The 56733-nt window shown below is 71.0% G+C and carries 49 protein-coding genes and 1 pseudogene (2 of these 50 cut by a window edge); 31 read left to right on the top strand and 19 right to left on the bottom strand.

Annotation, left to right across the window (positions count from 1 at the left end):
* Both ACZ55A_RS00805 and ACZ55A_RS00800 read left to right on the top strand, forming a co-directional pair.
* Window positions 1–353 carry the 3' portion of a hypothetical protein gene (locus tag ACZ55A_RS00805; RefSeq protein WP_468831060.1) on the top strand. The gene continues 94 nt to the left of window position 1, outside the view, so the window shows 353 of its 447 coding nt (coding positions 95–447); its start codon lies off the left edge, out of view; it ends in the stop codon at window positions 351–353.
* A 40-nt stretch (window positions 354–393) separates the two neighbouring features.
* Window positions 394–1032, top strand: coding sequence for a nucleoside/nucleotide kinase family protein (locus ACZ55A_RS00800; RefSeq protein ID WP_468831057.1), 639 nt, complete (start codon window positions 394–396; stop codon window positions 1030–1032).
* Between the two features lie 14 nt (window positions 1033–1046).
* Here ACZ55A_RS00800 and ACZ55A_RS00795 read toward each other — a convergent pair whose 3' ends face one another.
* Window positions 1047–2477: a WGR domain-containing protein gene (locus tag ACZ55A_RS00795; protein WP_468831054.1), complete on the bottom strand. Its 1431-nt coding sequence runs from the start codon at window positions 2475–2477 to the stop codon at window positions 1047–1049.
* Window positions 2478–2614: 137 nt separating this feature from the next.
* Between ACZ55A_RS00795 and ACZ55A_RS00790 the strand changes: the two genes are divergently transcribed.
* Entirely contained in the window at window positions 2615–3079 is a 465-nt protein-coding gene (locus ACZ55A_RS00790; protein ID WP_468831051.1) for a type II toxin-antitoxin system PemK/MazF family toxin, read from the top strand.
* 18 nt (window positions 3080–3097) lie between these two features.
* On the opposite strand, the gene ACZ55A_RS00785 is transcribed toward ACZ55A_RS00790, so the two are convergent.
* The 3 genes from ACZ55A_RS00785 to ACZ55A_RS00775 all read right to left on the bottom strand — a co-directional run bounded on the left by ACZ55A_RS00785 (window position 3098) and on the right by ACZ55A_RS00775 (window position 5263).
* Entirely contained in the window at window positions 3098–3640 is a 543-nt protein-coding gene (locus ACZ55A_RS00785) for a DUF1697 domain-containing protein (protein ID WP_468831048.1), read from the bottom strand.
* A gap of 51 nt (window positions 3641–3691) precedes the next feature.
* Window positions 3692–4276 (bottom strand): methylated-DNA--[protein]-cysteine S-methyltransferase, encoded by a 585-nt coding sequence (locus ACZ55A_RS00780; protein ID WP_468834490.1) that lies wholly within the window; start codon window positions 4274–4276, stop codon window positions 3692–3694.
* 93 nt (window positions 4277–4369) lie between these two features.
* A complete protein-coding gene (locus ACZ55A_RS00775; RefSeq protein WP_468831045.1) occupies window positions 4370–5263 on the bottom strand; it encodes a glycerophosphodiester phosphodiesterase in 894 nt (297 codons plus the stop codon).
* A gap of 545 nt (window positions 5264–5808) precedes the next feature.
* Between ACZ55A_RS00775 and uvrB the strand changes: the two genes are divergently transcribed.
* The 4 genes from uvrB to ACZ55A_RS00755 all read left to right on the top strand — a co-directional run bounded on the left by uvrB (window position 5809) and on the right by ACZ55A_RS00755 (window position 12085).
* Entirely contained in the window at window positions 5809–7959 is a 2151-nt protein-coding gene (uvrB, locus tag ACZ55A_RS00770) for an excinuclease ABC subunit UvrB (protein WP_468831032.1), read from the top strand.
* A 150-nt stretch (window positions 7960–8109) separates the two neighbouring features.
* Window positions 8110–8688 (top strand): TerD family protein, encoded by a 579-nt coding sequence (locus tag ACZ55A_RS00765; protein ID WP_468831029.1) that lies wholly within the window; start codon window positions 8110–8112, stop codon window positions 8686–8688.
* Window positions 8689–8786: 98 nt separating this feature from the next.
* The gene (locus ACZ55A_RS00760; protein ID WP_468831026.1) at window positions 8787–10829 is read left to right on the top strand and encodes a TerD family protein; all 2043 of its coding nucleotides are present in this window, start codon (window positions 8787–8789) and stop codon (window positions 10827–10829) included.
* 266 nt (window positions 10830–11095) lie between these two features.
* Window positions 11096–12085 (top strand): TerC family protein, encoded by a 990-nt coding sequence (locus ACZ55A_RS00755; protein WP_468831023.1) that lies wholly within the window; start codon window positions 11096–11098, stop codon window positions 12083–12085.
* A gap of 81 nt (window positions 12086–12166) precedes the next feature.
* On the opposite strand, the pseudogene ACZ55A_RS00750 reads toward ACZ55A_RS00755, so the two are convergent.
* The 4 genes and pseudogenes from ACZ55A_RS00750 to ACZ55A_RS00735 all read right to left on the bottom strand — a co-directional run bounded on the left by ACZ55A_RS00750 (window position 12167) and on the right by ACZ55A_RS00735 (window position 15957).
* Window positions 12167–12725 (bottom strand): annotated as a pseudogene (locus tag ACZ55A_RS00750) (LD-carboxypeptidase).
* Between the two features lie 53 nt (window positions 12726–12778).
* A complete protein-coding gene (locus ACZ55A_RS00745) occupies window positions 12779–13435 on the bottom strand; it encodes an MBL fold metallo-hydrolase (protein WP_468831020.1) in 657 nt (218 codons plus the stop codon).
* A 9-nt stretch (window positions 13436–13444) separates the two neighbouring features.
* The gene (locus ACZ55A_RS00740; protein ID WP_468831017.1) at window positions 13445–14188 is read right to left on the bottom strand and encodes a maleylpyruvate isomerase family mycothiol-dependent enzyme; all 744 of its coding nucleotides are present in this window, start codon (window positions 14186–14188) and stop codon (window positions 13445–13447) included.
* A 209-nt stretch (window positions 14189–14397) separates the two neighbouring features.
* The gene (locus tag ACZ55A_RS00735; RefSeq protein ID WP_468831014.1) at window positions 14398–15957 is read right to left on the bottom strand and encodes an FAD-dependent monooxygenase; all 1560 of its coding nucleotides are present in this window, start codon (window positions 15955–15957) and stop codon (window positions 14398–14400) included.
* Between the two features lie 71 nt (window positions 15958–16028).
* Here ACZ55A_RS00735 and ACZ55A_RS00730 point away from each other — a divergent pair, with 71 nt between their 5' ends.
* Together ACZ55A_RS00730 and uvrA are read left to right on the top strand one after the other, a co-directional pair.
* Window positions 16029–16748, top strand: a complete 720-nt coding sequence (locus ACZ55A_RS00730) for a TetR/AcrR family transcriptional regulator (RefSeq protein WP_468831011.1) — start codon at window positions 16029–16031, stop codon at window positions 16746–16748.
* Between the two features lie 280 nt (window positions 16749–17028).
* Window positions 17029–20058, top strand: coding sequence for an excinuclease ABC subunit UvrA (gene uvrA, locus ACZ55A_RS00725; protein ID WP_468831008.1), 3030 nt, complete (start codon window positions 17029–17031; stop codon window positions 20056–20058).
* 159 nt (window positions 20059–20217) lie between these two features.
* On the opposite strand, the gene ACZ55A_RS00720 is transcribed toward uvrA, so the two are convergent.
* Together ACZ55A_RS00720 and ACZ55A_RS00715 are read right to left on the bottom strand one after the other, a co-directional pair.
* Window positions 20218–21207, bottom strand: a complete 990-nt coding sequence (locus ACZ55A_RS00720; protein WP_468831005.1) for a carbohydrate kinase family protein — start codon at window positions 21205–21207, stop codon at window positions 20218–20220.
* Window positions 21204–22262, bottom strand: coding sequence for a LacI family DNA-binding transcriptional regulator (locus ACZ55A_RS00715; RefSeq protein WP_468831002.1), 1059 nt, complete (start codon window positions 22260–22262; stop codon window positions 21204–21206). The genes ACZ55A_RS00720 and ACZ55A_RS00715 overlap by 4 nt, the downstream gene beginning before the upstream one ends.
* A 288-nt stretch (window positions 22263–22550) precedes the next feature.
* Between ACZ55A_RS00715 and ACZ55A_RS00710 the strand changes: the two genes are divergently transcribed.
* Window positions 22551–22961, top strand: coding sequence for a Rieske (2Fe-2S) protein (locus tag ACZ55A_RS00710; protein WP_468830999.1), 411 nt, complete (start codon window positions 22551–22553; stop codon window positions 22959–22961).
* A 78-nt stretch (window positions 22962–23039) separates the two neighbouring features.
* Here the strand turns inward: ACZ55A_RS00710 and ACZ55A_RS00705 are convergent, their stop codons facing one another.
* Window positions 23040–24044, bottom strand: a complete 1005-nt coding sequence (locus tag ACZ55A_RS00705; protein ID WP_468830996.1) for a hypothetical protein — start codon at window positions 24042–24044, stop codon at window positions 23040–23042.
* Window positions 24045–24284: 240 nt separating this feature from the next.
* Between ACZ55A_RS00705 and ACZ55A_RS00700 the strand changes: the two genes are divergently transcribed.
* The 12 genes from ACZ55A_RS00700 (at window position 24285) to pgi (ending at window position 38402) form a co-directional block, all read left to right on the top strand.
* Window positions 24285–24932, top strand: coding sequence for a papain-like cysteine protease family protein (locus tag ACZ55A_RS00700; RefSeq protein ID WP_468830993.1), 648 nt, complete (start codon window positions 24285–24287; stop codon window positions 24930–24932).
* A gap of 4 nt (window positions 24933–24936) precedes the next feature.
* A complete protein-coding gene (locus tag ACZ55A_RS00695) occupies window positions 24937–25800 on the top strand; it encodes a hypothetical protein (RefSeq protein ID WP_468830990.1) in 864 nt (287 codons plus the stop codon).
* Between the two features lie 262 nt (window positions 25801–26062).
* Window positions 26063–28153, top strand: coding sequence for an excinuclease ABC subunit UvrC (uvrC, locus tag ACZ55A_RS00690; protein WP_468830987.1), 2091 nt, complete (start codon window positions 26063–26065; stop codon window positions 28151–28153).
* A 59-nt stretch (window positions 28154–28212) separates the two neighbouring features.
* Window positions 28213–29103: an RNase adapter RapZ gene (gene rapZ, locus ACZ55A_RS00685; RefSeq protein ID WP_468834487.1), complete on the top strand. Its 891-nt coding sequence runs from the start codon at window positions 28213–28215 to the stop codon at window positions 29101–29103.
* Complete coding sequence (locus ACZ55A_RS00680) at window positions 29100–30161, top strand: gluconeogenesis factor YvcK family protein (protein ID WP_468830984.1); 1062 nt, start codon at window positions 29100–29102, stop codon at window positions 30159–30161. Before rapZ ends, ACZ55A_RS00680 begins: the two co-directional genes overlap by 4 nt.
* Window positions 30152–31141, top strand: a complete 990-nt coding sequence (whiA, locus tag ACZ55A_RS00675; protein ID WP_018091880.1) for a DNA-binding protein WhiA — start codon at window positions 30152–30154, stop codon at window positions 31139–31141. Before ACZ55A_RS00680 ends, whiA begins: the two co-directional genes overlap by 10 nt.
* Before the next feature lie 1363 nt (window positions 31142–32504).
* Entirely contained in the window at window positions 32505–33509 is a 1005-nt protein-coding gene (gene gap / locus ACZ55A_RS00670; protein WP_468830980.1) for a type I glyceraldehyde-3-phosphate dehydrogenase, read from the top strand.
* 116 nt (window positions 33510–33625) lie between these two features.
* Entirely contained in the window at window positions 33626–34828 is a 1203-nt protein-coding gene (locus ACZ55A_RS00665; protein WP_468830977.1) for a phosphoglycerate kinase, read from the top strand.
* 39 nt (window positions 34829–34867) lie between these two features.
* Window positions 34868–35623, top strand: a complete 756-nt coding sequence (tpiA, locus tag ACZ55A_RS00660) for a triose-phosphate isomerase (RefSeq protein ID WP_468834484.1) — start codon at window positions 34868–34870, stop codon at window positions 35621–35623.
* 140 nt (window positions 35624–35763) lie between these two features.
* Window positions 35764–36000 (top strand): preprotein translocase subunit SecG, encoded by a 237-nt coding sequence (gene secG / locus ACZ55A_RS00655; RefSeq protein WP_030086299.1) that lies wholly within the window; start codon window positions 35764–35766, stop codon window positions 35998–36000.
* A gap of 154 nt (window positions 36001–36154) precedes the next feature.
* Window positions 36155–36490, top strand: a complete 336-nt coding sequence (locus ACZ55A_RS00650; RefSeq protein ID WP_016578660.1) for an RNA polymerase-binding protein RbpA — start codon at window positions 36155–36157, stop codon at window positions 36488–36490.
* 259 nt (window positions 36491–36749) lie between these two features.
* A complete protein-coding gene (gene pgi / locus ACZ55A_RS00645; protein WP_468834481.1) occupies window positions 36750–38402 on the top strand; it encodes a glucose-6-phosphate isomerase in 1653 nt (550 codons plus the stop codon).
* 75 nt (window positions 38403–38477) lie between these two features.
* Here the strand turns inward: pgi and pgl are convergent, their stop codons facing one another.
* Genes pgl through tkt form a run of 5 tightly spaced genes read right to left on the bottom strand, consistent with a single transcriptional unit; the run spans window position 38478 to window position 45107 of the window.
* A complete protein-coding gene (gene pgl / locus ACZ55A_RS00640; RefSeq protein WP_468830972.1) occupies window positions 38478–39260 on the bottom strand; it encodes a 6-phosphogluconolactonase in 783 nt (260 codons plus the stop codon).
* Complete coding sequence (opcA, locus tag ACZ55A_RS00635) at window positions 39257–40303, bottom strand: glucose-6-phosphate dehydrogenase assembly protein OpcA (protein ID WP_468830969.1); 1047 nt, start codon at window positions 40301–40303, stop codon at window positions 39257–39259. Before opcA ends, pgl begins: the two co-directional genes overlap by 4 nt.
* On the bottom strand, window positions 40300–41832 hold the full coding sequence (gene zwf / locus ACZ55A_RS00630) for a glucose-6-phosphate dehydrogenase (RefSeq protein ID WP_468830966.1): 1533 nt from the start codon (window positions 41830–41832) through the stop codon (window positions 40300–40302). The genes opcA and zwf overlap by 4 nt, the downstream gene beginning before the upstream one ends.
* A gap of 4 nt (window positions 41833–41836) precedes the next feature.
* Window positions 41837–42955, bottom strand: a complete 1119-nt coding sequence (gene tal / locus ACZ55A_RS00625; RefSeq protein ID WP_468830963.1) for a transaldolase — start codon at window positions 42953–42955, stop codon at window positions 41837–41839.
* A 34-nt stretch (window positions 42956–42989) separates the two neighbouring features.
* Window positions 42990–45107 carry a transketolase gene (tkt, locus tag ACZ55A_RS00620; RefSeq protein ID WP_468830960.1) on the bottom strand — a complete coding sequence of 706 codons (2118 nt, stop codon included), beginning with the start codon at window positions 45105–45107 and terminating at the stop codon, window positions 42990–42992.
* A gap of 454 nt (window positions 45108–45561) precedes the next feature.
* On the opposite strand from tkt, the gene ACZ55A_RS00615 reads away from it, so the two are divergent.
* The 3 genes from ACZ55A_RS00615 to ACZ55A_RS00605 all read left to right on the top strand — a co-directional run bounded on the left by ACZ55A_RS00615 (window position 45562) and on the right by ACZ55A_RS00605 (window position 48146).
* Complete coding sequence (locus ACZ55A_RS00615; RefSeq protein WP_468830957.1) at window positions 45562–46545, top strand: heme o synthase; 984 nt, start codon at window positions 45562–45564, stop codon at window positions 46543–46545.
* Window positions 46546–46600: 55 nt separating this feature from the next.
* Entirely contained in the window at window positions 46601–46972 is a 372-nt protein-coding gene (locus ACZ55A_RS00610) for a hypothetical protein (RefSeq protein WP_468830954.1), read from the top strand.
* 127 nt (window positions 46973–47099) lie between these two features.
* Complete coding sequence (locus tag ACZ55A_RS00605; protein ID WP_468830951.1) at window positions 47100–48146, top strand: amidohydrolase; 1047 nt, start codon at window positions 47100–47102, stop codon at window positions 48144–48146.
* Here ACZ55A_RS00605 and ACZ55A_RS00600 read toward each other — a convergent pair.
* The 3 genes from ACZ55A_RS00600 to ACZ55A_RS00590 form a co-directional block, all read right to left on the bottom strand.
* Entirely contained in the window at window positions 48119–49126 is a 1008-nt protein-coding gene (locus ACZ55A_RS00600; RefSeq protein WP_468830948.1) for a COX15/CtaA family protein, read from the bottom strand. The two genes, ACZ55A_RS00605 and ACZ55A_RS00600, sit on opposite strands and share 28 nt — an antisense overlap.
* Before the next feature lie 63 nt (window positions 49127–49189).
* On the bottom strand, window positions 49190–49990 hold the full coding sequence (locus ACZ55A_RS00595; RefSeq protein ID WP_468830945.1) for an ABC transporter permease: 801 nt from the start codon (window positions 49988–49990) through the stop codon (window positions 49190–49192).
* A complete protein-coding gene (locus tag ACZ55A_RS00590) occupies window positions 49987–50937 on the bottom strand; it encodes an ABC transporter ATP-binding protein (RefSeq protein ID WP_468830942.1) in 951 nt (316 codons plus the stop codon). Before ACZ55A_RS00590 ends, ACZ55A_RS00595 begins: the two co-directional genes overlap by 4 nt.
* Before the next feature lie 295 nt (window positions 50938–51232).
* Here ACZ55A_RS00590 and ACZ55A_RS00585 point away from each other — a divergent pair, with 295 nt between their 5' ends.
* The 6 genes in view from ACZ55A_RS00585 to ACZ55A_RS00560 are tightly spaced (at most 59 nt apart) and all read left to right on the top strand, a layout consistent with a single transcriptional unit that may run on beyond the window.
* Window positions 51233–52087, top strand: a complete 855-nt coding sequence (locus tag ACZ55A_RS00585; RefSeq protein WP_468830939.1) for a helix-turn-helix transcriptional regulator — start codon at window positions 51233–51235, stop codon at window positions 52085–52087.
* Complete coding sequence (sufB, locus tag ACZ55A_RS00580) at window positions 52084–53505, top strand: Fe-S cluster assembly protein SufB (protein WP_384442200.1); 1422 nt, start codon at window positions 52084–52086, stop codon at window positions 53503–53505. The genes ACZ55A_RS00585 and sufB overlap by 4 nt, the downstream gene beginning before the upstream one ends.
* A 59-nt stretch (window positions 53506–53564) precedes the next feature.
* The gene (gene sufD / locus ACZ55A_RS00575; protein ID WP_468830936.1) at window positions 53565–54749 is read left to right on the top strand and encodes a Fe-S cluster assembly protein SufD; all 1185 of its coding nucleotides are present in this window, start codon (window positions 53565–53567) and stop codon (window positions 54747–54749) included.
* Entirely contained in the window at window positions 54746–55063 is a 318-nt protein-coding gene (locus ACZ55A_RS00570; protein ID WP_466416009.1) for a non-heme iron oxygenase ferredoxin subunit, read from the top strand. The genes sufD and ACZ55A_RS00570 overlap by 4 nt, the downstream gene beginning before the upstream one ends.
* A 7-nt stretch (window positions 55064–55070) precedes the next feature.
* Window positions 55071–55835, top strand: coding sequence for a Fe-S cluster assembly ATPase SufC (gene sufC, locus ACZ55A_RS00565; protein ID WP_467660527.1), 765 nt, complete (start codon window positions 55071–55073; stop codon window positions 55833–55835).
* A protein-coding gene (locus ACZ55A_RS00560; protein ID WP_468830931.1) for a cysteine desulfurase crosses the window boundary here: on the top strand, window positions 55832–56733 show its 5' portion. The gene runs 355 nt beyond the window's last position; 902 of the gene's 1257 nt are visible here — the first part of the coding sequence; its start codon is at window positions 55832–55834; its stop codon lies off the right edge, out of view. The genes sufC and ACZ55A_RS00560 overlap by 4 nt, the downstream gene beginning before the upstream one ends.

Raw genomic sequence — 56733 nt, 5'->3', positions numbered from 1 at the left:
TGGCGGCCTTCCTCGCCCGGCGCCGGGGCACCGGGGACGAGGAGGCGGCCGAGGGCGAACTGGACCTCTCGTACGCCGACCTGATGGCCGCCCAGGGCGACCAGGACGCGGCGGCAGGGGTGACCTCGGCCTGGCGGTTCCGGTTGCAGCGGCTGCTGCGCGAGGACCCGGCCGCGGCGGCCGAACTGCGCGCCCTGCTCGATGAGGTGGCGCCCAGGGCAGACCCGGCAACGGTGCGGGAGGTAAACAACACCGTCAGCGGCACTGTCCGGAACGGCCCCGTGATCCAGGCCGGCGTCATCTCCGGCGGCTTCATCTCTCCCACCTACTCACAGCCGCCGCCCTCCGACTAGGCACTGCGCCACCCGCCGCACCGCCGGGCACAATGGCGGGGTGCGGCTCGAAGCGATCACCTGGGAACGGCTCACCGACGCGCTCGCCGAGCGCATCGACACGTCGACGGCGAAGGACGGGGGCCCCTGGCTGAGGGTGGGCCTTGACGGGGCCCCCGCTGCCGCGCCCGGCGAGCTGGCCGACCGGCTCGCCGAGGCGCTGCGGGTCCGGGGGCGGGCGGTGCACCAGGCAGGCACCGCGGGCTTTCTGCGCCCCGCCTCCCTGCGGCTCGAATACGGCCGCGAGGACCCTGACGCCTACCATGACGAGTGGTTCGACCGGCAGGCGTTGTGGCGTGAGGTGTTCCAGCCGCTGGAGCCGGGCGGCACCGGGCGGGTGCTTCCGGACCTGTGGGATCCGGTGGCGGACCGGGCGACGCGCAGCGCATACGTGACGCTGCCGCCCGGCGGCGTTCTGCTGCTGCACGGCCCGCTGTTGCTCGGCCACTGGTTCCCCTTCGATCTCTCCGTCCATCTGAAGCTGTCGGCGGCCGCGCTCGCCCGCCGTACCCCGGAGGCCGAGCGCTGGACGCTGCCCGCATTCGCGCGCTACGAGGCCGAGACCCGGCCCGAGGAGGCGGCGGATGTCGTGGTGCGGGCCGACGATCCCCGCCGGCCGGCCTGGAGCGGGCCCGCCTGAGCGGCGGCCGGGCCTCAGACGAGCTGCCGGATCTCGCCCCGTACGCGGTAGAACCCGCCCGAGGCCGCCGACAGGTCGTCGACGACATACCGCGCACCGGCCCGGCGTATATGGCGTGGGAACTGGACGTTCCAGGACGGCTCATAGCCGTCGGAGACCACATGGACCCGCAGCCGGCCGCCCTCCTGCACACACTCGACCACGATCCCCGAGGCGGCCGCGGACGCCACCGTCTGCACCGTGGCGGACGGGGCGTAGGTGGGCAGCGCCGCGGCCGACTTCACCTCCCGGGCCACCGGCACCGTGCCCTGCCGGGCGGCGTCGACGGCCGCATCGCTCGCATCGACGCAGACCAGGGACCCGTCGGTGGTGACCATGTACAGCTTCTCGTCCAGATACTGCATCGACAGCGCCGATCCGCCGCCGGTGCCCAGCTTCCACAGGCGGGTGCCGTCGGCGGCGAAGCAGTACACCGAGGACGCCGAGTCACCGGCGAAGACATAGCGGCCGCCGGGGGCCGTGGCGCAGGAGTAGACGACCGTGTCGCACTGGTACGTCGCCTCCAGCGCCCCGTCGGCCTTCGCCAGCCGCTGGACGACCCGCCGGTCGGTGCCGGCGTACACCGCGTCGTCCTCCTGCCAGCCGAAGAGCACCGCACCCTTGGTCGGGGCGTGCCACAACTCGCCGCTTCCGTCGGCGGAGTAGGCGGTCACGCCGCGGCGGTGGCCGTGGTAGACGGCGTGTTCGTCCCGTCGCACCATCCAGGCGTGCTCGCCCGGACTGCGCCGCGACCACTGGTACTCGTCCTCGTGGTCGATGACCGTCAGCCCGCCGCTGCGGTCGGCGACGTTGAGGATGCCCTCGTGGATGTCCAGCCAGAAGATGTCGACGTCGGGCGCGATGCCGTAGGCGGCGAAGGGGAGCTTGGAGGAGAGGTCGTAGACCGTGCCGTCGTCGCAGCCCGCGTAGATCCAGAAGTCGTCCGCCACCAGGCACTTGACGCCGTCGGGGAGCTGATAGCGGGCCAGCACCTCGCCGTCGTGGCCCAGCGTGTAGACATCGCCGTTCTGATTGCCGACCCAGCAGCGGTCCTCGGCAATGTGGATACCGAACGCCGCGGCGCCCGTACGGAACCGCCACAGCACCGGCGCCACCGCGCGGGCCGTCGACGGCGCGGAGGAGACCTGACGTCGCGTCACCGGGCGGGCGGCGCGCTGCCCCTGGACGGCCGGGGCGTAGCCCTTGCGGACCTTCTCGCCGATCTTCTTGGCGGCCGCGGCCTGCGCCTTCTCCCGGGTCGGGAACGACGAGGTCTGCTGCTGGCCGGCCGCGCCGATGCGTCCGTAGCGCACCGAGACGACCGTGCCCTGCACCGTCACCTCGTAGAACTTGTGGGCGCCGCCGCCCTCTTGCGACAGCTCCAGATACGTCGTGTTCCCGGACATGGTTCTCCCTCCCCCGGGCGGCCCCGACGGCCGACCCCCGTTGCTGAAAACCGTACGGCCGACCACTGACAACGGCCGTCGGAGGCCGACCGCGGACCGCTGACCGCGGTGCCGGAGGCGGCGGTTAGCGTGGGGGCGTGACGAGTTCATTTCATGCAGATGCCCCCTCCGAGGCCGCGCTGCCCGGCAGCCAGGGGCCCAGCGCGACCGTCGAGGCCCACCCGCGCTCCGTGGGCAGCGTAAAGATGTCCTATGCGCCCGATCCGGACGGCGACCCTGACCCCGGCGAGATCGTCTGGACCTGGGTGCCCTACGAGGAGAACGACGGCCGGGGCAAGGACCGGCCGGTGCTGGTCGTCGCCCGGGAGACGGGCGGGACGCTGCTGGCCGTACAGCTGTCCAGCAAGCGGCACAACAACGACCGGGAGTGGGTCCCCATAGGGGCCGGCCCGTGGGACCGCGCCGGACGCGACTCCTGGGTCGCCGTGGACCGCGTGCTGCGGGTGCACCCGGCCGGGATGCGGCGCGAGGCCTGCGCACTGGACCGGGGCCGCTTCAACCTGGTCGTCAACCGGCTGCGTGAGCGCTACGGCTGGCGCTGATGGCGGCGACGGGAGGGCTCAGGCGTCCGCCAGGGCCAGGAGCTTGGTGACGGTGTTCCAGTTACGGGCGGTGGCCGTCACCCCGAGCGGGGCGCGGCTCACCTTCTCGGCGAGCTTGGAGCGGCCGATGCCGGCCGGGCACCACAGATACAGTTCGCGCCCGATCAGCCGGAACTGATCGGGCGCGAACGCGGCCGCATCGAGCGCGTCCAGCCGCGAGGTGTCGGCCGGCGCCGCCGACAGAAACGTGACATGCAGGCTCTTGGGCTCCGCCACGGCCTCCGGGAACGGGTTCGCCGCGACCGCCGCGGCCAGCTCGTCGCGGGTCCGCACGACGACCGGCACGCTCAGGCCCAGGTCGGCGCCGATCCGGTCGTGGAGCACCCGGGCCGTCTCCTCCGGGGGCGTGCCGGGGTCGGCGAAGACGAGATTGCCGGTCTGCAGCAGGACGGAGACGTCCTCGAAGCCCAGGGACTCGGCCAGCTCCAGCTGTCTGGCCTTGGGGAAGGAGTTGTGGCCTCCGACGTTGATACCGCGGAGCAGGGCGATCTGACGGGACATGGCGCTGCCATTCGTAGGAGCGGACTCGGCGAGGGCGGACGACGGTCGGAATCAGAAGAGCGGAGCGGGCAGCACACCTTCGAGGGCCAGCAGCAGGCGCTTGGTCTCCAGACCGCCGCCGAAGCCGCCGAGCCCGCCGTCGCTGGCCACGACACGGTGGCAGGGGACGACGACCGGCAGCGGATTGGAGCCCATCGCCGCGCCCACCGCGCGGGCCGCGCCGGGCTCACCGACCCGGTCGGCGAGGTACTGATAGCCGACGACGCTGCCGTAGGGGACGTCCTCGGCCAGGGCGTGCAGGACGCGGGCGTTGAAGCCGGAGGACAGCGACCAGTCCAGGGGGACGGTGAAGGACCGCAGCTCCCCGGAGAAGTACGCGGTGAGCTCGGTGGCGGCCGTCCGCAGAGGCGGTATCTCCGGGAGCGGCGGTCCGCCGAAGAACTGCTCCAGACGGGTCAGCGCGCGCCGGGTCGTCCGGGCGTCGGCGTGGAAGGCGACCTGGGCCAGGCCCTCCCGGGTCGCGGCGAGCAGCAGCGGACCGATCGGGGTCTCCAGACGCGTCCAGGCCCAGTCGCGCCGGCCCGCGGTCCCGGTTGCCGGCCCGGCGCCCCGCTCGGCGGCCTGCTCGGAATTCATCACCTGATCAGGGTAGGACGCCCCACTGACAACGCGGCGGGGAACGGACCGGCGGCCGGCGCCGGACCCGCTCCCCGCCGGGGCGCCGGACGCTCAGTCGTCACCGTCCTCCTGGTCCTCCAGCGCGTCCCGCACCACATCGGGCTTGTTGGTGATGATGCCGTCGACGCCCAGACCGGCGACCTTCAGCGCGGTGGCCGGGTCGTCGACGGTCCAGGTGTAGAGGTCCAGCGGCCGGCGGTGCGGGCCCCTCAGTCTGTGCACGGCGGCGACATACTCCGGGGTGACCGCCGTGTGGACGGGATTGATCTGGTCGCAGTACTTCGCGAACTTCGGGAGGTCGGCGACGGACGGATTGCCGAGGAAGCCCGTCTTGATGTCCGGCCGGAGCGTGTGCACGGTCTTGATGGTGTCGGCGTTGAAGCTCTGGATGATCAGGCGGTGCCTGACGTGGTGCCCGTCCAGCCAGCCCGCGCGGCGCAGCTCCCTGAGGGTCTGGCGCTCGATGCCCGGATAGAGCTCCGGGGACTTCAGCTCCATCAGGAGGCTCTGGTCGTTGTCCTCGACCTCGTCCATGTAGTCCTCGAGGGTCGGCACCCGCTCCCCTTCGAACTTCGGTCCGAACCAGCTGCCCGCGTCGAGCTTCTCGATCTCCTTGAGGGTGAAGTCCGAGACGTTCCAGGGCGAGCGGTTGGGGAAGACCTTCTTGACGTTGGTGGTCCGGGCGAGCGAGTTGTCATGGAGGATGACCAGCTCGCCGTCCTTGGTGCGCTGGACGTCGTTCTCGACCCATTCGATGCCGAGCCGGGCGGCGGCGTCGATGGCGGCGAGGGTGTTCTCGGGCGCGTACGCCGAGGCCCCGCGGTGGGCGACCGTCTCCGGAGTGTGTCCGTGCGGTACGGCCAGGGCGGAGGTCGTGGAGAGGACGAGCGCGGACAGACCCATGAGCACACCGGCGGCAGCGGTGGCAACGGGGCGGATACGCATACGGACTCCTCGTGACGTCGTGGGCGTGGAGCGGACGGGAGTGACGTGGAACGGGGCGGACGGGCAGAGGTTCGCAGCCGGGCCGTAGCAGGAGGCGGTCGTGCGGTGGCCGGGTGCTGAACGAGAAATGGCCGGTCTTCCGTGCGGAGCGTCGCGCAATTGCAGGATGCCCGGAAAAGCCGTGCAACAGACGTACGCCCCGACGCCGTCCAACTTGCCGGAGCCGCGGCATCCGCGCATCTTGGCCGATGATGCGTCACCCGTCGTGATTCTGAACGGTTTTGATGACAGGTAGGGGAAGGCAGGCCGCCACGGCCGCGCCGCCTACCGCGTGCGCAGCCCTCACGGGCCGGCTCCGAGCCGCTGCCGAGCCGGTGCCGGGGACTCTCCGGAGGTGTGGCCGCCCCGCCCGCGCCACGCCGATGCCGCCGCCCCGTCGCCCGCACTCGCCCAGCGGCCCGGCCCGCCCGCCGGTGCTGCGGTGAATGCGCAGGTCGGAGCAGTGGCCACACCGATTGTCAGTGGTGAGTCGTACGGTGGATCCCATGCGGCCCGTATCAAAGATCGAACGCACGGTGGCGCCTTTCGAGGTCGTCAGCCCCTACCAGCCCAGTGGTGACCAGCCGGCGGCCATCGCCGAGCTGGAACGGCGCATCCGCGGGGGTGAGAAGGACGTCGTCCTGCTGGGTGCGACCGGCACCGGCAAGTCGGCGACCACCGCGTGGATGATCGAGAAGCTGCAACGCCCGACGCTCGTCATGGCGCCCAACAAGACCCTCGCGGCCCAGCTCGCCAACGAGTTCCGCGAGCTGCTGCCGAACAACGCCGTCGAATACTTCGTCTCCTACTACGACTACTACCAGCCCGAGGCGTACGTCCCGCAGTCCGATACGTACATCGAGAAGGACTCCTCCATCAACGAGGAGGTCGAAAGGCTGCGGCACTCCGCGACGAATTCGCTGCTCACCCGGCGTGACGTCGTCGTGGTCGCCTCGGTGTCCTGCATCTACGGCCTGGGCACGCCGCAGGAGTACGTCGACCGGATGGTCCCCCTGAAGGTCGGCGACGAATTCGACCGCGACCAGCTGCTGCGCCGCTTCGTCGACATCCAGTACACCCGCAACGACGTGGCCTTCACCCGGGGCACCTTCCGGGTCCGCGGCGACACCATCGAGATCTTCCCGGTCTACGAGGAGCTGGCCGTGCGGATCGAGATGTTCGGCGACGAGATCGAGGCGCTGTCCACGCTCCACCCGCTCACCGGCGAGGTCATCAGCGAGGACCAGGAGCTGTACATCTTCCCGGCCAGTCACTACATCGCCGGCCCGGAGCGGATGGAGCGCGCCATCGCCGGCATCGAGGCCGAGCTGGTGGAGCGGCTCGCGGTGCTGGAGAAGCAGGGCAAGCTGCTGGAGGCCCAGCGGCTGCGGATGCGCACGACGTACGACATCGAGATGATGCGGCAGATCGGCTCCTGCTCGGGCATCGAGAACTACTCGATGCACATGGACGGCCGCGAGCCCGGCTCCGCGCCCCACACCCTCATCGACTACTTCCCGGAGGACTTCCTCCTGGTCATCGACGAGTCGCATGTCACCGTCCCGCAGATCGGCGCCATGTACGAGGGCGACGCCTCCCGTAAGCGCACCCTTGTCGAGCACGGCTTCCGGCTGCCGTCGGCCATGGACAACCGGCCGCTGAAGTGGGAAGAGTTCCTGGAGCGCATCGGCCAGACCGTCTATCTGTCGGCGACCCCCGGCCCGTACGAGCTCGCCCGGGGCGACGGCTTCGTGGAGCAGATCATCCGGCCCACCGGCCTGGTCGACCCGGAGGTGGTGGTCAAGCCCACCGACGGGCAGATCGACGATCTGGTGCACGAGATCCGCACCCGCACCGAGAAGGACGAGCGCGTCCTGGTCACCACCCTCACCAAGAAGATGGCCGAGGACCTGACGGACTACTTCCTCGAGCTCGGCATCCAGGTCCGCTATCTGCACAGCGACGTCGACACCCTGCGGCGCGTGGAGCTGCTGCGCGAGCTGCGATCGGGTGAGTACGACGTCCTGGTGGGCATCAATCTGCTGCGGGAGGGCCTCGACCTTCCGGAGGTCTCCCTGGTGGCCATTCTGGACGCCGACAAGGAGGGCTTCCTGCGGTCCGGTTCGGCGCTCATCCAGACGATCGGCCGCGCGGCGCGCAATGTCTCCGGACAGGTGCACATGTACGCCGACAAGATCACCCCGGCGATGGAGAAGGCCATCGGGGAGACCAACCGCCGCCGGGAGAAGCAGCTGGCGTACAACAAGGAGAAGGGCATCGACCCGCAGCCGCTCCGCAAGAAGATCGGCGACATCGTCGCCACGATCGTCCGGGAGGAGATCGACACCAAGGAGCTGCTGGAGACGGGCTACCGCAAGGCGGGCGAGGCCAAGGAGGCCAAGGGCAGGACGCCGGTCCCGTCGTTCGGCGCGACGGCGGGGAAGCCAGGGAAGGCAGCGAAGGCCAAGGGCGGCAAGGCGGCCGAGGTGCTGACGGACCGTCCCGCCGCCGAACTGGCCGAACTCATCGAGGAGATGACGGAGCGGATGCGGGCCGCCGCGGCCGAGTTGCAGTTCGAGGTCGCCGCGCGGCTGCGCGACGAGGTGAGCGAACTGAAGAAGGAGCTGCGGCAAATGAAGGAGGCGGGGGTGAAGTAGGGGGACCGGTGGGCCGCGGGCCGGGCCCGCCCCGGTGTTGCAGAAGCGCCACAAAACGCGGGCCGTGTGCGCTCCCGGCCCGCGGTCGTGCGTAGGGTCGAGGAGGCCGCCGGAAAGCTGGGCGGGGACAGTACAGAGAGGGGACGGCGCGTGTCGGTCAATTTGTCCAAGGGGCAGGGCATCAGCCTGCAGAAGTCGGACGGCGGGACGCTGACCGCGGTGCGGATGGGACTGGGGTGGCGCTCGGCGCCGCGCCGTGGCCTGTTCGGGAGGCGGACCAATGAGATCGACCTCGACGCCTCGGCGGTGCTCTTCGCCGACAAGAAGCCGATAGACGTCGTCTTCTTCCAGCATCTGGTCAGCGATGACGGCTCCGTCCGGCACACCGGTGACAATCTGGTCGGCGGCGCGGGCCAGGGCGGGGACGACGAGGCGATCCTGGTCGACCTGGCGCGGGTGCCGGTGCACATCGACCAGATCGTGTTCACCGTCAACTCCTTCACCGGCCAGACCTTCGCCGAGGTGCAGGACGCCTTCTGCCGGCTGGTCGACGAGACCACCGGCCAGGAGCTGGCCCGCTACACCCTCACGGGCGGCGGCAACTACACCGCGCAGGTCATGTCCAAGGTGCACCGGGTGGGCAACGGCTGGCAGATGACCGCCATCGGTGAGCCCTCTGTCGGCCGTACCTTCCAGGACCTGGTGCCGGCGATCCTGCCGCACCTGTAACCACCACCGCCGCGGCAGCGCGCACCCGGGCCGCGCCGCCGCGCCCCGGGCCTGCGCCCGGCCCGGCCCGGGACGTACCACAACCAGGGGGAACGACGATGACGGCCGAGCTGGTCCGGGGCCAGAACCATCCATTGGACCGGACGCGGGTGGAGATCCGGATCGCCGCGGGCGGGCCCGTGGTGGCCGGAGTGACGCTCGGCGACGAACAGGGCAGGCTCCCGGGCGTCGAGGCGGTGGTCCATCCGGGTGCGCCCAGGCGCCCCGGCATCGAGGTCCCCCGCCAGGCGGCCGCCGAACACCGCATCGCGGTGGACCTGGACGCGCTGCCCGCCGCCGTCCACCGGGTGAGCGTGCTGCTGGCCCTGCCCACCGGCATCGGCACGCTGACCAGCTTCGGCGCGGCCGCCGCGCCGTCCGTCACGGTGACCGGCCTCGACGGCACCGGCCTGGCCCGCTACCTCCTCACCGGCCTGGGCGCCGAGTCCGCCGTGGTCGCGGTCGAGCTGTACCGCAGGCAGGGCGGCTGGAAGGTGCGCGCCGTGGGCCAGGGGTATGCCGATGGGCTCACCGCGATGCTGCGCGACCAGGGGCTGGTGCAGGCGGCGGAGCTGGCCGCGGAGATCGAGGAGGCGGTCGGCCTGGGGCAGGTCCGTGCCGTCCAGGCGCCGCCCGCGCCGGTAGCGGCGAACCGGCCCGAGGGGCACGCCCGTCCCGGGCATCCGGGGACGGGCCCCGCCGCCGCGCCCCAAGCGGCTGCCGCGGGAACCGGATCCGCCGCGGAACCCGCGACCGGGGCCGGACCCGCGACCGGGCCCATGGCCAAGGGGGCCACCCCGCCCGCGCCTTCCACCGGAGGGCCCATCGACTACCGGCACCCCAAGCGCCGCAGCGCCCCCGCACCCTCCGGTCCCGCAGCGGCCGCCGCGGCCGGCGGTCCCGACACCCCGCCGCCCCCGGTGGCCGGTGACGCCGCCGGATGGAGCATGGAGGAGCGGCTCTACAACCAGGTCTGGGGCATGTTCGAGGATCTGGCCCGTTCGGTCGCGGCGTACCGCAGCGCCTCCGACTTCGCCGAGTCCCGTCTGGAGCAGGAGCTCGACAAGGCCCTCGCCGACCCGCGCAACCGCCTCGGCACGGCCGCCGATGTGGCCCGCGCCACCGCCCGCGACAAGCACGCCGCCCTCGTCGCCCAGGCCCGCGCCGCCCTCGACCGGGACCTCGCGCAGCTCGCGGCCGAGTCGGCGGTCGTCGAACCCGCGCTGCCGCCCGCCCTCGCCCGCTGGGACAACCCCGTATGGCAGGGCTACCACGTCCCGCAGGAGCGCCCGATGGCGCTGCGTCTGGGCGATCTGCACCTCCCGGAGGTGCTGGACCTGCGCATTCCCATGCTGGTACGCCTCCCCCTGGAGCGCGGACTGTGGATCGACAACGGGCCCGACTCCTACGCCTGGGCCGGCCCGGACCCCGACCGTGCGTACGGCCGGCGGGAACTGGCCGGGGCGCTGACGGACGGTCCGCCGGACGAGGCCGAGCTGCGCCGGCTCGCCCTGGAGGCCGCCGTGGCGATCGCCGCCAGACTGCTCGCCGTCCACCCCGCCGGTGACTTCGCGGTCCAGGTCATCGATCCCGGCGGTACGGCCGGGCCCGCGCTGGCGCCGCTCCTGGACACCGGCGCACTGCCCGCCGCTCCGGTGCCCGGCGCCAAGGGGGTGGCCACGGTCCTGGAGGCGCTGACCCGGCGGGTGGACCTCGTCCAGATGGCCGTCCGCAGCCGTGCCGCGGACTGCCTGCCGCCGGATCTGGACACCGCCGACCAGCTGCTGATCGTCCATGACTTCCCGCACGGCTTCGACGACCGCGCCGTGACCCAGCTGCGCTATCTGGCCGATGAGGGCCCCGCGGTCGGGGTGCATCTGATGATGGTCGCCGACCGTGCCCAGACCCGGGAGTACGGCCCGGTGCTGGACCCGCTGTGGCGGTCCCTGCTGCGGATCACTCCGGTGCCCGACGCGCATCTGGCCGACCCCTGGGTCGGCCACGCCTGGACGTATGAGCCGCCGCTCGCCCCCAAGGGGAGCCAGGTGGTCCGCCAGGTGCTGAGCCGTCTCGCGGACGCCCGCCGTGCGCAGCGTCGCTGAGCCGCCCGAACCCGCCCCCACGAGGCAGAGGTTCTGACCATCAGGCCCTGACCAGGGCCTTTGCCCCTTTCTTTACTAACCCTTGGTCTTCCTTTACTCTTCTTGGTGCGGAGGGGAGTATTCCCACTACGACGTACCCGTCATCACGGATAGCGAGTGTGACGAGATCCCGGGGCGTCGGCCCCGTACCCCACCGGGGAACGGGGCGGAAGAGACCTCCGGCAGCGACGACGCTGTAAGTGCCGTACGACTCTGCCGGAGGAGCAGTGGACGTTTCCCTGACCCTGTGGGTGCTGACCATTCTCGGTCTGTGTGCCCTGATAGCCGCCGACTTCTTCATCGGTGGCCGCAAACCGCATGAGGTCTCCGTCAAGGAGGCCGGAATCTGGACCGCCGTCTGGATCGCGCTCGCCGCGCTCTTCGGCCTCGGGCTGCTGCTGTTCGGCGGTGCCGCGCCGGCCGGTGAGTTCTTCGCGGGCTTCATCACCGAGAAGTCCCTGAGCGTCGACAACCTCTTCGTCTTCGTACTCATCATGGCGAAGTTCGCGGTCCCGGCCATCTACCAGCAGCGGGTGCTGATGGTCGGTGTGCTGATCGCGCTGGTGCTGCGGGCCGGATTCATCGGCGCGGGCGCCGCGATCATCGCCAACTTCTCCTGGGTGTTCTACCTCTTCGGCGCGTTCCTCATCTGGACCGCGTGGAAGCTCATCAAGGAGGCGCGCGCCGAGGAGGAGGACGAGGAGTTCGAGGAGAACCGCTTCCTCAAGACGGTCGAGAAGCGCTTCCCGTCGACGGACACCTACCACGGCACCAAGCTGTTCATCGTCGAGAACGGCCGGCGCCTGATGACGCCGATGCTGATCGTCATGCTGGCGATCGGCACCACCGATGTGCTCTTCGCGCTGGACTCCATCCCGGCGATCTTCGGGCTCACCCAGGACCCGTACATCGTCTTCACCGCCAACGCCTTTGCCCTGATGGGTCTGCGGCAGCTGTACTTCCTGATCGGCGGGCTGCTCAAGAAGCTGGTCCACCTCTCGTACGGCCTGTCGATCATCCTGGGCTTCATCGGGGTGAAGCTGGTGCTGCACGCCCTGCACGAGTCCGGGGTGGCCGTTCCGGAGATCAGTATTCCGGTCTCGCTGGGTGTCATCTGTGCCGTGCTCGTCGTCACGACCCTCACCAGCCTGCGCGCCGCGAAGAAGCAGACGGCGGCCGAGCCGGAGGCGAATACCGAGGAGCGCATCGACGCCTGAGGCCCGGGGCCTCCTGCGCACCGCCGACCGCGCCCGGCTCCCGCTCCGCAACGGAGTGGGAGCCGGGCGCCGTTGCCCGCCTCAGTACGTGACGGTGACCCGTCGCGCCACCCTGTCGACCCGCACCGTCCCGCCGTACGGAATCACCAGCTGCGGATCGGTGTGCCCGAGGTCGACATCGAACACCGCGACGGTCTCCGGGGCGTACGCGGCCAGCGCTCGCAGTACCGCCGCGCAGCGACTCCGCGGTGAGCGGGTGCATCGCCCCCGGCCGGCCCAGTTCGCACATCACCGAGGCGCCGTGGAAGCCGATGATGCCGGTGTTCCAGTGCTCGCGGTCCAGATGGGGCAGCACGGTGAGCTGATCGTCGCCGCCGATGCTCGCGATCACCGCGGTGATGTCCGGGTCCGCGAACGTCGTATGCAGATCGGCGGCCCGCTCCCGCGGGGTGGCGCCCCTCTTCCGCGTGGTGGAGTACTCGACCGGCACCAGCCCGAAGTCCTTCTCCAGCCGGGCCAGGCCGAGTTCGTACGGGACCGGGAAGAGCTCCGGAAGCCCCGAGGAGGGCGAGAGCACGGCGATACGGTCGCCGGGCCGCGGGGCGGGCGGACGGTGGAGTACGGGGGGAGGCATGGGCATAGGCTGGAGCGCCGGCCCGCGGGCCGGCAGCTCCTTTTCCCTCGCCGGTCCCCCTACCAGCCGCGCTTGCGCCACTCCGCGAGGTGCGGTCGTTCCGCGCCGAGCGTGGTGTCGTTGCCATGGCCCGGGTAGACCCAGGTCTCGTCGGGGAGTTCGCCGAAGAGCTTGCGCTCCACGTCGTCGATCAGGCGGCTGAAGTTCTCGGCGCTGCCGAAGGTGTTGCCGACACCGCCGGGGAACAGACAGTCCCCGGTGAACAGATGCGGGGCGCCGTGCGGGTCGTCGTAGACCAGCGCGATGCTGCCCGGGGTGTGGCCGACCAGATGACGGGCCGTCAGCGTGACCCGGCCGACGGTGAGGGTGTCGCCGTCGTCGAGCAGGACGTCCGTGGGGACGGGGATGCCCTCGGCGTCGTACCGCCCCGCGTAGGTGCGCGCGCCCGTCGCCTCGACCACCTCGCGCAGCGCGCCCCAGTGGTCGCCGTGCCGGTGCGTGGTGACGACGGACTTGATGCCGCTGTCGCCGATCAGCGCGAGGAGCGTGTGCGGCTCGGCGGCCGCGTCGATCAGCAGCTGCTCATCGGTCGCCCGGCACCGCAGCACATAGGCGTTGTTGTCCATCCGGCCGACCGCGACCTTCGAGATCATCACGCCGGTCAGCTCGTGCACGTCGGCCGGTCCGCCGACCTTGACTGCTCCGCTGTAGCCCATGAACCCACTCTAAAGCGGGGGTACGACAGGCAGCGCGGTGCCGTGGCTGTCGAGTTCCGCGCTGTCGCCGCGGCCGGTGAGCCAGCCCACCAGGGCCGTTGCGGAGCCGCTCACCACCACGGGTGCGGCCTCGGCGCCCGCCCCGGGCTCCGTCCGCCCGGTGCGCCAGCGTCGGCCGTCGTCGGCGCGGAGCTCCAGGGCGGGCAGCTCGGGGTGGCCGGCGAACTTGACCGTGGCCAGGAACGTCAGCTCGCTGGTGACGAAGCCGGGCGAGAGCTGGTCGAGGGTGTGGCCGATGCCCAGGTCCACATGGTGCAGCTCCACCTCGGCGAGCCGGCGCAGCGGCAGCCGGTCGGCGCGTTCGACCACGCCGTTGCGCATCTCGACCTCGAACGCCCGGCGCTCCCGCGGCAGTGCGTCCGCCGCCGCGTCGAACCGCGCCGCGCTCTCCCGCAGATCCTCCAGATGGGCGGCCAGGGGCCGGCCGGCGTCCTGTTCGATGGCGGCGTCGCGGGCCCGGGCGCTCGGGTACATCGGCGTACGGACGTCCGTACGCGCCCAGGTGAGGAGGTTGACCAGCGCATCCGCGTTGCGCGCCAGGTGGGCGAGGACATGCCCGCGGGTCCATCCGGGGAGCAGGGATGGTTCCCCGACCGCCGCGTCGTCGAGCTTGCTCACCGAGACCAGCAGCCGTTCGGTGGCCTCGCGGACGGCCGCCACATCGTGCGGAAAGTCAGGCGTGGTGAGGGTCATGGTCCGACGCTAGCGCCACCAGGGCGAGTTCGGGAGGCGGCGGGGGCCGATCGGGGGCGTACGCGGGCGGGGCAGGCGGCGCACACCGAGGGCGGCACGTACGGGTGCGGCACATACGGAGGGGCGCCTGCGGGGAGGACGCGTACGCAGGGCGGCGCACACGGCGGCCGGGTGGCCGGCGCGGCGCCGCCCGCAAAGCTCGCCGCAGGTCAGACCGCCGCGCCGACGGGCGCGCCGAACCACTGGCGGAGCGCGGCGTCCAGTTCGTCCAGGGCGCCCGGAGCGGCGGGGGAGTCCGCGGCCCACGCCGTGCAGCCGTCCGGCCGTACCAGCAGGCCCGCCAGGCCCGGCCGCTCCGGGCAGCCGGCGGTCACCACCCGCAGCCGGCCCTCGTACCCGGCGGCGCGCCGGACCGGGCCTTCGCCGCCGGAGAGATCGAGCAACAGCCCCTGTCCGCCGCGCAGATGGTCCGCGAGCCGGCTGCCGTCGGAGAGCTCCAGATCGGGCGCGCTGCGGCCGGTCAGCGGATGGTCGCCCGGCAGGTCGTAGCGCTGCCACACACCGGAGATCTTCTTGGCGAAGAAGGTGGTGGCCGCGACCGTTCCGGTCAGCTCGGCGATCACCCCGCGCAGCGCCTGGGCGTGCGACTCCGGCCGCATCAGCGCCACTTGGGCCCGGGTCCACTCCAGGACCCAGGCGCCGACCGGGTGCCGCTCGGCGGTGTAGGTGTCGAGCAGCCCCTCGGGCGCCCAGCCGTGCACCGTCGCGGCCAGCTTCCAGCCCAGGTTCATCGCATCGCCGATGCCGAGGTTCAGCCCCTGGCCGCCGAACGGCGAGTGGACATGCGCCGCGTCACCGGCCAGCAGCACCCGTCCCGCCCGGTAGTCGGGTACCTGACGGGCGTTGTCCGTGAAGCGGGTCGCCGAGAGCACCTTGTGGATCCTGATGTCCTCCACGCCGGAGACCTTCCGCAGGGACTCCTCCAACTCCTGGGCGGTGACCGGTGCTTCGCGGTCCGCGGGCGGCCCGTCGAACTCCACGGTGAGGATCCGGCCGGGCATCGGGCCGTGGGCGTAGGTCCCGTTACCGGTCCAGTTCCAGCCCGCCCCCAGCTTCTCGGCGCCGGTCATCTCCACGAGGGCCTGATGGCCGGTGATCCCGGGATCCGTACCGGGGAACGCGAACCCAGCGAGTCGGCGGACCGTGCTGCGGCCGCCGTCGCACCCCACGAGCCAGCCGGTGCGCAGCGAGCCGGCGGAGGTGTGCACGACGACGCCGTCCTGGCCGGCGTCGAAACCGGTCAGCTCCACCCCGCGGCGCAGGTCGACGCCCAGCTCGGCGGCGCGCGCGGCGAGCAGCCGTTCCAGGACCTCCTGCGGCACCAGGCCGACCTCGGCGGCGGGGCCGGGGCCGTCGAAGTCCGGATCGGACTCGTCCAGCAGATCGCCGCGCAGCATGATGCCGGCGAAGTGACCGGCGAACCGCGGCGGACGCTGCACCCCGGGGGCGCCCGCGGCCTGCCGCTGCCGCAGGAACGAGCTGAACTTCTCCATGGCGCTGCGCTGCGCCGCTGCCAGTTCCGGGAGCAGCCCGCGCCGGTAGAAGGCCTCCGCGCTGGGGGAGTTGATCGCCCCCGCCTTGATCGTCGTATCGACCTCGGTCAGCCGCTCCAGGACGACGACCGGGACCTTGGCCAGTGCCAGTTCGCAGGCGAGCATCAGCCCCACCGGGCCGCCCCCTGCCACTACTACGTCCGCCTCATGCTTCATGGGCCCGAGTGTAGTCACTAAAAGTTTGTTGTGAATAAAAAATGGCGGGGAGTGCGGCCTAAGATGCGGGCATGGTGGATGAACGGCGGCGCGGCGGCGCGAGGACGGCCGGTGAGGGGCGGATCTCGGGCCAGGCGGAGGAGACCGGGTTCGGTGCGGAGGACGGACGGCTGACGCTGCGCGAGCGCAAGAAGCTGCGCACCCGGCAACGGATCTCCGGCGAGGCCACGCTGCTCTTCATCGAGCGCGGCTTCGACAACGTCACCGTCGCCGAGGTGGCCCGCGCCGCCGAGGTCTCCACGATGACCGTCTTCAATTACTTCCCGCGCAAGGAAGACCTCTTCCTGGACCGGATCCCCGAGGGACGGGAGCTGCTCACCCGCGCCGTCCGGGAGCGCGGTGCCGACCGGACGCCGTTGGCCGCGCTGCGCCGGCTCACCCTCGACCTGCTGGCGCAGCGGCATCCGCTGGCCGGTGTGGGGGAGGGGTTCGAGCACTTCTGGCGTACGGTGCTGGACTCGCCGGCGCTGCGGGCGCGGGGCCGCGAGGCGGTCGAGGAGATGGAGGACACCCTCGCCGGGCTGCTGGCCGAGGCCGCGGGGGGTGACGTCCGGCGGCCGGATCACGGGGCGCGGCTGGCCGCGGCGCTGATCATCGCGGGGATCCGGACCGCGTACGCCGAGGCCGCGGGCCGACAGCTGGCGGGCGACCCCGCGGAGGAGGTGGCCGCGGGGCAGACCGAGGTGCTGCGGCGGACGTTCGACGCGCTGGAGCGGGCGCTCTCGGCTTGACGGCGGGGGCGGGCTGTGCGGTCGGCGTTTGCGCAGCGTACGGGCGTGTGGCGGGGTGGGGAAGGTTGTGGCGCCGCCACACGTTTGGGTGAAGAGGGCTTGCGGGCCCCGTAAATCGAATGCGCGTGCTATAGGCTCGTGTGTGGCATCCCAAAGACAGTGCCGCGGCGGGCCCCTACCCTGGGGCGGGGCTCCGCTCCGCTTCGCCGCCTCTGCTCACACCGAGCGGCGGACGCAGAGCCGCGGCTCCCGCCCCCCTTCAAGAAAGGTGCCGACCGGCGTGGCCGACCGTCTCATCGTCCGTGGCGCTCGCGAGCACAACCTCAAGAACGTCTCGCTCGACCTCCCCCGCGACTCCCTCATCGTCTTCACGGGGCTCTCCGGGTCGGGCAAGTCCTCGCTCGCTTTCGACACGATCTTCGCCGAGGGGCAGCGGCGCTATGTCGAATCGCTCTCCTCCTACGCCCGCCAGTTCCTCGGGCAGATGGACAAGCCCGATGTGGACTTCATCGAGGGCCTGTCGCCCGCGGTGTCGATCGACCAGAAGTCGACCTCCCGCAACCCGCGCTCGACGGTCGGCACGATCACCGAGGTCTACGACTACCTCCGCCTGCTCTTCGCCCGTATCGGCAAGCCCCACTGTCCCGAGTGCGGACGGCCGATCGCCCGGCAGTCGCCGCAGGCGATCGTCGACAAGGTGCTGGAGCTCCCCGAGGGCAGCCGCTTCCAGGTGCTCTCCCCTCTGGTGCGCGAGCGCAAGGGCGAGTTCGTCGACCTCTTCTCCGACCTCCAGACCAAGGGCTACAGCCGGGCGCGGGTCGACGGGGAGACCATCCACCTCGCCGAGCCGCCCAAGCTCAAGAAGCAGGAGAAGCACACCATCGAGGTGGTCGTCGACCGCCTCACCGTCAAGGAGAGCGCCAAGCGCCGGCTGACCGACTCCGTCGAGACCGCCCTCGGGCTCTCCGGAGGCATGGTCATCCTCGACTTCGTCGACCTGGAGCCGGACGACCCGCAGCGCGAGCGGATGTACTCGGAGCATCTGTACTGCGCCTATGACGATCTGTCCTTCGAGGAGCTGGAGCCCCGCTCCTTCTCCTTCAACTCGCCCTTCGGCGCCTGCCCGGACTGCACCGGTATCGGGACCCGCATGGAGGTCGACCCCGAGCTGATCGTCCCCGACGAGGACCGCTCCCTCGACGAAGGCGCCATCCACCCCTGGTCCGGCGGCCACACCAAGGAGTACTTCGGCCGCCTGGTCGGCGCACTGGCCGACGCCCTCGGATTCCGTACGGACATCCCCTGGGCCGGGCTGCCGGCCCGCGCCAAGAAGGCCCTGCTGCACGGCCACAAGACCCAGATCGAGGTGCGCTACCGCAACCGGTACGGCCGCCAGCGGGCCTACACCACCCCGTTCGAGGGCGCCGTGCCGTTCGTCAAGCGGCGGCACTCCGAAGCGGAGAGCGACAGCAGCCGCGAGCGCTTCGAGGGCTATATGCGCGAGGTGCCCTGCCCGACCTGTGAGGGCACGCGGCTGAAGCCGATCGTGCTCGCGGTCACGGTCCAGGAGAGGTCGATCGCCGAGGTCGCGGCCATGTCGATCAGCGACTGTGCCGACTTCCTGCGGGACATGAAGCTCAACGCCCGTGAGAAGAAGATCGCCGAGCGGGTACTCAAGGAGGTCAACGAGCGGCTGAAGTTCCTGGTCGACGTCGGCCTGGACTACCTCTCGCTGAACCGCGCGGCCGGCACCCTCTCCGGTGGCGAGGCCCAGCGGATCCGCCTCGCCACCCAGATCGGCTCGGGTCTGGTGGGCGTGCTCTATGTCCTGGACGAGCCGTCGATCGGTCTGCACCAGCGCGACAACCACCGGCTGATCGAAACCCTGGTCCGGCTGCGCGACATGGGCAACACCCTGATCGTCGTGGAGCACGACGAGGACACCATCAAGACGGCGGACTGGGTCGTGGACATCGGCCCGGGCGCCGGCGAGCACGGCGGCAAGGTCGTGCACAGCGGCCCGATGAAGCAGCTGCTGGCCAACAAGGAGTCGATCACCGGCCAGTATCTGTCCGGCAAGAAGGCCATCGCGACGCCGGACATCCGGCGGCCCGCCGAGCCGTCGCGGCAGCTGACGGTCCATGGAGCGAAGGAGAACAACCTCCGCGACATCGACGTCTCCTTCCCGCTCGGGGTCTTCACCGCGGTCACCGGAGTCTCCGGCTCCGGCAAGTCGACGCTGGTCAACGACATCCTCTACACCCATCTCGCGCGCGAGCTGAACGGCGCCAAGTCGGTGCCGGGCCGGCACACCCGGGTCGCCGGTGACGATCTGGTGGACAAGGTCGTGCATGTCGACCAGTCGCCGATCGGCCGCACCCCGCGCTCCAACCCGGCGACCTACACGGGTGTCTTCGACCATGTCCGCAAGCTCTTCGCGGAGACGATGGAGGCCAAGGTCCGCGGCTATCTGCCGGGACGCTTCTCCTTCAATGTCAAGGGCGGCCGCTGCGAGAACTGCTCCGGCGACGGCACGATCAAGATCGAGATGAACTTCCTGCCGGATGTGTATGTGCCGTGCGAGGTCTGCCACGGTGCCCGCTACAACCGGGAGACGCTGGAGGTCCACTACAAGGGCAAGTCCATCGCCGAGGTACTGGACATGCCCATCGAGGAGGCACTGAGCTTCTTCGAGGCGGTGCCGACCATCGCCCGGCACCTCAGGACGCTCAACGAGGTCGGCCTCGGCTATGTCCGCCTCGGGCAGTCCGCGCCGACGCTCTCCGGCGGTGAGGCGCAGCGCGTCAAGCTCGCCAGTGAGCTCCAGAAGCGTTCGACGGGCAGCACGGTCTATGTCCTCGACGAGCCGACCACCGGTCTGCACTTCGACGACATCAGCAAGCTGATCAATGTGCTGTCCGGGCTGGTCGACAAGGGCAACACGGTGATCGTCATCGAGCACAACCTCGATGTGATCAAGACCGCGGACTGGGTCATCGACATGGGCCCCGAGGGCGGCAACGGCGGCGGACTGGTCGTCGCCGAAGGCACCCCGGAGGGGATCGCGTCGATCCCGGGCAGCCACACCGGCAAGTTCCTGCGGGAGATCCTGGGCGACCGCGTCAGCGACGCCGCGACGACGGTGGCCACGTCGGCGCAGAACCCGGGACCGGACGGCAACCCCGGACCGGCGAAGAAGCCGGCTGCCAAGAAGACCGCGGCGAAGAAGGCGGTGGCCAAGAAGACCGTGGCCGCGAAGAAGACGACGACGGCGAAGACGACGGCGCGGGCCCGTCGCGCCACGTCCTGAGGCGCCGGGCGCCCCGGCCGGGCTGTCACCCCTCCCCATAACGAGGGCGGTGGCGGCCCGCCGTCGGGTCACCGGGCCGCTTCCCCGCCCGCGGAGCCGACGGGCCGCACTGTCGCGAGGGCCGGGCCGACGACGGCCGGGCCTGACGGCCCGGGCCGGTCAGGCCGCCAGCTCCGCGGCGAACGGCGGCTCCGCGCCCGCGCGGGAACAGGTGATGGCCGCCGCACGGGCGGCGAAGCGGAGGATGTCGCGCCAGTCGTCCGGGCCGAGGGCGGCGACCGCGGCGGACGAGAGGGCGCCATGGGTGTCCAGGCGGTGCAGCAGCGCCGCATTGACCGTATCGCCGGCGCCGATGGTGTCGACGACGGTGACCCGCTCGCCGGGCACGGTCAGCTCCCGGCCGCCGCGCGTCAGCACGGCCAGCCCGTCGCCGCCCCGGGTGATCACGATCGCCGCCGGTCCCGCACCCAGCCACTCCCGGGCCGCCGCGGCCACCGCGTCCCAGCCTCCGGCCGGGGCCGCGCCGGAAGCAGGCACCGGCCCGTTGCCGGCCCCCGCCAGCCACAGTGCGTCCTCCTCCGACAGCTTCAGCAGTGCGAGATCCGGAAGCCAGGAGCGGAAGCGGGCCCGGTAGGCGTCCGGATCGGGGATCAGACCGGGCCGGATGTTGGGATCGAGCGCGGTGAAGACCCCGCGCCGGGCCTCCCGGCGCAGCAGTGACTCATAGGCGCTCGCGCCCGGTTCCAGCACGAGTGAACAGGTGCCGAGCGAGAGCGCGCGCACCCCGTCCGGCAGCGCCGGCGGCAGGCTGAAGAGCCGGTCGGCGGTGCCCTCGGCGTAGAAGCCGTAGCCCGCGGAGCCGTCCGGGCTGATGTCCGCCACCGCGAGGGTGGTCGGCTCACCGCCGCGCTGCACCAGCGAGGTGTCCACCCCGCCGCCGCGCAGCCCGTTCAGCAGCGCCTCGCCGAAGCTGTCGGTCGAGATCCGTGAGCAGAACGCGGTGGGCGAACCCAGCCGCCCCAGTGCGACCGCGGTGTTGTACGGGCCGCCGCCGCGCCGTGGCAGCAGCGCGGGCAACTGGCCGTCCAGGGAGGGCTCTTGCGGGCTGGGAACGAGGTCGATCAATGCCTCGCCGGCGACGACGATCACGGGGTGCGGTTCCTTTCCTGGGCGGCCGGGGGAGCGGCCGGGGCAGTGGCCGGGGCGGTTTCGGGGCAGCCGCACGACGTGCGGTGCACAAAGGCGCACGGGAGGCGGACCGTGCGCGGGGGCCGGTCCGGCTCCTCCAGGCGCGCCAGCAGCAGCCGCACCGCCTCCGCCCCGATGTCCTTGCTGGGCTGGGCGATCGCGGTCAGCCGGGGGCTGAAGAGATCGGCCCAGGAGAAATCGTCGAAGCAGGCCAGCGCGAGGTCCCTGGGCACTTCCAGCCCCAGGTCGCGCAGCGCCCGGAGCGTGCCGATGGTCATCGCGTTGTTGGCGGTGATGAGTGCGGTGGGCGGCTCCGGCGCGGAGAGCAGCCGGCGGGTGGCGTCCTGAGCGCCCGCCGCCTCGGAGTGGCCGCCGGCGAGGAGTTCCGGCGCGAACGGCAGACCGCGGGCGTGCAGGCCCTCGCGGTAGCCCTGGATCCGCTCGGCCGTCGTGCTCAGCCCGGGCAGCCCGGCCACCAGGCCGATCCGGGTGTGCCCCAAGCCGGCCAGATGCTCGACCAGTTGACGTACGGGGCCGGTGCTCTCGGCGCACACCTGGTCGTACGCGTCACCGACCAGCCGGTCCAGGAAGACGGTGGGCACCTTGCGCCGGGCCAGATACCCGGCCATCTCGGCGGGCTCCGCGGACGGCGCGACGATCATGCCGTCCACCCGCCGCTCGTGCAGCAGTTGGACGACCATGCGCTCATGGTGCGGATCGTCGTGCGGATCGGCGATCAGCAGGCTGTAGCCGGCCGCCAGGGCACCGGCCTCGACGCCCTGGAGGATCTCGGTGAAGTACGGGTTGCTGATCGCGGAGACCGCCAGGCCGATGGAGCGGGTGCGCGAGGTGACCAGGGAGCGGGCCAGGGTGTTGTGGGTGTAGCCGAGCTCGTCGATGGCGCCGAGCACCGCGGCCCGGGTGTCCGGGCGCACCGGCCGGGTCTCGTTCAGCACATGCGAGACCGTGGCGACGGAGACACCCGCCCGCCGTGCCACATCCATCATGGTCGTCATCCGGCTCTTCCTCCCCGCGTACGGGGCGCCCCGGCGGCGCCCACGGCCGCCGCTCCTGGCGCGGCCCTCGTCCCGCGAGTGCACCACAGTACGGGTATCCAACGGGAAACGTAAACGCTTACGCAAGCGTTTACGCACAGGCCCTCCCCGGATCACCCGCCGGCGCCCGACCCACCCGCCCGCCTCCGCTGCCGTCCGTCACCACACCTCGGCCCGGCCGGAAGCGGCACGGTCTGCACCGGTATCGTCAGGGCCGGAATCGTCCGTCCTGTCACCTCTGGAGCAGCAATGAGCCAGTCCCCTGCCCGCCGTACCGTGCTGCGGGGAGCTGCGCTCGCCGGTGCCGCCGGGTTCGGGCTCGCGGCCTGCTCGCCGGACTCGGGCGCGAACGCCTCGGCGGTGCCCGACGAGCCGGTCGAGCTGGGGGCCGCCGCCGAGGTGCCGGTCGGCGGCGCCAAGCTCTACCGCGAGGACCGGCTGGTCGTCTCGCAGCCCGCCACGGGCGAGTACAAGTGCTTCAGCGCCAAGTGCACCCACGCCGGCTGCATCCTGTCCGACGTCGAGAAGGAGGAGGGCAGCTGCCCCTGCCACGGCAGCCGCTTCGACGTCACGACCGGCAAGGTCATCCAGGGGCCGGCGTCCGAGCCGCTGCCCGAGGTCCCCGTCAAGGCGAAGAACGGCAAACTGATCGCCGGCTGAGCCTGCTGACCGGCGCCTGAGCACTGGCCCCGCCGCTCGGCCCCGTCCGCTCGGACGGCGTGCCGGACCGGCGGCAGGTCAGCGGTCACCCCAGTCCCAGGCGATCCCCAGGATCCCGGGGCGTACGCCCTGCTCGACGAGGTGCACCCCGTGGTGCCGGCCGCCGAGTGTGAGCTCCTGCTGGGCGGTGCGCGGGGCGCCCGCCGAGGCCTGGGCGAAGCGGCGGCAGCGCACCGGCAGCGCGGCCTCGTCGAAGCGCACCTGGAGGACGTACTGGCCGCCGGCGAAGCTGAAGCCGCGCAGATACTCGGTGCTGGGGCCGCCGCTGCCGTCCTCGAAGGCATAGCCGAAGACATGGGTGTCACCGGCCCGCAGCCGGGTGTCGAAGAGCAGCTCGGCGACCACCACCCCGGCCTCGGCGTGGCCGCGGACCCGGCCCAGCCGGCAGTCCTCCCCGGCCACCACCCGCACCCGGGACGGATCGCAGCCCGCATCGCCCCGGTGGATGGCGATATAACGGTCCACGCCGTCCCGGTGCGCGCGCACCACCTGGAGCGATTCCCGCTTGACGAGCCGGCGCCCGGGCCCGATGTGCACCCGCTCGTGATGGCCCACGGTGTGCAGCCCGCCGTCCGCGGGGGTCTCCAGCTCGGCGAACAGCTGCTGAAGCGCGCCGGCGGGCGCCACCAGCGAGCGGTACGAGCGGGCGGGCGGGCGCTCGGCCTCAGGGCGGACGCCGCCTTCCGGGACCAGCAGCCGGTGCAGCGAGCGTGCGGGCAGGTCGAGAACCTCCTCCAGGGCCCGTACCGCCCGCAGCGACTCCGGGCGCTGTGGGCGCCGGGCGCCCTGCTGCCAGTAGCTCAGGCTGGTCACCCCGATGGTGATGCCGCGCTGTGCGAGCTTGTGCTGGACGCGGGTGAGGGCGAGGCCCCGGGTGGCCAGGGCGGAGCGCAGCGCGAGGTGGAACGGGCCGGTCCGCAGCAACTGGGCCAGCTCGGCCGCCTGGGCGGCGTCCTGCGCAGGCCCGCCCGGCTGAGGAGTCTTCGGTGCCGGCCCGGCCGACGGGGAAGCGTTCTGTGCCATTGCCTTACTCCTCCGGCGCGCGGGTGAACGTTCACAACCGGATCGTGCGCCGCGTGCTCTGCGTGCCTGTTCACTGCAGTACGCCGGGCCCCGGCCGTTCACATCCGGACCCGTCCGTACACACCCCCATGTCATTCCGCATTCAAGCGTGTTGACCTGCCTGCGACAACACTTGATGCTCCTCGAAAGCATCCGGATGCGCTCCTCTCTACCCCTCACCCCCCAGTCGGGAGGAACGCCATGCTCCGTGCACCCCACGCACGCCGTTCACGCCGCAGACTGCTCGCGGCCGTGGCACTTACCGTCGGCACACTGATCACACTCCCCGGCGCGTCCGCCAGCGCGGCCACGCCCACCGCGCCCCGGGCGCACGCCGCCCACACGGCACAAGCCGCTCCCGCCATGTGGAGCGCCAACCGCCTCAACATCTCCATGCAGGCCCAGGAGCAGACCAATTGGTGCTGGGCCGCCTCCGGCAACACCATCGCGACCTGGTACGGCAAGAACTACAGCCAGAACCAGTTCTGCAACGCCGCGTTCAACCGCCAGCAGGACTCCTCCTGCCCCAACAACCAGGCCACCCTCGGGAATGTGCAGACCGCCCTGAACTGGATGGGCATCAACTCCGGCTCCTATGTGGACGGATGGCTCGGCCTCGGCACCGTCCAGACCGAGATCGACGCCAACCGCCCCATCGAATCCCGCATCCAGTGGTCCTCCGGCGGCGGCCATATGCACGTCATCTACGGCTACGACACCGACCGCAACTGGGTCTACTGGGGCGACCCCTGGGGCTCCAACAACCGCTACAACTGGGGCGACTTCAACAACTACGTGAACGGCGACTCCTTCTCCTGGACGCACTCCCTCTACCGGATAGGGGCCTGAAGCCATGACGAAGCGCACCGCAGCCCGCGCCGTCGCCACCGGCGCACTGGCCGTCACCCTCGTCGGCCTCGCCCCGCAGGCCGCACTCGCCGCACCCGTCCCCGTGCCGCAGGCCCCGGCCCGGGCGAGCGTCGCCGAGGCCCGCGAGGCGGCCACCGATCCCGCGACCCTGAACACCGTCGCCCGCTTCTTCGCCGCCGAGGCGAAGCGTGGCGGCGCCAAGGCGGCCGCCCCCGGCGCCGCACAGGGGGCACCGCACATCGAAGGCGGCACCGTCCCCGTCTACGGGCTCTCGCCGGACTTCGTCCGGGGCAAGGCCAAGGCTCCCGTGGCCCGCCTGGAGTTCCTCGCCAGCAAGGCGGTCGCCGCGGACGGCCGCACCGCCTCCGTATGGACCGCGCGGCAGGCCGGCTCCTGGAAGGTCGTCAACATCGCCAGCGGTGACGACGAGACCCGTTACACCGCGGCCGGAGCGGCCCGTGGCACGGGCGGCACGGTCTTCCACGAGCCTCAGATCGACGCCTGGTACGTGCAGCGCGGGGACCGGATCGAGCCGCTGGACGCGGACGCCCGCAAGGCCGTAGGGGCACACGGCACCACCGTCGCCGCCTACCAGAAGCGGGTGGCGAAGGCGTACGGGGACAAGCTTCCGGGCTCCGCGTACGACAAGCGCGGCGCAGCCGGCGGTTACGGGCCGGAGGCCGCCCCCGAGGCCGGGAAGCCCGCCGCAGGGAAGCCGGCCGAGGCGACCGTGCTCGCGGGCGAGGGTCTGCCGGTGACCACCGCCACGACGGTGGCCGCGGCGGCCGCGGTGCTCGCCCTGGGGCTGTCCGGCACGGCAGCTGTGCGCAGGCGCCGCAGCCGCTGACGCTGCCCCCCGCCCCCTCCCCCTCCTCCCCCTTCGGGGGAGGGGGCGGGGGTGGGTTCGGGGGTGGGGGGAGGCGGCCATGATCGTGGCCGCACCAGACAGCCGCACCCCCCGCCGGACAGCCGCACCCCCCCGCCGGACCGGCCACCTCCCGCCCCGCCCCCACCACCCCGCGAGCCTCCCCCGCCCCGCACCGCCCCTCCCGGCCGCCGAAGCGTTCCGGAAACCATGATTGTCAGTGGCGGTCAGTAGGGTGGTGTTCATGGCAGACCCCAGCAGCTACCGACCCAAGCCGGGACAGATCCCCGACTCGCCGGGGGTCTATAAGTTCCGCGACGAGTACGGCCGGGTCATCTACGTAGGCAAGGCCAAGAGCCTGCGCCAGCGCCTGGCCAACTACTTCCAGGACCTGGCCGGCCTCCATCCGCGTACGCGCACGATGGTGACCACCGCCGCCTCCGTGGAGTGGACCGTCGTCTCCACCGAGGTCGAGGCGCTCCAGCTGGAGTACAGCTGGATCAAGGAGTTCGACCCCCGCTTCAACGTCAAGTACCGCGACGACAAGAGCTATCCGTATCTGGCGGTGACCCTCAACGAGGATTTCCCGCGCGTCCAGGTCATGCGCGGCGCCAAGAAGAAGGGCGTGCGCTACTTCGGTCCGTACGCCCACGCCTGGGCCATCCGCGAGACCGTCGACCTGATGCTCCGTGTCTTCCCCGTGCGGACGTGCTCCGCGGGCGTCTTCAAGCGCTCCGCCCAGATCGGCCGCCCCTGTCTGCTGGGCTACATCGGCAAGTGCTCGGCCCCCTGCGTCGGCCGGATCTCCGCCGAGGAACACCGCGAACTGGCCGAGGAATTCTGCGACTTCATGGCCGGCCGCACCGGCGCCTACCTCCGCCGCCTGGAGCGCCGCATGCAGGAGGCGGCCGAGGAGATGGAGTACGAGCGCGCCGCCCGGCTGCGCGACGACATAGGCGCGCTCAGGCGGGCCATGGAGAAGAGCGCCGTGGTCCTCGCGGACGCCACCGACGCCGATCTGATCGCGGTCGCCGAGGACGAGCTGGAGGCCGCCGTCCAGATCTTCCACGTCCGCGGCGGCCGGGTGCGCGGCCAGCGCGGCTGGGTGACCGACAAGGTCGAGGCCGTCACCACCGGCGATCTGGTCGAACACGCCCTCCAGCAGCTCTACGGCGACGAACAGGGCGACGCCGTCCCCAAGGAGGTCCTGGTCCCGGCGCTCCCCGAGCCCGTCGAACCGGTCGCGCAGTGGCTCTCCGGGCGCCGCGGCTCCCAGGTCTCGCTGCGCATCCCGCAGCGCGGCGACAAGAAGGACCTGATGGCCACGGTCGGCCGCAACGCCCAGCAGGCGCTGGCGCTGCACAAGACCAAGCGCGCCTCCGACCTGACCACCCGCTCCCGCGCCCTGGAGGAGATCGCCGGGGCGCTCGGGCTGGATTCGGTGCCGCTGCGCATCGAGTGCTTCGACATCTCCCACCTCCAGGGCGACGACGTGGTCGCCTCGATGGTCGTGTTCGAGGACGGTCTCGCCCGGAAGAGCGAATACCGGCGCTTCCAGATCAAGAGCTTCGCGGGGCAGGACGATGTCCGGTCCATGCACGAGGTCATCGGCCGCCGCTTCAAGCGCTATCTCCAGGAGAAGCAGAAGTCGGGGGAGTGGACGCAGGAGCCGGACGGTGACACCGCCGTGGAGGACAACGGCACCCCGGACGCCCTCGCCGGCGGCCCCGTCGACGACACCGCGCCGGATGCCACCGCAGGCCGCCCCGTGGACGACGACGGCCGCCCCAAGCGGTTCGCCTACCCTCCGCAGCTCGTGGTCGTCGACGGCGGCGCCCCGCAGGTCGCGGCCGCCCGCCGGGCGCTGGACGAGCTCGGCATCGACGATGTCGCCGTCTGCGGCCTGGCCAAGCGCCTCGAAGAGGTCTGGCTCCCCGAGGACGACGACCCGGTCGTCCTGCCGCGCAGCAGCGAAGGCCTCTACCTCCTCCAGCGCGTTCGCGACGAGGCGCACCGCTTCGCCATCGGCTACCAGCGCAGCAAGCGCACCAAGCGGCTGAAGTCCTCGCCGCTCGACGCCGTGGCGGGCCTGGGCGACACCCGCCGGCAGGCACTCCTCAAGCACTTCGGCTCGTTGAAACGGCTGCGGGCCGCGACGGTCGCCGAGATCTGCGAGGTCCCGGGCGTCGGCCGCAAGACCGCCGAGACGGTGGTCGCGGCGCTGGCCGGGGCGGCGCCGTCCGCTCCTGCGGTGAACACCGCCACAGGAGAGATCATGGAGGATGACGGGGCCCGACCGGCCGCGTTGTCGGCAGAACGGGGGCAGGAACGATGAACACAGAGCACGAACCGCAGGAAACCGAGAGAAACGGTGCACAAGTGAGTACGGGCACGATGCGCGAGTCCGAACCGGGGGAGAGCACCGCGATCCCCGAGCTGGTGATCATCTCCGGGATGTCCGGCGCCGGCCGCAGCACGGCGGCGAAGTGCCTGGAGGACCTGGGCTGGTTCGTCGTCGACAACATCCCGCCCGAGCTGATCCCGCCGATGGTCGAGCTGGGCGCCCGCTCCCAGGGCAACGTCGCCCGGATCGCGGTCGTCGTCGACGTCCGCGGCCGCCGCTTCTTCGCCAACCTCAAGGAGTCGCTGGCGACCCTCGACGCGCAGAACGTCAAGCGCCGCATCGTCTTCCTGGAGTCCTCCGACGAGGCCCTGGTGCGCCGCTTCGAGTCGGTCCGCCGTCCGCACCCGCTCCAGGGCGACGGCCGGATCGTCGACGGCATCGCCGCCGAGCGCGATCTGCTGCGCGAGCTGCGCGGCGACGCCGACCTGGTCATCGACACCTCCAGCCTCAACGTCCATGAGCTGCGGGCCAAGATGGACGCCCAGTTCGCCGGCGAAGAGGTCCCCGAGCTGCGCGCCACGGTCATGTCCTTCGGCTTCAAGTACGGCCTGCCGGTCGACGCCGACATGGTCATCGACTGCCGCTTCATCCCCAATCCGCACTGGGTCCCCGAGCTGCGCCCCTTCACCGGCCTGAACGACGAAGTCTCCAACTACGTCTTCAGCCAGCCCGGCTCCAAGGAGTTCCTGGACGGCTACGCCGAGCTGCTGCGGCTGGTCGCCGAGGGCTACCGCCGCGAGGGCAAGCGCTATGTGACCATCGCCGTGGGCTGCACGGGCGGTAAGCACCGCAGCGTGGCGATGTCCGAGAAGCTGGCGCGCCGCCTGGTCTCCGAAGGGGTGGAAACCGTCGTCGTCCACCGGGACATGGGGCGCGAGTGAGCGGCCGTACGCCACGGCTCCGCCGGGTCCGCAGATTCGTCCCCAGCGTCCGTACGACGAAGGGCGCAACGCCCAAGGTGGTGGCGCTCGGCGGCGGGATGGGCCTGTCCGCGTCCCTGGCCGCGCTGCGCCGTATCACGGGTGATCTCACCGCGGTCGTCACGGTCGCCGACGACGGCGGCTCCAGCGGCCGGCTCCGTGACGAGCTGGGCGTGCTGCCGCCGGGCGATCTGCGCAAGGCGCTGGCCGCGCTGTGCGGCGACGACGACTGGGGCCAGACCTGGTCCCGGGTGATCCAGCACCGCTTCCAGAGCGAGGGCGAGCTGCACGACCACGCGGTCGGCAATCTGCTGATCGTCGCCCTGTGGGAGCAGCTCGGCGACCATGTCCAGGCGCTCGACCTGGTCGGCAAGCTGCTCGGGGCCCATGGCCGGGTGCTGCCCATGTCGGCGGTGCCGCTGGAGCTCCAGGCACAGGTCAGGGGCCATCACCCGGACCGCCCGGACGAGGTGTCCACGGTCCGCGGCCAGGCCACCGTCGCGCTCACCCGCGGCGAGGTGCAGGCCGTCCATGTCGTCCCCGAGGAACCGCCGGCCGTCCCCGAGGCGGTCGCCGCGGTGCGTGACGCCGACTGGGTGGTGCTCGGCCCCGGCTCCTGGTTCTCCTCCGTGATCCCGCATCTGCTGGTGCCGGAGCTGCGTGAGGCGCTGGAGGAGACCAAGGCCCGAAAGGTGCTCTCGCTGAACCTCGCGCCGCAACCGGGCGAAACCGATGGCTTCTCCCCGCAGCGTCATTTGGAGGTTTTGGCCCGACACGCCCCTAAACTCGCCTTCGACGTGGTGCTGGCCGATCGGGCCGCCGTGCCCGACATCGAAGGTCTGACGGTTGCCGCCAAGCAGCTCGTCGGCAGCGAGGTCGAGCTGGCGGCGGTCGCGGCACAAGGAGACGACACCCGGTCGAGTGCCGGGGGAGCCCCCGACCGGCACGACCCGGAGCTGCTGGCAGCCGCGTACGACCGTATTTTTCGGATGCATGGAAGGATCGGCCCATGGCGATGACGGCTGCGGTGAAGGATGAGATCTCCCGGCTCCCCGTCACCCGGACCTGCTGCCGGAAGTCGGAGGTCTCGTCGATCCTGCGGTTCGCGGGAGGTCTGCACCTGGTCAGCGGACGCATTGTGATCGAGGCGGAGCTGGACACGGGCATCGCCGCCCGCCGGCTGCGCAAGGACATCCTGGAGATCTTCGGGCACAGCTCCGACCTGGTGGTGATGGCCCCCGGCGGCCTGCGGCGCGGCAGCCGCTATGTCGTACGGGTGGTGGCCGGCGGTGATCAGCTGGCCCGCCAGACCGGTCTGGTCGACGGCCGCGGCCGCCCCATCCGAGGCCTGCCCCCGCAGGTGGTCTCCGGCGCGACCTGCGACGCCGAGGCGGCCTGGCGCGGCGCGTTCCTGGCCCATGGCTCGCTCACCGAGCCCGGCCGCTCCTCGTCCCTGGAGGTCACCTGCCCCGGCCCCGAGGCGGCGCTCGCGCTGGTCGGTGCCGCCCGCCGGCTCGGCATCGGAGCCAAGGCCCGCGAGGTGCGCGGTGTGGACCGGGTCGTCGTCCGGGACGGTGACGCGATCGGCGCGCTGCTGACGCGGCTCGGCGCCCATGAGTCGGTGCTCGCCTGGGAGGAGCGGCGGATGCGGCGTGAGGTCCGCGCCACCGCCAACCGCCTGGCGAACTTCGACGACGCCAACCTCCGCCGCTCGGCGCGCGCCGCGGTCGCCGCGGGCGCCCGGGTCCAGCGGGCGCTGGAGATCCTCGGCGAGGAGGTCCCCGAGCACCTGGCCGCCGCAGGCCGGCTGCGTATGGAGCACAAGCAGGCCTCCCTGGAGGAGCTGGGCGCGCTCGCCGACCCGCCGCTGACCAAGGACGCGGTCGCCGGCCGGATCCGCCGCCTGCTGGCGATGGCCGACAAGCGCGCCCAGGACCTCGGCATCCCGGGCACGGAGTCGAACCTCACCGAGGAGCTTGCCGAGGGCATGGTCGGCTGACGACCGCCGCAGGGCCCCGCACACCTGCGGGGCCCCACCGGCCCACACCCTCCGCCGCAGCGCCGCCGGCACCCCTCCGGACCGTCCTGTCCCGTCCCGTGCCGGGCCGTCCTGCCCCGTGCCGGACCGTCCCGTCCCGGGCCGTCCTTTCCTGCCCCGTGCCGGACCGTCCCGTCCCGGGCCGTCCTGTCCTGCCATGGCCGCGTCCGCACCACCGGCCTCCGTGGCCCGCCTGCCGCGGCCTCGGCCGCAACTCCTCGCCGTACGCGCACATGCCTGGCACACCGCCGCAGCTCCTCGTCGTACGTGCCCACGCTCGGCGGACCTCCGCAGCACTAGCCGTACGCGCCCACGCTCGGCGGACCGCCGCAGCCCTTAGCCGTACGCGCACACCCCCGGCGCACCGCTGATGCTCGCGCGCCCTGCTGTTCCCCCCACCCCCGAACCCACCCCCCGCCCCCTCCCCCGAAGGGGGAGAGGGGGAGGGGGCGGGGGAGGCGCCGACGAGCCTGCGAGGGGCCTGGCTGGTCGAAGGGGCGTACGCCTATGGGTTGCTGAGGGCCCCGCGCCGCAGAGCCCGCCGAAGGGCTGCCCGGGCGCTCGGATCTCCGCAGAGCTCGCCGAAGGACTGCCCGGGCCCTCGGGCCTCCGTAGAGCCCCCGGAAGATTGCCCGAGGGCCCTCGGAAAGGCCTCCGCAAGGCTGCGCAAGAGCCGGCGAGGGACCTGCGCAGAGCCAGCCGCAGACCCGTCGAAGGACCTCCGTAGAGCCCGCCGAAGGGCATGGCTGCCCGAGACCCCTCAGAAAGGCCCTCCGCGGAGCCAGGCACAAGACCTGCCGAAGGGCCTCCACAGAGCCAGCCGCAGGCCCCGTCGAAGGATCTCTGAAGAGCCGCCGCAAGACCTGCCGAAGGACCTCCACAGAGCCCGCCGCAAGACCCGTCGAAGGCCCTCCGCGGTGCCCACCGCAAGACCTGCCGAAGGCCCTCCGGAGAGCCCCTCGCAAGACCCGTCGAAGGGATTCCCGAAAAGCCCGCCGAAAGGCCCGCCAAAGGGATGCTCCGAAGAGCTCTCCGGCGCTCTGAAGAGCCCGCCGAAAGGATGGCCGAAAGGTCTCGGAAAAGCTCTCCGTGGAGTTCACCGAAAGGCTCGCGGAAAAGGTGCTCCGAAGAGCTGTCCGATGCTCTGAAGAGCCCTCTGGAGGGCCGATTGAGGGGGTTGGCCGGGGGTGCTCGGTAAGCGCGGGAAGGTGCCCCCTGTCAATGTCACGTGCGTCTCGCATTGGGGGTAGGGTCGGAGGCGGTCGGGGAAATCCCATACAGCTCGCCGGTGTCTGTGCCGGCGTACCAACGAGGAGATCGGTTCGTGACGATCCGCGTAGGCATCAACGGATTCGGCCGCATTGGTCGCAACTACTTCCGCGCGCTCCTGGAGCAGGGTGCGGACATCGAGATCGTCGGTGTCAACGACCTGACCGACAACGCCACCCTGGTCCACCTGCTGAAGTACGACACCATTCTGGGTCGCCTCAAGCAGGACGTCAGCCACACCGACGACACCATCACGGTCGGCAACCAGACCTTCAAGACGATGGCCGAGCGCGACCCGGCCAACCTCCCCTGGGCGGAGCTGGGCGCCGACATCGTCGTCGAGTCGACCGGCATCTTCACCAAGAAGGCCGACGCCGAGAAGCACATCCAGGCCGGCGCCAAGAAGGTCCTGATCTCCGCGCCCGCCAAGGACGAGGACATCACGATCGTGATGGGCGTCAACAACGACAAGTACGACGCGGCCAAGCACCACGTCATCTCCAACGCCTCCTGCACCACCAACTGTGTGGCGCCGATGGCGAAGGTGCTCGACGAGAACTTCGGCATCGTCAAGGGCCTGATGACGACGGTCCACGCGTACACCAACGACCAGCGCATCCTGGACTTCCCGCACAAGGACCTGCGCCGCGCCCGTGCCGCCGCGGAGAACATCATCCCGACCTCGACCGGTGCCGCCAAGGCCACCGCTCTGGTCCTCCCGCAGCTCAAGGGCAAGCTGGACGGCATTGCCATGCGCGTGCCCGTGCCCACCGGTTCGGTCACCGACCTGGTTCTGGAGCTGGACCGCGAGGTCAGCAAGGACGAGATCAACTCCGCCTTCCAGAAGGCCGCCGAGGGCCAGCTCAAGGGCATCCTGGAGTACACCGAGGACCCGATCGTCTCCTCGGACATCGTGAACTTCCCGGCCTCCTGCACCTTCGACTCCTCGCTGACCATGGCGCAGGGCAAGCAGGTCAAGGTCGTCGGCTGGTACGACAACGAGTGGGGCTACTCCAACCGCCTGGTGGACCTGACCACCTTCGTCGGCGGTCAGCTCTGATCGCCGGCTGACCACCCGAGGCACCGAGATGTGAGGACGGGGCTCGTACGGCGCGAGGAAGCGTCGTACGGGCCCCGTTCCGTGACCGAACGACCCATGTGATGGAGTCACTCCTCATGAAGACGATCGAAGACCTCCAGGTAGCCGGCAAGCGGGTCTTTGTCCGCGCCGACCTGAACGTGCCGCTGGACGGCACCACCATCACCGACGACGGCCGGATCCGCGCCGTCGCCCCGACGATCGCCAAGCTCGTCGAGCGCGGCGCCAAGGTGATCGTCGCCTCCCACCTGGGCCGGCCCAAGGGCGCGCCGGACCCGGCCTTCTCGCTGGCCCCCGCGGCCCGTCGGCTGGGCGAAATCCTCGGTCAGGACGTGGCGTTCGCGACCGACACGGTCGGCGACTCCGCCGCGTCCGTGGCCGCGGGCCTGGCCGACGGCCAGGTCGCCGTGCTGGAGAACCTCCGCTTCAACGCGGGCGAGACCAGCAAGGACGACGCCGAGCGCGGTGCGTTCGCCGACCGGCTCGCCGCTCTCGCGGACCTGTACGTGGGCGACGGCTTCGGCGCCGTGCACCGTAAGCACGCGTCCGTCTTCGACCTGCCCCAGCGCCTTCCGCACGCCGCCGGCGACCTGATCGCCACCGAGGTCGGCGTGCTGAAGAAGCTCACCGAGGACGTCAAGCGCCCGTACGTGGTCGCGCTCGGCGGCGCCAAGGTCTCCGACAAGCTCGCCGTGATCGACCAGCTGATCGAGAAGGCCGACCGCATCCTGGTCGGCGGCGGTATGGCGTACACCTTCCTCAAGGCCAAGGGCCACGAGGTGGGCATCTCGCTGCTACAGGAGGACCAGGTCCCGGCGTGCCTGGAGTACCTGGCACGGGCGGAGAAGCGCGGCGTGGAGTTCGTCCTCCCCGTCGACGTACTGGTCTCGGGCGAATTCCCGGACCTGAAGACCAAGGCCCCGGCCCACCCCGACATCGTCGCCGCGGACGCCATCCCGGCCGACAAGGAGGGCCTGGACATCGGCCCGAAGACCCGCGAGCTCTACGCCGCGAAGCTCGCCGACGCGGCCACCGTCTTCTGGAACGGCCCGATGGGCGTCTTCGAGCACCCCGACTACGCCGACGGCACCAAGGCTGTCGCGCAGGGGCTGCTGGACTCCGACGCCTTCACCGTCGTCGGCGGCGGTGACAGTGCCGCCGCGGTCCGGCTGCTGGGCTTCGACGAGAATGCATTCGGCCATATCTCGACCGGTGGCGGCGCCAGCCTCGAATACCTCGAAGGCAAGACGCTCCCCGGCCTCGCCGCTCTGGAGGACTGAAACACCGTGACCGCTCTCAACAACGGCCGCACCCCGCTGATGGCGGGCAACTGGAAGATGAACCTCAACCACCTCGAGGCCATCGCCCACGTCCAGAAGCTCGCCTTCGCCCTCACCGACAAGGACTTCGACGCCGTCGAGGTCGCGGTGCTCCCGCCCTTCACCGATCTGCGCTCGGTGCAGACGCTGGTCGACGGCGACAAGCTCAAGATCAAGTACGGCGCCCAGGACCTCTCGGCGCACGACTCCGGTGCCTACACCGGTGAGATCTCCGGTGCGATGCTCGCCAAGCTCAAGTGCGCGTACGTGGCCGTCGGCCACAGTGAGCGCCGCCAGTACCACGGCGAGAACGAAGAGATCTGCAACGCCAAGGTCAAGGCCGCGTTCAAGCACGGCATCACCCCGATCCTGTGCGTCGGTGAGGGCCTGGACGTCCGCAAGGCGGGCAACCAGGTCGCGCACACCCTCGCCCAGGTCGACGGCGGTCTGAAGGACGTCCCGGCCGAGCAGGCCGAGACCATCGTGATCGCCTACGAGCCGGTGTGGGCCATCGGCACCGGCGAGGTCGCCACCCCCGAGGACGCGCAGGAGGTCTGCGGGGCGATCCGCGGCCGCCTCGCCGAGCTCTACAGCCAGGAGCTGGCCGACAAGGTCCGTATCCAGTACGGCGGCTCGGTCAAGTCCGGCAATGTCGCCGCGATCATGGCGCAGCCCGACGTCGACGGTGCGCTGATCGGCGGTGCGGCGCTGGACGCGGACGAGTTTGTGAAGATCGTCCGTTTCCGCGACCAGTAGCAGCTATGACGAGGGCGAGCCCTCGTCGTACCCTGTCGGGGCCGGGACCGGTGCAGCAGCGCCGTCCCCGGCCCCGCACCATTAGCTCAGATGTCTTGATCCTTACGTCCGTCCGTCAGTCCTAGAGAGTTGGTCCAGCCGTGGTCATCGGGTTCTCGATCGCCCTCATCGTCTTCAGCCTGCTGCTGATGATGCTGGTGCTCATGCACAAGGGGAAGGGCGGCGGCCTCTCCGACATGTTCGGCGGCGGTATGCAGTCCTCGGTCGGTGGCTCCTCGGTCGCCGAGCGCAACCTGGACCGCATCACCATCGTGATCGGTCTGTTGTGGTTCGCGTGCATTGTCGTCCTCGGCATCCTGATGAAGCTCGGCAGCTGACATACCGTCGGAGGCGCGGCCTATCATGAGGGCGGTGTCCTTGGACGGGTAACTCCGCTCACTGGACGCGCGTTGGGCCTTACGTACACTGTGGCGTTCCGCAGCGCAGTTGCTGTGAAGGCTTTGCAGCACCATTACGCAGGGAGTTACGACCGTGGCAAGTGGCAACGCGATCCGAGGAAGTCGGGTCGGGGCGGGGCCGATGGGGGAGGCCGAGCGCGGCGAGTCCGCGCCGCGCATCCGCATCTCCTTCTGGTGCTCCAACGGGCACGAGACGCAGCCCAGCTTCGCCGGCGATGCGCAGGTTCCGGACACCTGGGACTGCCCGCGCTGTGGTTTCCCGGCCGGCAAGGACCGGGACAGCCCGCCGGACCCGCCGCGCACCGAGCCCTACAAGACGCACCTCGCCTACGTCCGGGAGCGCCGTAGCGACGCCGACGGTGAGGCGATCCTCGCGGAGGCGCTTGCCAAGCTCCGCGGTGAGATCTGACGGACCCTTGACACACCGGCCGGCCCGGCCGGAGGCGCTGCCCTCCGGCCGGGCCGGCGTGTTTCCGCGGAGCGGCCCTGGCCGCCCGGGCGTTGACGGGAGGCCGGCATGCCGGCCCGGCGCCGTCGCGCTGATACCTGTTCTTCAGGCCCCCGACAGCGCCCCGTCCGCCGGTGGACAGATACCTCCTACCGGGCCCTGATCAATTAGGTTGTGAGTTGGCGGGGCCGGTACGAGATGAAGAAGGCTGATGTCCGAGATGAACGCAGAAGGCCGCAGCAGGCTCGACCAGATGCCTGAGTGGACCGCGCTGAGCAAGCACCGGGAGCAACTGGGGGAGGTGCAGCTGCGCGAGCTGTTCGAGCGGGACCCGGCGCGCGCCGAGCGCTACACCCTCCAGGTCGGTGATCTGCACCTGGACTACTCCAAGCACCTGGTCACCGACGAGACGCTGCGGCTGCTGGGCGAGCTGGCCTCGGCGACCGGCGTGGCCGCGCTGCGGGACGCGATGTTCCGCGGTGAGAAGATCAATGTCACCGAGCGGCGCTCGGTGCTGCACACCGCGCTGCGCGCGCCCGGCTCGGCGGTGATCAAGAGCGACGGCGAGAACGTCGTCCCCGCGGTGCAGGCCGTTCTGACGAAGATGGGGACCTTCTCCGACCGGGTCCGCTCCGGCGACTGGAAGGGCCACACCGGCAAGCGCATCAAGACCGTCGTCAACATCGGCATCGGCGGCTCGGACCTGGGCCCGGCGATGGCGTACGAGGCGCTGCGTGCCTACACCCACCGGGACATGCAGTTCCGCTTCGTCTCCAACGTGGACGGCGCCGATCTGCACGAGGCGGTGCGCGATCTGGACCCGGCCGAGACGCTGTTCATCGTCGCCTCGAAGACCTTCACCACCATCGAGACGATCACCAACGCCGTTTCGGCGCGCGACTGGCTGCTGACCGGTCTGCGGGCCGGCAGCGAAGCTGTCGCCCAGCACTTCGTGGCGCTGTCGACGAACGCCGAGAAGGTGGCGGAGTTCGGCATCAACACGGACAACATGTTCGAGTTCTGGGACTGGGTCGGCGGCCGCTATTCGTACGACTCCGCCATCGGGCTGTCGCTGATGATCGCGATCGGCAAGGAACGGTTCCGCGAGATGCTGGCCGGCTTCCACCTCGTCGATGAGCACTTCTGCTCCGCCCCGCCGGAGGAGAACGCCCCGCTGCTGCTGGGCCTGCTCGGCATCTGGTACGGCAACTTCTTCGGCGCCCAGTCGCATGCGGTGCTGCCCTACAGCCACTACCTCGCCAAGTTCACCGCCTACCTCCAGCAGCTGGACATGGAGTCCAACGGCAAGTCCGTGGACCGCGAGGGCAAGCGGATCGGCTGGCAGACCGGTCCCGTTGTGTGGGGCACGCCCGGCACGAACGGCCAGCACGCCTACTACCAGCTGCTGCACCAGGGCACCAAGCTGATCCCGGCCGACCTCCTCGGTTTCGCCGAGCCGGTCGCCGATCTTCAGCCGGGTCTGGTGGCCCAGCACGACCTGCTGATGGCCAATCTCTTCGCCCAGGGTCAGGCGCTGGCCTTCGGCAAGACGCCGGACGAGGTGCGTGCCGAGGGCGTGCCCGAGGAGTTGGTCCCGCACAAGACCTTCGAGGGCAACCGCCCCACCACCACGATCCTGGCGAAGGAGCTCAGCCCGTCCGTGCTGGGCCAGTTGATCGCGCTCTACGAGCACAAGGTGTTCGTCCAGGGCGCGGTGTGGAACATCGACTCCTTCGACCAGTGGGGCGTGGAGCTGGGCAAGGTCCTGGCGAAGCGGGTCGAGCCGGCCCTGACGGAAGGCGCCGACGTACCGGGGCTGGACGCCTCGACGGCCGGACTGGTCGCCAAGTACCGCGAGCTGCGCGGGCGTTGAGCCGGAAAAGCGCGCGGTCCCGTTCCCCGTGGGGGAGCGGGACCGCGCGCGTTGTGGGTCCGGTGCCGGCCGGTCTCAGGGCGAGGCGGGCGGGTAGAGCCCGCGCGGCAGCTGGGCCGCCGCGGCCTGGTCCAGCAGCCACAGGGTCCGGCTGCGGCCCCGGGCGCCGGCAGCCGGCGCCTGGACCTCGCCGGCGCCGGAGAGCCCGATGGCCGCGGCGTTGGCCTTGTCCGCCCCCGCCGCCAGCAGCCAGACCTCCCGTGCCGCGCGGATCGCGGGCAGGGTGAGCGAGATCCGGGTGGGCGGCGGCTTCGGCGCGCCGTGCACCCCGACCACCATCCGCTCCTGCTCGTAGACGGCGGGCAGTTCGGGGAAGAGCGAGGCGACATGGGTGTCCGGGCCGACGCCCAGCAGCAGGACGTCGAAGGACGGCACCGCCGCATGGTCCTCGGGCCCGGCCGCGGCGGCGAGTTCGAGGGCGTACGCCTCGGCCGCCGCGTCCGCGTCATGGCCGAAGCGGCCGCCGGCCGGCTCCATCGGGTGCACCCGCGCCGGGTTCAGCGGCACGCTGTCCAGCAGCGCCTCGCGCGCCTGGGTGTCGTTGCGCTCCGGGTCCCCCTCCGGCAGGAACCGCTCGTCCCCCCACCACAGGTCCAGCCGGGTCCAGTCCACCGCGTCCCGGGCGGGCGCCTCGGCGAGGGCCGCGAGCAGCCCGTTGCCGTTGCGCCCGCCGGTCAGGACCACGGAGGCGGAGCCGCGGGTGGCCTGGGCGTCCACGATCTTGGTGATCAGCCGCGCCGCCGCGGCCTTGGCCATCAGCTCCTTGTCGCGATGGACGACGACCTGCGGAGCACTCACTTGGCGGCCGCCTTCTTGGCGGCCTTGGCGGGCGCCTTCTTCGCCGCGGAGGTGTTCCGGCCGGACTCGGGGTCCGCCGCGGGCTCCTCGGAAGACTGCTCCGCCGACTGCCCTTCGCCCTCACCGAGCCGGTCCACGCCGTACTTCAGCGCCTCGGCGTAGATGTCGTCGGGGTCGAGCCGGCGCAGCTCCTCGGCCAGGAGCTCCGCGGTGTCCCGCCGCTTGAGGGCCACCGCACGGTCCGGCTGGTTGCGCATGGAGAGCGTGGCCAGCGAGCCGTCCGGGCGGTCCAGCACGATCGAGCCGGCGCTGGACTCCATCCGTACGGCGGTCAGACCCGGACCGGCCGACACCTTGCGGGTGACCGGCACCTGGAGCCTGCTGGCCAGCCACATGGCGAGCAGTTCGCAGCTGGGGTTGAACTCCTCGCCCTCGACCTCGGCCGAGAGGACCGTGCACGGGGACTGGTCGAGCGCGGCCGCCAGCATCGAACGCCAGGGGGTGATACGGGTCCAGGACAGGTCCGTATCGCCCGGAGTGTACGTTTCTGCGCGCGCCGACAGCTCCTGGACGGGCTGCTCGGAGGCGTAGGCGTCGGTGACCCGGCGCTGGGCCAGCGCACCGAGCGGGTCCTTGGCGGGGTTCAGCGGGGCGTTGACCGCCCACCAGACCACGACCGGGGCGTCCGGCAGCAGCAGCGGCAGGACCACGGACTGGGCGTGGTCGATCGCCTCGCCGTAGAGCCGCAGGACGACCGTCTCGCCGGTGCCGGCCTCCGTGCCGACCCGCACCTCGGCGTCCAGCCGGGCCTTGGCGCGGTCGCGCGGCGACCGGCTGACCCGCTTGATGACGACGAGGGTGCGCGAGGGGTGCTCACGGGACGCCTCGTTGGCCGCCTTCAGGGCGTCATAGGCGTTCTCCTCGTCGGTGACGATGACGAGGGTGAGCACCATGCCGATGGCCGGCGTGCCGACGGCGCGACGGCCCTCCACCAGCGCCTTGTTGATCTTGCTGGCCGTGGTTTCCGTCAGATCGATCTTCATGGCCGACGCCAGCTCCGTCCGTCTCGTGCGAGCATTTGGTCCGCCTCGGCCGGGCCCCAGGTGCCCGCCGGGTACTGCGCGGGCTTGCCGTGCTTGTCCCAGTACTCCTCGATCGGGTCGAGGATCCGCCAGGACTGCTCGACCTCCTCCAGCCGCGGGAAGAGGTTGGCGTCACCCAGCAGGACGTCCAGGATCAGGCGCTCGTACGCCTCGGGGCTGGACTCCGTGAAGGACTCGCCGTACGCGAAGTCCATCGAGACGTCCCGTACCTCCATGGAGGTACCGGGCACCTTCGAACCGAACCGCACGGTCACGCCCTCGTCCGGCTGCACCCGGATGACCAGGGCGTTCTGCCCCAGCTCCTCGGTGGCGGTGTGGTCGAAGGGGGAGTGCGGGGCGCGCTGGAAGACCACCGCGATCTCGGTGACCCGGCGGCCCAGCCGCTTGCCGGTGCGCAGGTAGAAGGGGACGCCCGCCCAGCGGCGGTTGTCGATCGACAGCTTGATCGCGGCGTAGGTGTCGGTCTTCGACGAGGGGTCGATGCCCTCTTCCTGGAGGTAGCCGACGGCCTTCTCGCCGCCCTGCCAGCCCGCCGCGTACTGCCCGCGCACGGTCTCCTTGCCGAGGTCCCTGGGCAGCCGGACGGCGCCCAGCACCTTGGTCTTCTCCGCCACCAGCGCATCGGCGTCGAAGGAGGCGGGCTCCTCCATCGCGGTCAGCGCGAGCAGTTGGAGGAGGTGGTTCTGGATGACGTCGCGGGCCGCGCCGATGCCGTCGTAGTAGCCGGCCCGGCCGCCGATGCCGATGTCCTCGGCCATCGTGATCTGTACGTGGTCGACGTAGGACCGGTTCCAGATCGGCTCGAACATCGTGTTGGCGAAGCGCAGCGCCAGGATGTTCTGGACCGTCTCCTTGCCCAGGTAGTGGTCGATCCGGAAGACCTCGTTGGGCGGGAAGACCTCGTGGACGATCCGGTTGAGCTCCTGGGCGCTCTCCAGGTTGTGCCCGAAGGGCTTCTCGATGACCGCGCGGCGCCAGGAGTCCTCCTTCTGGTCGGCCAGCCCGTGCTTCTTGAGCTGCTGGACGACCTTGGGGAAGAACTTCGGCGGCACGGACAGGTAGAAGGCGAAGTTGCCGCCGGTGCCCTGTGCCTTGTCGAGCTCGTTGATGGTGTCCTTGAGCGTCTCGAAGGCCTGGTCGTCGTCGAAGTTGCCCTGGACGAAGCGGCAGCCCTGGACCAGCTGCTGCCAGACCTCCTCGCGGAACGGCGTACGGGCGTGCTGCTTGACCGCCTCGTACACCTCCTGCGCGAAGTCCTCGTGCTCCCATTCGCGGCGGGCGAAACCGATGAGCGAGAAACCCGGCGGGAGCAGTCCGCGGTTGGCCAGGTCATAGACGGCAGGCATCAACTTTTTACGGGACAAATCGCCCGTGACGCCGAAAATGACCAGGCCCGACGGCCCCGCGATACGCGGGAGCCGTCGGTCCGCGGCGTCACGAAGCGGGTTCGCTCCATGAACAGGGGTCAAGGGTTCAGCCCTCCGAAGGAGCGAGGCGCTTGAGCTCCGCCTCAGTGGACTTGAGCAGGTCGTTCCAGGACGCCTCGAACTTCTCCACGCCCTCGTCCTCCAGGAGCTGCACGACCTCGTCGTACGAGATCCCCAGCCGTGCGAGCGCGTCGAGGTCGGCCTTGGCCGCCTCGTACGTGCCGCGCACCGTGTCGCCGGTGATCTCACCACGCGCGGCGGTGGCCTCCAGGGTGGCCTCCGGCATGGTGTTGACCGTGCCGGGCGCGACCAGCTCGTCCACGTACAGGGTGTCCTTGTAGTCCGGGTCCTTGACGCCGGTCGAGGCCCACAGCGGACGCTGCCGGTTGGCACCGGCCTTGTCCAGCGCGGCCCAGCGCTCCGAGGAGAAGACCTCCTCGTACGCCTGGTACGCCAGACGGGCGTTGGCCAGCGCGGCCTTGCCCTTGAGGGCCTTGGCCTCCTGCGAGCCCTGCTTGTCCAGGCGCTTGTCGATCTCGCTGTCCACACGGGACACGAAGAACGACGCCACCGAACGGATCAGGGACAGGTCCAGGCCGGCGGCCTTGGCCTTCTCCAGGCCCGCGAGGTAGGCGTCCATGACCTCGCGGTAGCGCTCCAGCGAGAAGATCAGCGTGACGTTGACGCTGATGCCCAGGCCGATGACCTCGGTGATGGCCGGCAGACCCGCCTTGGTGGCCGGGATCTTGATCAGCGTGTTCGGGCGGTCCACCAGCCACGCCAGCTGCTTGGCCTCGGCGATGGTCGCCGTGGTGTGGTGCGCCAGGCGCGGGTCGACCTCGATGGAGACCCGGCCGTCCTGGCCGCCGGTGGCGTCGAAGACCGGCCGCAGCACATCGGCGGCGTCCCGGACGTCCGCCGTCGTGATCATGCGGATGGCCTCGTCGACGGTGACCTTACGGGCGGCGAGGTCGGCGACCTGCTGCTGGTAGCCGTCGCCCGAGGAGATCGCCTTCTGGAAGATCGACGGGTTCGTCGTGACGCCGACGACGTGCTGCTGGTCGATCAGCTCGGCGAGGTTGCCGGACGTGATGCGCTTGCGCGACAGGTCGTCCAGCCAGATCGCGACGCCTTCGTCGGAGAGGCGCTTGAGTGCGTCTGTCATGGGTTCTGCATCTCCTACTGGTTGTGTACGTGCGTCAGCGCGCGGCGGCTGCCAGCTCCGAGGCGGATTCGAGCGAGGCGCGGGCGGCGGCGGCGACCGCGTCGGCGGTGAAGCCGAACTCGCGGAAGAGGACCTTGCCGTCGGCCGAGGCGCCGAAGTGCTCCAGCGACACGATGCGTCCGGCGTCACCGGTGAAGCGGTGCCAGGTCAGGCCGATACCGGCTTCGACGGCGACCCGCGCCCTGACGGACGGCGGCAGCACGCTGTCGCGGTAGGCCTGGTCCTGCTGGTCGAACCACTCCACCGACGGCATCGACACCACACGGGTCGCGATGCCCTCGGCCTGGAGCTGCTCGCGCGCCGCGACGGCGAGCTGCACCTCGGAGCCGGTGCCGATCAGCACGACCTGCGGCGTGGTGTCCTGCCCGTCGGCCTCGGCCTCGAAGAGGACGTAACCACCCTTGGCGGCATCCTCGTTGGCCGGGTACGTCGGCACGCCCTGACGGGTCAGCGCCAGGCCGTGCGGGGCCCCCACGCCGTACTCCTTGGTCCAGCGCCGGAGGATCTCGCGCCAGGCGATGGCGGTCTCGTTGGCGTCGGCCGGGCGGACGATGTTCAGGCCCGGAATGGCGCGCAGCGAGGCCAGGTGCTCGACCGGCTGGTGGGTCGGGCCGTCCTCGCCCAGACCGATGGAGTCGTGCGTCCACACGTACGTCACCGGCAGGTGCATCAGCGCGGACAGCCGGACGGCGTTGCGCATGTAGTCGGAGAACACCAGGAAGGTGCCGCCGTAGATGCGGGTGTTGCCGTGCAGCGCGATGCCGTTCATCTCCGCGGCCATGGAGTGCTCACGGATGCCGAAGTGGATCGTGCGGCCGTACGGGTCGGCCTCCGGCAGCGGGTTGTCCGCCGGGAGGAACGACGAGGTCTTGTCGATCGTGGTGTTGTTCGAGCCGGCCAGGTCGGCCGAGCCGCCCCACAGCTCCGGGATCACCGCGCCGAGGGCGTGCAGCACCTTGCCGGACGCGGCACGGGTGGCCACGGCCTTGCCGGTCTCGAACACCGGCAGGTGCTCCTCCCAGCCCTCGGGCAGCTCGCCCGCCGCGATGCGGTCGAACTCCGCGGCGCGCTGCGGGTTGGCGGTGCGCCAGGCGGCGAAGGACTTCTCCCACTCCTTCTTGGCGTCCCGGCCGCGGTCGAGGGCGGCGCGGGTGTGCGCCAGGACCTCGTCGGTGACCTCGAAGGACTTCTCGGGGTCGAAGCCCAGCACGCGCTTGGTGGCCGCGACCTCCTCGTCACCCAGCGCCGAGCCGTGCGCGGCCTCGGTGTTCTGCGCGTTGGGGGCAGGCCAGGCGATGATCGAGCGGGCCGCGATGAAGGACGGGCGCCCGGTCTCGGCCTTGGCGGCCTCCAGAGCCCTGGCCAGACCGGCCGGGTCCAGGTCGCCGTTGGGCAGCTGCTCGACGCGCTGGACGTGCCAGCCGTAGGCCTCGTAGCGCTTGAGGGTGTCCTCGGAGACCGCGGTCTCGGTGTCGCCCTCGATGGAGATGTGGTTGTCGTCCCACAGCAGGACGAGGTTGCCGAGCTTCTGGTGGCCCGCAAGGGACGAGGCCTCGGCGGAGATGCCCTCCTGGAGGCAGCCGTCACCGGCGATCACGTAGATGGTGTGGTCGAAGGGCGAGGTGCCCGGCGCCGCGTCGGGGTCGAACAGACCGCGCTCGTAGCGCGCCGCCATCGCCATGCCGACGGCGTTGGCGACACCCTGGCCCAGCGGTCCTGTGGTGGTCTCCACACCGGTGGTGTGGCCGTACTCCGGGTGGCCCGGGGTCTTGGAGCCCCACGTACGGAAGGCCTTCAGGTCGTCCAGCTCCAGGCCGTAGCCGGCCAGGTAGAGCTGGATGTAGAGGGTCAGGCTGGAGTGGCCCGCGGAGAGGACGAACCGGTCACGGCCGGTCCAGTCCGCGTCCGCAGGGTCATGCCGCATGAGCTTCTGGAACAGCACGTACGCGGCGGGAGCCAGGCTCATGGCCGTACCAGGATGGCCGTTTCCGACCTTCTGCACGGAATCCATGGCCAGGACGCGGACGGTGTCCACCGCCCGCTGGTCCAGTTCGGTCCACTCGAAATCTGTGGTGGTCGGCTTGGTGCTCACCCTGAGTCAGGGCTCCTCTCCACATGTCGAATGCCACGGACCGTATGTCCGCCAGGCGGTGTCGAGCCTACCCCCGCAAGTCCGTGCGCCTTTTCGACGCTCAGTCGGTGTTTTCGGCGCTCAATCGGTGGGTGGTGGCACGGGGCCCGTCGCTTTGCGCAACCAAACCGGGACTTCTCGTATTCCGGGCCGGACGCGACGGCCTTACGACCAGACTGCCGGGCGGTGGTGGCCTTCGCCTCCCGAACGGCGGGCGAACGCCCGGGGAAAGATCCCGGCGCCCTCGCGCGCTCCGGCTCCCAACACGACCCGACCCCCGCGAATGCCGCCGTATGGCCAACGTCTAAAGTGGCGTGGTACGCGCAAGCAGTTACCGGATCTTCACGGCCGGAAGAGCTTGCAGGCCTTATCTCTTCCGCGGCGGGAGCCGCTGATGTTACTTCCAGGGGTGTGCGTGACGGCCGTCGATTCCCGTCCTGCGGATGGGGGCACCTCCCACGCCGTTCAGGCTGTGGGGGAGCTCTCCCAGAGCCCCGAGGGTCCAGGTCACCGCCCGCTCGGGGCCCGTGTGGGCGCGTTCGTGGCGCTCACCAAGCCGCGCGTCATCGAGCTGCTGCTGATGACGACGGTGCCGGTGATGTTCCTGGCGGCCGGTGGGGTCCCCGATCTGTGGCTCGTGCTGGCGACCTGTGTCGGCGGCTATCTCTCCGCCGGCGGCGCGGCCGCCTACAACATGTACGTCGACCGTGACATCGACGCCCTGATGGACCGCACCTCGCAGCGTCCCCTGGTGACCGGCATGGTCTCGCCCCGCGAGTGCCTGGTCTTCGCCACCGCGCTCACGGTCGGCTCCACCGCCTGGTTCTGGTTCCTCGTCAACCCGCTGTCGGCGATGCTGTCGCTCGGTGCGCTGCTCTTCTACGTCGTGGTTTACACGATGATCCTCAAGCGCCGCACCGCGCAGAACATCGTCTGGGGCGGCATCGCGGGCTGTATGCCGGTCTTCATCGGCTGGTCCGCGGTGACGAACTCGGTCTCCTGGGCGGCGTTCGTCCTCTTCCTCGTCATCTTCTTCTGGACGCCGCCGCACTACTGGCCGCTGTCGATGAAGGCCAAGGACGACTACGAGCGGGTCGGCGTGCCGATGCTGCCGGTCATCGCCGGCAACAAGGCCGTGGCCCGCCAGATCGTCGCCTACAGCTGGGTGATGGTCGGCGTCTCGCTGCTGCTCCAGCCGCTGGGCTACACCGGCTGGTTCTACACCGCGGTCGCGCTCGCCTGCGGCGCCTTCTGGCTCAAGGAGGCGCACGCCCTCCAGTCCCGGGCCAAGGCCGGGATCACCGGGCCCAAGCTCAAGGAGATGCGGCTGTTCCACTGGTCCATCACCTATGTCTCCCTGCTCTTCGTCGCGGTCGCCGTGGATCCCTTCCTGCGCTGAGGAGGTGTGGGGGATCACCTCCGCAAAGCGCCGTACTCGCGGGTAGCATGGGGTCATGGCAGACACCCAGCAGGCGGAGACGACGGCCGGTGCGACGGCGGGCACCACGGCCGACAAGCGGGCCGCCAAGCACGCGGCCCGGCTCGCCAAGCAGATCCGCGCCTTCGCCGACTCCCACGGCGGCAGCGCCGAGGGCCAGCTCGCGCACATCGGCCGCGGCCGCACCCGGATCGCCCTCGTCGGTGCCAACGGCGAGTGGGGCAACCTCGTCGCGGACAGCTTCGACACCGCCAAGGACGCCGCGGCCAGGGCGGGCCTGACCCTCCAGGACGACTTCGACGGCGACCTCGCCGCCAAGGTCCGCACCGGCCGCTACGAATGGTCGCGGATGGCCGGGATCCAGGTCGGCGGCCCGGCCAACGGCTGACACCGCAGGGAGCCGCCGGGGCGCACACCACGCGCGGAGCCCGCTACCTCACCACCCCCTCGTCCGTTAAGCCCACCAGGCGCGGCGCTTGGGCCTCGCCCGGCGGGCTTACGGCGAGGAGGGGCGGATGGACGGACTTCCCCCGCTCATCGATCAGTACAGCCACGGCGCGGTCCACGGCGAGCTGGGCCTCGGCTCCTTCGAGACCCATCTGGCCGCCGCGGTCGGCGCCCACGGCCCGGCCCCCGCCGGCACCAGCTACTTCGACAGCCTCACCGGCCTGGCGATACGCCGCTGGTGCCCTCCGCTGCTCGGCCTGGAGCCGCACTGTCCGCCGGCCCGCTATCTGGCCCGCAGACGTGAGATGGGCGCCTACCAGGCCGGCCGGCTGCTGCTGCGCGGCTCGGGCATCGGCACGTTCCTGCTGGAGGCCGGTACCCCCAGCGAGCTGACGTCCGCCACCGAGATCGCCACCGCCGCCGAGGCCCGCGCCCACGAGGTCGTACGGGTCGAAGCGCTCGCCGAGCAGATCGCCGACACCTCCGGCAGCGTCGACTCCTTCATCGGCTACACCGCCGAGGCCCTCTACGCCGCGGCCCAGCACGCCACCGCCTTCGCTTCCGGCGCCACCTACTGCGACGGCCACGCCCCGGAGGCCGGTGAGGTCCGCCGGGCCGCCGACCGCTGGCTGTGCGCCCGTCGCCCCGGCGGCAGGCTGGCCGACCCCGCCCTCGTACGCCATCTGCTGTGGAGCGCGGTGGCCACCGGCCTGCCCGTACAGCTGCACTGCCCCGACCCCCGGCCGCTGGCGGCCTTCCTGCACGCCACCACGGGTATCGGCGCGGACCTCGTACTGCTCCCCGCGGCCCCGCACCACCGCCGCGCGGCCCAGCTCGCCGCCGCCCACGCCCATGTCTACGCCGACGCCGGGCCCTGTCCCGAGGAGACCCTGCCGTATGCGCCGTTCGGCAAGCTGCTGTTCTCCTCGGGCGCCCGCGGGCTGCCCGAGCTCTATGTGACCGGCGCCCGCTCGTTCGTACGCGCCATGGAGCGCCTGGTGCGGGAGTGGACCGACGAGGGGCTGTGCGGGCCGGAGGACGGGCGGCGGATCACGGAGATGATCGCTTCCGGGACCGCGCGCCGGGTCTACCGGCTGGGGGCCGGGACCGGCTGAGTGGCCGGCGCCTCGTCGTGCTCACCGGAGGCCGCGGTCGCGGCGGGGCCGTCCTCCGGGAGCGGACCGCGGTCGCGCAGCGACAGGGCGACCCGCAGCACACAGATCCACACCAGGGCCGAGCCCATCATGTGGAGCCCGATGACGAGTTCGGGCAGGCCCATGAAGTACTGGACATAGCCGATGACGCCCTGAAGGGCGATACAGACGGCCAGCTCCAGGAGGGTCCGGCGCGGGGCGGCCGGTGCCTTGACGGCGCGCAGCGTGAACCACAGGGCGACGGTCAGGCCGACGACGATGTAGACGAAGTCGACATGCAGCTGGGTGATCTCCTGCCAGTCCAGCGGGATGCGGTGGACCTTGCGGGCGTCGCCCGCGTGCGGGCCGGTGCCGGTGACGACGGTGCCGATGACGGTGAGCGCGCCGGCCGCCCCCACCAGCAGCCAGGCCAGCTGCCGCACCGGGCGGGCGACCAGGTCACGCGGCTCCTCGTCGCCCTCGCTCGCCCGCTTCCAGCTCAGCACGGCGACCGTGAGCAGGGCCGTGGACAGCAGGAAGTGCGCGGCGACGAGGTACGGGTTCAGGCCGGTCAGTACGACGATGCCGCCCCAGACCGCATTGCCCATCACGATCCAGAACTGCGCCCAGCCGAGGCGGGTGAGCGAGCGGCGCCGGGGGGCCCGGGCACGGGCGGCGATGATGAACAGCCCGACGAACGCGCAGAGCACGTACGTCAGCAAGCGGTTGCCGAACTCGATGAGGCCGTTGATGCCCATCGCGGCGGTCGGCGTCAGGCTCCCCGGCGTGCAGTTGGGCCAGGTCGAGCAGCCGAGCCCGGACTGGGTGAGCCGGACGGCGCCGCCTGTGACGACGATGATCACGGCCATCACGACGGTGGCGAGCGCGGCGCGTCGCACAAAGGCCGCGGACGGCTGCCAGCGGTCGGCGATCAGCGCAAGGGGATTCAGCGAATTCGGCACGGGAGCCATCGTAGGCGGCGGCTTGTGCAAACTTTCACGAGGGGTGCCCCCGGTGTCCCGCGGCTACTCCCAGCGGAAGAACTTCGCCGCCGCGCCCAGCCCCAGCACCGCCCATCCGGCCAGGATCCCCAGGTCGGCCCAGGGCGTTCCGGCGCCGTGCTGGAGGACGTCCCGCAGGCCGTCCGAGAGCGCGGAGACCGGCAGCAGGTGCAGGACGGACTGCGCCGCCCCCGGGAACCTGTCGAGCGGGACGATCACGCCGCCGCCGACGAGCAGCAGCAGGAAGACCAGGTTGGCGGCGGCCAGCGTCGCCTCGGCCTTCAGCGTCCCCGCCATCAGCAGGCCCAGGCCCGAGAACGCGGCCGTGCCCAGGAGGAGCAGCAGCACGACCGCGAGCGGGTTGCCGTGCGGGGACCACCCCAGCGCAAAGGCGATCACCGTCAGCAGCGTGATCTGAAGGACCTCGGTGACCAGCACCGAGCAGGTCTTGGCGGTCATCAGCGCCCAGCGGGGGAGCGGCGAGGCGCCCAGCCGCTTGAGGACGCCGTAGCGCCGCTCGAAGCCGGTGGCGATGGCCTGGCCGGTGAACGCCGTGGAGAGCACGGCCAGCGCCAGGACGCCCGGCGCGAGGAAGTCCACCGCCTTGCCGGGCCCCGTCTCGACGATGTCGACGGTGGAGAACAGCACCAGCAGCAGTGTCGGGATGACCACGGTCAGCAGCAGCTGCTCGCCGTTGCGCAGCAGCATCTTCGTCTCCAGCGCCGCCTGCGCGCGGATCATCCGGGGCAGCGGTGCGGCCCCCGGCCGCGGGGCGAAGGTGCCGGTGGTGGTACCGGCGGCGGTACCGGCCTCGGTGGCGGTCATACGCGCAGCTCCTTGCCGGTCAGCTCCAGAAATACGTCCTCCAGGGTGTGCCGCTCGACGGCTATCGCGTCCGGCATCACCCCGTTCTGCGCACACCACGAGGCGACCGTGGCCAGCAGCTGCGGGTTGATCTTGCCGTGCACGCGGTAGGTACCGGCGGCGAGCTCGGTGGCGGCGCTGTCCGCGGGCAGCGCCTTGAGCAGCGAGGCGAGGTCGAGACCGGGGCGCCCGGTGAAGCGCAGGCTGTTCTCCGCGCCGCCGCGGCACAGCTCGTCCGGGCTGCCCTGGGCGATCACCCGCCCGCCGTCGACGATCGCGACGTCGTCGGCCAGCTGCTCGGCCTCGTCCATGAAGTGCGTGGTCAGCACGGTGCTGACGCCGTCGGCGCGCAGCTCCCGTACGAGGTCCCAGGTGGCGCGGCGGGCCTGCGGGTCGAGGCCGGCCGTCGGCTCGTCGAGGAAGACCAGCTCGGGACGGCCGACCACGGCCATCGCCAGCGCGAGGCGCTGCTGCTGGCCGCCGGAGAGCCGCCGGTAGGGCGTCCGGCCGCAGCTGCCCAGGCCGAGGCGGTCGATCAGGCCGCCGACGTCGAGGGGGTGGGCGTGCAGGGTGGCGGTGTGCCGCAGCATCTCCTCGGCGCGGGCGCCCGCGTAGACGCCGCCGGACTGGAGCATCACACCGATCCGCGGGCGCAGCTCGGCGGCGTCGGCGACCGGGTCCAGGCCCAGGACGCGGACCGTGCCGGCGTCCGGGCGGCGGTAGCCCTCGCAGATCTCGACGGTGGTGGTCTTGCCGGCGCCGTTGGGGCCGAGTACGGCGGTGACCGAGCCCCGGGCGACGGTCAGATCGAGCCCGTCCACCGCGGTCTTGGTCCCGTACCGCTTGACCAGGCCGACGACCTCGACGGCGGGGGTCCGGGGGGTGCCCCCCGGGGAGCTGCTGCGCATGGCGGGCAGTCTACGAAGAGAGCGGCGACAGTCCCCCACGGGGGCGTGGGTGCCGGCGGGCGCCCAGGGGTCATCAGTCTGGCGGTGTGCGGGACCGCGCTCTTTCCGGGCTCGTTCCGGCCGGACGGGCCATGATCGGCCCGCCGCCCGCCGGAGGCGCACAACCGCAGGTCGGCCGTGCTTTCGGAGCATCCGGAAGGGGCTTGAAATTAGGTATGCCTAAGTGATAGAGGCCACCAGCCCACCCCTTGGACGAGGCTTGAATCGCTTTGACGAATTACGCAACAATGGCGTTGTGAAATACGCGAGCGAGGATCAGCGGGAGCCCGCGGTCGATCAGACCGCCGGGCCGGCCGCCTCCGCGCCCGGGCGGACCGAGCAGCCGAAGCAGGCCGCCGCGGCCCCGCACGACGAGCAGCAGGGCACCCGCAACAAGGTCGCCCGCTCCATCCTCGACCACGGCCCGTCCACCGCGGCCGAGATCGCCGTCCGCCTGGACCTGACCCAGGCCGCCGTCCGCCGTCATCTGGACGCGCTGGCCGCGGAGGGAGTCGTCGAGCCCCGCGAGAAGCGGGTCTACGGCACGCGCGGCCGCGGCCGTCCGGCCAGGGCCTTCGCCCTCACCGACTGCGGCCGGGACGCCTTCGACCAGGCCTACGACCAGCTCGCCACGGACGCGCTGCGCTGGATCGCGCAAAGCGCGGGCGGCGGCGAGCGGGGCGAGGCGGCCGTCGCCGCATTCGCCCGCGCACGGTTCGCCGCACAGGCCGAGGGCTACCGCGAGGCGGTCGAGAACGCCGATCCGGAGGCCCGTACCCAGGCCCTTGCGGAGGCGTTGACCGCGGACGGGTACGCTGCTACGGCGCGCAGCGCGCCCAATTCCCAGCTCGGTGAACAGCTCTGCCAGCACCACTGCCCGGTCGCCCATGTCGCCGAGCAGTACCCGCAGCTGTGCGAGGCGGAGACCGAGGTCTTCTCCCGTTTGCTCGGGACCCATGTACAGCGCCTTGCCACCATCGCCCACGGCGACGGGGTGTGCACCACCTTCGTCCCGAAGGGCGGGGCCGGCAAGGCCGCTCACCGCACCGGTGGGCACCCCCAAAAGACCACCACAGCATCTGCAAGCACGGCCGGGAGGAACCCCGCATGACGCTCCCCACGGAGACTGCTCACCCTGAGCTCGAGGGCCTGGGCAAGTACGAATACGGCTGGGCCGACTCCGACGCGGCCGGCGCTTCGGCGAAGCGCGGCCTTTCCGAGGACGTCGTCCGCGACATCTCGGCGAAGAAGAACGAGCCGGAGTGGATGCTCAAGCTCCGCCTCAAGGGCCTGCGCCTGTTCGACAAGAAGCCCATGCCGAACTGGGGCTCGGACCTGTCGGGCATCGACTTCGACAACATCAAGTACTTCGTCCGCTCCACCGAGCAGCAGGCCGCCTCCTGGGAGGACCTGCCCGAGGACATCAAGAACACCTACGACAAGCTGGGCATCCCCGAGGCGGAGAAGCAGCGCCTGGTCGCCGGTGTCGCCGCGCAGTACGAGTCCGAGGTCGTCTACCACCAGATCCGTGAGGACCTGGAGGCGCAGGGCGTCATCTTCCTGGACACCGACACCGCGCTGAAGGAGCACCCGGAGCTCTTCCAGGAGTACTTCGGCACGGTCATCCCGGTCGGCGACAACAAGTTCGCGTCGCTGAACACCGCCGTGTGGTCCGGCGGCTCGTTCATCTACGTGCCCAAGGGTGTCCACGTCGACATCCCGCTCCAGGCCTACTTCCGGATCAACACCGAGAACATGGGCCAGTTCGAGCGGACGCTGATCATCGTCGACGAGGACGCCTACGTCCACTACGTCGAGGGCTGCACGGCGCCGATCTACAAGTCGGACTCGCTGCACTCCGCGGTGGTCGAGATCATCGTCAAGAAGGGCGGCCGCTGCCGCTACACGACCATCCAGAACTGGTCGAACAACGTCTACAACCTGGTCACCAAGCGCGCCGTCGCCTACGAGGGCGCGACCATGGAGTGGGTCGACGGCAACCTCGGCTCCAAGGTGACGATGAAGTACCCGGCGGTCTACCTGATGGGCGAGCACGCCAAGGGCGAGACCCTGTCCATCGCCTTCGCGGGCGAGGGCCAGCACCAGGACGCCGGCTCCAAGATGGTCCACATGGCGCCGAACACCTCCTCCAACATCGTCTCCAAGTCGGTGGCGCGGGGCGGCGGCCGGACCTCCTACCGCGGTCTGGTCGAGATCGGCGAGGGCGCCGCGGGCTCCAAGTCCAACGTGCTGTGTGACGCCCTGCTGGTGGACACCATCTCCCGCTCGGACACCTACCCCTACGTCGACGTCCGCGAGGACGACGTCTCCATGGGCCACGAGGCGACCGTCTCCAAGGTCAGCGAGGACCAGCTCTTCTACCTGATGGCCCGCGGCCTGTCGGAGGACGAGGCCATGGCGATGATCGTGCGCGGCTTCGTCGAGCCGATCGCCCGTGAGCTGCCGATGGAGTACGCGCTGGAGCTGAACCGGCTGATCGAGCTGCAGATGGAAGGCGCGGTCGGCTGACGCCCCGCCCCCAGCAGCGACCGACTCCCTGATTGCAGAAAGCGAGCACGACGACAGCCATGGCTGAGGCTCAGAACATCCCGGCGGGTTCCACGACCACCGGCTCCATCGCGGTGGCCGCGGAGTCCACCGTCGCCACGAGGATGAGCGCCCCGCCGTCCTACGACGTGGCGGACTTCCCGGTGCCGCACGGCCGCGAGGAGGAGTGGCGCTTCACGCCCCTCGCGCGCCTGAAGGGCCTGCACGACGGCTCCGCCGAGGCCGGCGGTCCCGACCTGAAGATCGACATCACCGCGCCCGAGGGCGTCACCCACGAGCTGGTCGACCGCACCGACCCGCGGGTCGGCAAGGCCGGCAAGCCCGTGGACCGGGTCGCCGCCCAGGCGTACAGCTCCTTCGAGAAGGCGTCGGTGGTCTCGGTCCCCAAGGAGACCGTGCTGACCGAGCCGATCCGGATTGCTGTGCACGGGGACGGCGGCACCGCCTTCGGCCACCAGGTCATCGAGCTCGGTGCGTTCGCCGAGGCCGTCGTCGTCATCGACCACACCGGTGACGCGGTGCTCGCCGCCAACATCGACTACCTCCTCGGCGACGGCGCCAAGCTGACCGTCGTCTCCGTCCAGGACTGGGACGACCACGCCGTCCACACCGGGCAGCACAACGCCCTGGTCGGCCGGGACGCCTCCTTCAAGTCCGTGGTCGTCACCTTCGGCGGCGACCTCGTCCGTCTGCACCCGCGCATCAGCTACGCGGGCCCCGGCGGCGAGGCCGAGCTCTACGGCCTGTACTTCACCGAGCAGGGCCAGCACCACGAGCACCGCCTGTTCGTCGACCACGAGGCGTCCAACTGCCGCTCCCACGTGACCTACAAGGGCGCGCTCCAGGGCGACGACGCGCACGCCGTCTGGATCGGCGACGTCCTGATCAGGGCCTCGGCGACCGGCACGGACACCTACGAGCTCAACCGCAACCTCGTCCTCACCGACGGCGCGCGGGTCGACTCGGTGCCCAACCTGGAGATCGAGACCGGCGAGATCGTCGGCGCCGGCCACGCCTCGGCGACCGGCCGCTTCGACGATGAGCAGCTGTTCTACCTGATGGCCCGTGGCATCCCGGCCGACGAGGCCCGACGGCTGGTCGTGCGCGGCTTCTTCGCCGAGCTGGTCCAGCAGATCGGCCTCCCGGACGTCGAAGAGCGCCTGATGAGCAAGATCGAGTCCGAGCTGGAAGCGTCCGCGGTATGAGCTACGTACGCGCAGCGGCGCTGAGCGAGCTGGAGGAGGACACTCCCAAGCGGGTGGAGATCGACGGCACCCCCGTGTCTCTCGTCCGCACCGAGGGCGAGGTGTTCGCCATCAACGACATCTGCTCGCACGCGAACGTCTCCCTCTCGGAGGGCGAGGTCGAGGACTGCTCGATCGAGTGCTGGCTGCACGGTTCGAGTTTCGACCTGCGCACCGGCAAGCCCAACGGCCTTCCCGCGACGCGCCCCGTCCCCGTATACCCCGTAAAGATCGAAGGGGACGACGTGCTCGTCTCCGTCACCCAGGAGTCCTGAGTCACCCATGGCAACGCTTGAGATCCACGACCTGCACGTCTCCGTCGAGGCCGAGAACGGCCCGCGCGAGATCCTGAAGGGCGTCGACCTGACCGTGAAGCAGGGCGAGACGCACGCCATCATGGGCCCCAACGGCTCCGGCAAGTCGACCCTCGCCTACTCCCTCGCAGGTCACCCCAAGTACACGATCACCGGCGGCACCGTCACCCTCGACGGCGAGGACGTCCTGGAGATGTCCGTCGACGAGCGCGCCCGGGCCGGCGTCTTCCTCGCCATGCAGTACCCGGTCGAGGTGCCCGGCGTCTCGGTCTCCAACTTCCTGCGCACCTCCGCCACCGCGATCCGCGGTGAGGCCCCCAAGCTGCGGCTGTGGGTCAAGGAGGTCAAGGAGGCCATGGAGCGTCTGAACATGGACCCGGCTTTCGCCGAGCGCAACGTCAACGAGGGCTTCTCCGGCGGTGAGAAGAAGCGCCACGAGATCCTTCAGCTGGAGCTGCTGAAGCCGGCCATCGCGATCCTCGACGAGACCGACTCCGGCCTCGACGTCGACGCGCTGCGGATCGTCTCCGAGGGCGTCAACCGCGTCCGCGAGACGGGCCAGGTGGGCACCCTGCTCATCACCCACTACACGCGGATTCTCCGTTACATCAAGCCCGACCACGTCCACGTCTTCGCCGACGGCCGCATCGCGGAGTCCGGCGGCGCGGAGCTCGCCGACAAGCTGGAGGCGGAGGGCTACGAGGCTTACACGAAGGGTGGCGCAACCGCGTGACACAGCTGCCGGGCCTCCTCGACACAGAGGCGATCCGTAAGGACTTCCCCCTTCTGGACCGCCAGGTCCACGACGGGCGGAAGATCGTGTACCTGGACAACGCGGCGACGTCGCAGAAGCCGCGCCAGGTCCTCGACGCCCTGAACGCCTACTACGAACGCCACAACGCCAACGTCCACCGGGGCGTGCATGTGCTCGCCGAGGAGGCCACGGCGCTGTACGAAGGCGCCCGCGACAAGGTGGCGGCCTTCATCAACGCGCCCAGCCGCGACGAGGTGATCTTCACCAAGAACGCCTCGGAGTCGCTGAACCTCGTGGCCAACATGCTCGGCTGGGCCGATGAGCCCTACCGGGTGGACCGCGAGACCGAGATCGTCATCACGGAGATGGAACACCACTCCAACATCGTTCCGTGGCAGCTGCTCGCGCAGCGCACCGGCGCGAAGCTGAAGTGGTTCGGCATCACCGACGACGGCCGCCTCGACCTGTCCAACATCGAGGAGATCATCACGGAGCAGACGAAGATCGTCTCCTTCACGCTGGTCTCCAACATCATGGGCACCGTGAACCCGGTCGAGACGATCATCCGCCGGGCCCAGGAGGTCGGCGCGCTGGTCTGCATCGACGCCTCGCAGGCCGCCCCGCACATGGTGCTGGACGTGCAGGCGCTCCAGGCCGACTTCGTGGCCTTCACCGGCCACAAGATGTGCGGCCCGACCGGCATCGGTGTCCTGTGGGGCCGCCAGGAGCTGCTGGAGGACCTGCCGCCCTTCCTCGGCGGCGGCGAGATGATCGAGACCGTCTCGATGCACTCCTCGACGTACGCCCCGGCGCCGCACAAGTTCGAGGCCGGTACGCCGCCGATCGCCCAGGCCGTCGGCCTCGGCGCGGCCGTGGA

Source organism: Streptomyces sp. NPDC034111 (assembly GCF_055575375.1).
Note: the sequence above shows the minus strand (reverse complement) of the source record. Positions and strands in the feature narration are given on the sequence as shown.

Bases quoted from the DNA above. Each gene is read 5' to 3' on its own strand.
- ACZ55A_RS00795 (WP_468831054.1), bottom strand. From the start codon at position 2,477: ATGTCCGGGAACACGACGTATCTGGAGCTGTCGCAAGAGGGCGGCGGC.
- ACZ55A_RS00785 (WP_468831048.1), bottom strand. From the start codon at position 3,640: ATGTCCCGTCAGATCGCCCTGCTCCGCGGTATCAACGTCGGAGGCCAC.
- ACZ55A_RS00780 (WP_468834490.1), bottom strand. From the start codon at position 4,276: ATGAATTCCGAGCAGGCCGCCGAGCGGGGCGCCGGGCCGGCAACCGGG.
- ACZ55A_RS00775 (WP_468831045.1), bottom strand. From the start codon at position 5,263: ATGCGTATCCGCCCCGTTGCCACCGCTGCCGCCGGTGTGCTCATGGGT.
- uvrB (WP_468831032.1), top strand. From the start codon at position 5,809: ATGCGGCCCGTATCAAAGATCGAACGCACGGTGGCGCCTTTCGAGGTC.
- ACZ55A_RS00760 (WP_468831026.1), top strand. From the start codon at position 8,787: ATGACGGCCGAGCTGGTCCGGGGCCAGAACCATCCATTGGACCGGACG.
- ACZ55A_RS00745 (WP_468831020.1), bottom strand. From the start codon at position 13,435: ATGGGCTACAGCGGAGCAGTCAAGGTCGGCGGACCGGCCGACGTGCAC.
- ACZ55A_RS00740 (WP_468831017.1), bottom strand. From the start codon at position 14,188: ATGACCCTCACCACGCCTGACTTTCCGCACGATGTGGCGGCCGTCCGC.
- ACZ55A_RS00735 (WP_468831014.1), bottom strand. From the start codon at position 15,957: ATGAAGCATGAGGCGGACGTAGTAGTGGCAGGGGGCGGCCCGGTGGGG.
- ACZ55A_RS00730 (WP_468831011.1), top strand. From the start codon at position 16,029: ATGGTGGATGAACGGCGGCGCGGCGGCGCGAGGACGGCCGGTGAGGGG.
- ACZ55A_RS00715 (WP_468831002.1), bottom strand. From the start codon at position 22,262: ATGACGACCATGATGGATGTGGCACGGCGGGCGGGTGTCTCCGTCGCC.
- ACZ55A_RS00710 (WP_468830999.1), top strand. From the start codon at position 22,551: ATGAGCCAGTCCCCTGCCCGCCGTACCGTGCTGCGGGGAGCTGCGCTC.
- ACZ55A_RS00705 (WP_468830996.1), bottom strand. From the start codon at position 24,044: ATGGCACAGAACGCTTCCCCGTCGGCCGGGCCGGCACCGAAGACTCCT.
- ACZ55A_RS00700 (WP_468830993.1), top strand. From the start codon at position 24,285: ATGCTCCGTGCACCCCACGCACGCCGTTCACGCCGCAGACTGCTCGCG.
- ACZ55A_RS00695 (WP_468830990.1), top strand. From the start codon at position 24,937: ATGACGAAGCGCACCGCAGCCCGCGCCGTCGCCACCGGCGCACTGGCC.
- uvrC (WP_468830987.1), top strand. From the start codon at position 26,063: ATGGCAGACCCCAGCAGCTACCGACCCAAGCCGGGACAGATCCCCGAC.
- rapZ (WP_468834487.1), top strand. From the start codon at position 28,213: ATGCGCGAGTCCGAACCGGGGGAGAGCACCGCGATCCCCGAGCTGGTG.
- whiA (WP_018091880.1), top strand. From the start codon at position 30,152: ATGGCGATGACGGCTGCGGTGAAGGATGAGATCTCCCGGCTCCCCGTC.
- ACZ55A_RS00665 (WP_468830977.1), top strand. From the start codon at position 33,626: ATGAAGACGATCGAAGACCTCCAGGTAGCCGGCAAGCGGGTCTTTGTC.
- tpiA (WP_468834484.1), top strand. From the start codon at position 34,868: ATGGCGGGCAACTGGAAGATGAACCTCAACCACCTCGAGGCCATCGCC.
- pgi (WP_468834481.1), top strand. From the start codon at position 36,750: ATGAACGCAGAAGGCCGCAGCAGGCTCGACCAGATGCCTGAGTGGACC.
- opcA (WP_468830969.1), bottom strand. From the start codon at position 40,303: ATGAAGATCGATCTGACGGAAACCACGGCCAGCAAGATCAACAAGGCG.
- tal (WP_468830963.1), bottom strand. From the start codon at position 42,955: ATGACAGACGCACTCAAGCGCCTCTCCGACGAAGGCGTCGCGATCTGG.
- ACZ55A_RS00610 (WP_468830954.1), top strand. From the start codon at position 46,601: ATGGCAGACACCCAGCAGGCGGAGACGACGGCCGGTGCGACGGCGGGC.
- ACZ55A_RS00605 (WP_468830951.1), top strand. From the start codon at position 47,100: ATGGACGGACTTCCCCCGCTCATCGATCAGTACAGCCACGGCGCGGTC.
- ACZ55A_RS00595 (WP_468830945.1), bottom strand. From the start codon at position 49,990: ATGACCGCCACCGAGGCCGGTACCGCCGCCGGTACCACCACCGGCACC.
- ACZ55A_RS00590 (WP_468830942.1), bottom strand. From the start codon at position 50,937: ATGCGCAGCAGCTCCCCGGGGGGCACCCCCCGGACCCCCGCCGTCGAG.
- sufB (WP_384442200.1), top strand. From the start codon at position 52,084: ATGACGCTCCCCACGGAGACTGCTCACCCTGAGCTCGAGGGCCTGGGC.
- sufD (WP_468830936.1), top strand. From the start codon at position 53,565: ATGGCTGAGGCTCAGAACATCCCGGCGGGTTCCACGACCACCGGCTCC.
- ACZ55A_RS00570 (WP_466416009.1), top strand. From the start codon at position 54,746: ATGAGCTACGTACGCGCAGCGGCGCTGAGCGAGCTGGAGGAGGACACT.
- sufC (WP_467660527.1), top strand. From the start codon at position 55,071: ATGGCAACGCTTGAGATCCACGACCTGCACGTCTCCGTCGAGGCCGAG.